Origin of the sequence: Ruminococcus sp. J1101004sp1_RTP21198st1_B9_RTP21198_201120, assembly GCF_040924245.1 — a bacterium.
Classification (GTDB): Bacteria; Bacillota; Clostridia; order Lachnospirales; family Lachnospiraceae; genus Blautia_A; species Blautia_A faecis.
Genome location: NZ_JBCOMI010000019.1, coordinates 1 through 57671, shown reverse-complemented (window position 1 = coordinate 57671; position 57671 = coordinate 1). Strand labels below are relative to the sequence as shown.

At 43.9% G+C, this 57671-nt stretch carries 54 protein-coding genes and 3 pseudogenes (1 of these 57 running past the window's edge); 8 read left to right on the top strand and 49 right to left on the bottom strand.

The annotated features are described in order from the left end of the window. From AB5618_RS13760 to mtaB, 4 genes are all read right to left on the bottom strand, one after another. On the bottom strand, positions 1-22 hold the start of the coding sequence (locus AB5618_RS13760) for a DUF1292 domain-containing protein (RefSeq protein ID WP_118578546.1). It extends 233 nt beyond the left edge of the window; the window shows 22 of its 255 coding nt (coding positions 1-22); the start codon lies at positions 20-22; its stop codon lies beyond the left edge, outside the window. Further along, positions 9-458 carry a Holliday junction resolvase RuvX gene (gene ruvX, locus AB5618_RS13755; RefSeq protein ID WP_118578548.1) on the bottom strand — a complete coding sequence of 150 codons (450 nt, stop codon included), beginning with the start codon at positions 456-458 and terminating at the stop codon, positions 9-11. Before ruvX ends, AB5618_RS13760 begins: the two co-directional genes overlap by 14 nt. A 2-nt stretch (positions 459-460) precedes the next feature. Then, positions 461-733 (bottom strand): IreB family regulatory phosphoprotein, encoded by a 273-nt coding sequence (locus tag AB5618_RS13750; RefSeq protein ID WP_021925017.1) that lies wholly within the window; start codon positions 731-733, stop codon positions 461-463. A gap of 145 nt (positions 734-878) precedes the next feature. Beyond that, a complete protein-coding gene (gene mtaB, locus AB5618_RS13745; RefSeq protein WP_368366845.1) occupies positions 879-2210 on the bottom strand; it encodes a tRNA (N(6)-L-threonylcarbamoyladenosine(37)-C(2))-methylthiotransferase MtaB in 1332 nt (443 codons plus the stop codon). A gap of 295 nt (positions 2211-2505) precedes the next feature. On the opposite strand from mtaB, the gene AB5618_RS13740 reads away from it, so the two are divergent. After that, entirely contained in the window at positions 2506-2742 is a 237-nt protein-coding gene (locus AB5618_RS13740) for an HPr family phosphocarrier protein (RefSeq protein ID WP_021925019.1), read from the top strand. Positions 2743-2833: 91 nt separating this feature from the next. On the opposite strand, the gene thiI is transcribed toward AB5618_RS13740, so the two are convergent. From thiI to AB5618_RS13725, 3 genes are all read right to left on the bottom strand, one after another. Beyond that, entirely contained in the window at positions 2834-4015 is a 1182-nt protein-coding gene (gene thiI, locus AB5618_RS13735) for a tRNA uracil 4-sulfurtransferase ThiI (protein ID WP_118578552.1), read from the bottom strand. An 82-nt stretch (positions 4016-4097) separates the two neighbouring features. Then, positions 4098-5252 (bottom strand): cysteine desulfurase family protein, encoded by a 1155-nt coding sequence (locus AB5618_RS13730; protein ID WP_118578554.1) that lies wholly within the window; start codon positions 5250-5252, stop codon positions 4098-4100. Further along, positions 5189-5377, bottom strand: coding sequence for a DUF6783 domain-containing protein (locus tag AB5618_RS13725; protein ID WP_306467803.1), 189 nt, complete (start codon positions 5375-5377; stop codon positions 5189-5191). The genes AB5618_RS13730 and AB5618_RS13725 overlap by 64 nt, the downstream gene beginning before the upstream one ends. On the opposite strand from AB5618_RS13725, the pseudogene AB5618_RS13720 reads away from it, so the two are divergent. Continuing rightward, positions 5300-5470 (top strand): annotated as a pseudogene (locus AB5618_RS13720) (DUF6783 domain-containing protein); the annotation flags it as partial. The gene AB5618_RS13725 and the pseudogene AB5618_RS13720 overlap by 78 nt on opposite strands. Here the strand turns inward: AB5618_RS13720 and AB5618_RS13715 are convergent. The 10 genes from AB5618_RS13715 to AB5618_RS13670 all read right to left on the bottom strand — a co-directional run bounded on the left by AB5618_RS13715 (position 5467) and on the right by AB5618_RS13670 (position 15432). Beyond that, positions 5467-6213, bottom strand: a complete 747-nt coding sequence (locus AB5618_RS13715; RefSeq protein WP_195379282.1) for a 16S rRNA (uracil(1498)-N(3))-methyltransferase — start codon at positions 6211-6213, stop codon at positions 5467-5469. The pseudogene AB5618_RS13720 and the gene AB5618_RS13715 sit on opposite strands and share 4 nt — an antisense overlap. A gap of 2 nt (positions 6214-6215) precedes the next feature. After that, positions 6216-7169: a 50S ribosomal protein L11 methyltransferase gene (gene prmA / locus AB5618_RS13710; protein ID WP_195379281.1), complete on the bottom strand. Its 954-nt coding sequence runs from the start codon at positions 7167-7169 to the stop codon at positions 6216-6218. 145 nt (positions 7170-7314) lie between these two features. Further along, positions 7315-7995: a phosphatase PAP2 family protein gene (locus AB5618_RS13705; protein ID WP_226815525.1), complete on the bottom strand. Its 681-nt coding sequence runs from the start codon at positions 7993-7995 to the stop codon at positions 7315-7317. 160 nt (positions 7996-8155) lie between these two features. Then, entirely contained in the window at positions 8156-9343 is a 1188-nt protein-coding gene (dnaJ, locus tag AB5618_RS13700) for a molecular chaperone DnaJ (protein ID WP_118578560.1), read from the bottom strand. A gap of 151 nt (positions 9344-9494) precedes the next feature. Next, the gene (gene dnaK / locus AB5618_RS13695) at positions 9495-11378 is read right to left on the bottom strand and encodes a molecular chaperone DnaK (RefSeq protein ID WP_148461282.1); all 1884 of its coding nucleotides are present in this window, start codon (positions 11376-11378) and stop codon (positions 9495-9497) included. Between the two features lie 115 nt (positions 11379-11493). After that, positions 11494-12156 (bottom strand): nucleotide exchange factor GrpE, encoded by a 663-nt coding sequence (gene grpE, locus AB5618_RS13690; RefSeq protein ID WP_226815526.1) that lies wholly within the window; start codon positions 12154-12156, stop codon positions 11494-11496. Positions 12157-12172: 16 nt separating this feature from the next. Further along, complete coding sequence (gene hrcA / locus AB5618_RS13685) at positions 12173-13213, bottom strand: heat-inducible transcriptional repressor HrcA (protein WP_173716405.1); 1041 nt, start codon at positions 13211-13213, stop codon at positions 12173-12175. Between the two features lie 443 nt (positions 13214-13656). After that, complete coding sequence (locus AB5618_RS13680) at positions 13657-14199, bottom strand: TIGR00730 family Rossman fold protein (protein ID WP_148461280.1); 543 nt, start codon at positions 14197-14199, stop codon at positions 13657-13659. Positions 14200-14290: 91 nt separating this feature from the next. After that, entirely contained in the window at positions 14291-14860 is a 570-nt protein-coding gene (locus tag AB5618_RS13675) for a chromate transporter (RefSeq protein WP_148461337.1), read from the bottom strand. After that, a complete protein-coding gene (locus AB5618_RS13670) occupies positions 14857-15432 on the bottom strand; it encodes a chromate transporter (protein WP_148461279.1) in 576 nt (191 codons plus the stop codon). The genes AB5618_RS13675 and AB5618_RS13670 overlap by 4 nt, the downstream gene beginning before the upstream one ends. A 250-nt stretch (positions 15433-15682) precedes the next feature. On the opposite strand from AB5618_RS13670, the gene uvrB reads away from it, so the two are divergent. Then, positions 15683-17671 (top strand): excinuclease ABC subunit UvrB, encoded by a 1989-nt coding sequence (gene uvrB / locus AB5618_RS13665; RefSeq protein WP_148461278.1) that lies wholly within the window; start codon positions 15683-15685, stop codon positions 17669-17671. Between the two features lie 217 nt (positions 17672-17888). Here the strand turns inward: uvrB and AB5618_RS13660 are convergent, their stop codons facing one another. Beyond that, positions 17889-19478, bottom strand: a complete 1590-nt coding sequence (locus AB5618_RS13660; protein WP_368366844.1) for a glycoside hydrolase family 43 protein — start codon at positions 19476-19478, stop codon at positions 17889-17891. A 421-nt stretch (positions 19479-19899) separates the two neighbouring features. Between AB5618_RS13660 and AB5618_RS13655 the strand changes: the two genes are divergently transcribed. Continuing rightward, entirely contained in the window at positions 19900-20400 is a 501-nt protein-coding gene (locus tag AB5618_RS13655; RefSeq protein WP_148461260.1) for a QueT transporter family protein, read from the top strand. A 197-nt stretch (positions 20401-20597) separates the two neighbouring features. Here AB5618_RS13655 and AB5618_RS13650 read toward each other — a convergent pair whose 3' ends face one another. The 6 genes from AB5618_RS13650 to AB5618_RS13625 all read right to left on the bottom strand — a co-directional run bounded on the left by AB5618_RS13650 (position 20598) and on the right by AB5618_RS13625 (position 27132). Continuing rightward, positions 20598-21473: an HAD family hydrolase gene (locus AB5618_RS13650; RefSeq protein ID WP_173716402.1), complete on the bottom strand. Its 876-nt coding sequence runs from the start codon at positions 21471-21473 to the stop codon at positions 20598-20600. Then, a complete protein-coding gene (locus AB5618_RS13645) occupies positions 21457-23808 on the bottom strand; it encodes a glycoside hydrolase family 65 protein (protein WP_173718786.1) in 2352 nt (783 codons plus the stop codon). The genes AB5618_RS13650 and AB5618_RS13645 overlap by 17 nt, the downstream gene beginning before the upstream one ends. Positions 23809-23812: 4 nt before the next feature. Then, the gene (locus AB5618_RS13640) at positions 23813-24655 is read right to left on the bottom strand and encodes a carbohydrate ABC transporter permease (RefSeq protein ID WP_173716400.1); all 843 of its coding nucleotides are present in this window, start codon (positions 24653-24655) and stop codon (positions 23813-23815) included. Then, a complete protein-coding gene (locus AB5618_RS13635) occupies positions 24655-25533 on the bottom strand; it encodes a carbohydrate ABC transporter permease (RefSeq protein WP_173716399.1) in 879 nt (292 codons plus the stop codon). Before AB5618_RS13635 ends, AB5618_RS13640 begins: the two co-directional genes overlap by 1 nt. A 113-nt stretch (positions 25534-25646) precedes the next feature. Continuing rightward, positions 25647-26957, bottom strand: a complete 1311-nt coding sequence (locus AB5618_RS13630; protein ID WP_173716398.1) for an ABC transporter substrate-binding protein — start codon at positions 26955-26957, stop codon at positions 25647-25649. Next, positions 26935-27132 carry a hypothetical protein gene (locus AB5618_RS13625; RefSeq protein ID WP_173716397.1) on the bottom strand — a complete coding sequence of 66 codons (198 nt, stop codon included), beginning with the start codon at positions 27130-27132 and terminating at the stop codon, positions 26935-26937. The genes AB5618_RS13630 and AB5618_RS13625 overlap by 23 nt, the downstream gene beginning before the upstream one ends. A gap of 89 nt (positions 27133-27221) precedes the next feature. Here AB5618_RS13625 and AB5618_RS13620 point away from each other — a divergent pair, with 89 nt between their 5' ends. From AB5618_RS13620 to sstT, 3 genes are all read left to right on the top strand, one after another. Beyond that, positions 27222-28979 (top strand): sensor histidine kinase, encoded by a 1758-nt coding sequence (locus AB5618_RS13620; protein ID WP_226840987.1) that lies wholly within the window; start codon positions 27222-27224, stop codon positions 28977-28979. Continuing rightward, positions 28969-30492 (top strand): response regulator, encoded by a 1524-nt coding sequence (locus AB5618_RS13615; RefSeq protein ID WP_195477045.1) that lies wholly within the window; start codon positions 28969-28971, stop codon positions 30490-30492. Before AB5618_RS13620 ends, AB5618_RS13615 begins: the two co-directional genes overlap by 11 nt. Positions 30493-30616: 124 nt before the next feature. Beyond that, positions 30617-31840 carry a serine/threonine transporter SstT gene (sstT, locus tag AB5618_RS13610; RefSeq protein ID WP_226815473.1) on the top strand — a complete coding sequence of 408 codons (1224 nt, stop codon included), beginning with the start codon at positions 30617-30619 and terminating at the stop codon, positions 31838-31840. A gap of 112 nt (positions 31841-31952) precedes the next feature. Here the strand turns inward: sstT and AB5618_RS13605 are convergent. The 14 genes and pseudogenes from AB5618_RS13605 to AB5618_RS13540 form a co-directional block, all read right to left on the bottom strand. Beyond that, a pseudogene (locus AB5618_RS13605) lies at positions 31953-32021 on the bottom strand (DUF6783 domain-containing protein); the annotation flags it as partial. A gap of 8 nt (positions 32022-32029) precedes the next feature. Next, complete coding sequence (locus AB5618_RS13600) at positions 32030-32746, bottom strand: SigF/SigG family RNA polymerase sporulation sigma factor (RefSeq protein WP_173716394.1); 717 nt, start codon at positions 32744-32746, stop codon at positions 32030-32032. 12 nt (positions 32747-32758) lie between these two features. Continuing rightward, positions 32759-33184 (bottom strand): anti-sigma F factor, encoded by a 426-nt coding sequence (spoIIAB, locus tag AB5618_RS13595; protein ID WP_118583239.1) that lies wholly within the window; start codon positions 33182-33184, stop codon positions 32759-32761. Next, a complete protein-coding gene (locus AB5618_RS13590) occupies positions 33184-33528 on the bottom strand; it encodes an STAS domain-containing protein (protein WP_148461256.1) in 345 nt (114 codons plus the stop codon). The genes spoIIAB and AB5618_RS13590 overlap by 1 nt, the downstream gene beginning before the upstream one ends. A 123-nt stretch (positions 33529-33651) precedes the next feature. Beyond that, a complete protein-coding gene (locus AB5618_RS13585; protein ID WP_173769593.1) occupies positions 33652-35016 on the bottom strand; it encodes a lipopolysaccharide assembly protein LapB in 1365 nt (454 codons plus the stop codon). Positions 35017-35031: 15 nt separating this feature from the next. After that, the gene (locus AB5618_RS13580) at positions 35032-35184 is read right to left on the bottom strand and encodes a hypothetical protein (RefSeq protein WP_021925740.1); all 153 of its coding nucleotides are present in this window, start codon (positions 35182-35184) and stop codon (positions 35032-35034) included. A 67-nt stretch (positions 35185-35251) separates the two neighbouring features. Continuing rightward, complete coding sequence (locus AB5618_RS13575; protein WP_173735234.1) at positions 35252-36544, bottom strand: folylpolyglutamate synthase/dihydrofolate synthase family protein; 1293 nt, start codon at positions 36542-36544, stop codon at positions 35252-35254. A 373-nt stretch (positions 36545-36917) separates the two neighbouring features. Further along, a complete protein-coding gene (locus AB5618_RS13570; protein ID WP_118583245.1) occupies positions 36918-38930 on the bottom strand; it encodes an LTA synthase family protein in 2013 nt (670 codons plus the stop codon). 14 nt (positions 38931-38944) lie between these two features. After that, positions 38945-41596 carry a valine--tRNA ligase gene (locus AB5618_RS13565; protein ID WP_118583247.1) on the bottom strand — a complete coding sequence of 884 codons (2652 nt, stop codon included), beginning with the start codon at positions 41594-41596 and terminating at the stop codon, positions 38945-38947. A gap of 478 nt (positions 41597-42074) precedes the next feature. After that, on the bottom strand, positions 42075-46145 hold the full coding sequence (locus AB5618_RS13560; RefSeq protein ID WP_368366843.1) for an FtsX-like permease family protein: 4071 nt from the start codon (positions 46143-46145) through the stop codon (positions 42075-42077). Positions 46146-46152: 7 nt separating this feature from the next. Further along, on the bottom strand, positions 46153-46869 hold the full coding sequence (locus tag AB5618_RS13555; protein WP_173716387.1) for an ABC transporter ATP-binding protein: 717 nt from the start codon (positions 46867-46869) through the stop codon (positions 46153-46155). 253 nt (positions 46870-47122) lie between these two features. Further along, positions 47123-48094 carry a hypothetical protein gene (locus AB5618_RS13550; RefSeq protein ID WP_226840986.1) on the bottom strand — a complete coding sequence of 324 codons (972 nt, stop codon included), beginning with the start codon at positions 48092-48094 and terminating at the stop codon, positions 47123-47125. A gap of 141 nt (positions 48095-48235) precedes the next feature. After that, positions 48236-48457, bottom strand: a complete 222-nt coding sequence (locus AB5618_RS13545) for a CotH kinase family protein (protein WP_308768394.1) — start codon at positions 48455-48457, stop codon at positions 48236-48238. A 33-nt stretch (positions 48458-48490) separates the two neighbouring features. Continuing rightward, positions 48491-50278: an EAL domain-containing protein gene (locus AB5618_RS13540; RefSeq protein ID WP_368366842.1), complete on the bottom strand. Its 1788-nt coding sequence runs from the start codon at positions 50276-50278 to the stop codon at positions 48491-48493. Between the two features lie 176 nt (positions 50279-50454). Here AB5618_RS13540 and AB5618_RS13535 point away from each other — a divergent pair, with 176 nt between their 5' ends. Continuing rightward, positions 50455-50586 (top strand): DUF6783 domain-containing protein, encoded by a 132-nt coding sequence (locus tag AB5618_RS13535; protein ID WP_368357340.1) that lies wholly within the window; start codon positions 50455-50457, stop codon positions 50584-50586. A 13-nt stretch (positions 50587-50599) separates the two neighbouring features. Here AB5618_RS13535 and AB5618_RS13530 read toward each other — a convergent pair whose 3' ends face one another. The 11 genes and pseudogenes from AB5618_RS13530 to AB5618_RS13480 form a co-directional block, all read right to left on the bottom strand. After that, entirely contained in the window at positions 50600-51904 is a 1305-nt protein-coding gene (locus tag AB5618_RS13530; protein WP_173716385.1) for an O-acetylhomoserine aminocarboxypropyltransferase/cysteine synthase family protein, read from the bottom strand. A gap of 173 nt (positions 51905-52077) precedes the next feature. Next, positions 52078-52677, bottom strand: a complete 600-nt coding sequence (pdxT, locus tag AB5618_RS13525) for a pyridoxal 5'-phosphate synthase glutaminase subunit PdxT (RefSeq protein WP_368366841.1) — start codon at positions 52675-52677, stop codon at positions 52078-52080. A gap of 1 nt (position 52678) precedes the next feature. Next, positions 52679-53554, bottom strand: coding sequence for a pyridoxal 5'-phosphate synthase lyase subunit PdxS (gene pdxS, locus AB5618_RS13520; protein WP_148461248.1), 876 nt, complete (start codon positions 53552-53554; stop codon positions 52679-52681). Positions 53555-53935: 381 nt separating this feature from the next. Continuing rightward, positions 53936-54124 carry a small, acid-soluble spore protein, alpha/beta type gene (locus tag AB5618_RS13515; RefSeq protein ID WP_118583262.1) on the bottom strand — a complete coding sequence of 63 codons (189 nt, stop codon included), beginning with the start codon at positions 54122-54124 and terminating at the stop codon, positions 53936-53938. 207 nt (positions 54125-54331) lie between these two features. Further along, complete coding sequence (locus AB5618_RS13510) at positions 54332-54517, bottom strand: PspC domain-containing protein (protein ID WP_021924744.1); 186 nt, start codon at positions 54515-54517, stop codon at positions 54332-54334. Between the two features lie 93 nt (positions 54518-54610). Continuing rightward, complete coding sequence (locus AB5618_RS13505) at positions 54611-55477, bottom strand: DUF4097 family beta strand repeat-containing protein (protein ID WP_148461247.1); 867 nt, start codon at positions 55475-55477, stop codon at positions 54611-54613. Then, on the bottom strand, positions 55474-56199 hold the full coding sequence (locus AB5618_RS13500) for a DUF1700 domain-containing protein (RefSeq protein ID WP_148461246.1): 726 nt from the start codon (positions 56197-56199) through the stop codon (positions 55474-55476). The genes AB5618_RS13505 and AB5618_RS13500 overlap by 4 nt, the downstream gene beginning before the upstream one ends. A gap of 5 nt (positions 56200-56204) precedes the next feature. Continuing rightward, positions 56205-56558 (bottom strand): PadR family transcriptional regulator, encoded by a 354-nt coding sequence (locus AB5618_RS13495; protein ID WP_148461245.1) that lies wholly within the window; start codon positions 56556-56558, stop codon positions 56205-56207. A 337-nt stretch (positions 56559-56895) separates the two neighbouring features. After that, on the bottom strand, positions 56896-57408 hold the full coding sequence (locus tag AB5618_RS13490; protein WP_148461244.1) for an HD domain-containing protein: 513 nt from the start codon (positions 57406-57408) through the stop codon (positions 56896-56898). Then, positions 57405-57599, bottom strand: a complete 195-nt coding sequence (locus tag AB5618_RS13485) for a hypothetical protein (RefSeq protein WP_368366848.1) — start codon at positions 57597-57599, stop codon at positions 57405-57407. Before AB5618_RS13485 ends, AB5618_RS13490 begins: the two co-directional genes overlap by 4 nt. A gap of 6 nt (positions 57600-57605) precedes the next feature. Then, a pseudogene (locus AB5618_RS13480) lies at positions 57606-57671 on the bottom strand (DUF6783 domain-containing protein); the annotation flags it as partial.

Sequence of the window (57671 nt, the reverse complement as noted above, 5' to 3'; positions counted from 1 at the left end):
ATTGAAATTTAATTTTCTCCATTATTTTCGTCCTTATTCATATTCATTCGGTCTAAGTATCCCTGTAAGATCAAAACCGCAGCCATCTGATCGAGAAACTGCTTCCTGTTCTCACGTCTGACACCGGTCTCCATCAAAGTACGCTCCGCTTCTGCCGTAGTCAGCCGTTCATCCCACATCACAACAGGCAGGCCAGTCCTCTTTTCCAGTTTTTCCTTAAACTCAAGAGATTTCACAGCCCGCTCGCCCACAGTATTATTCATGTTCTTCGGATATCCAAGTACAATACGCTCTACCTGATATTCCGAAATCAGTTCTTCAATCCGTGCCATCGTCTGGCGAAGCTTGTTCTCCTGCTTGCGCCAGACAGTCTCCACACCCTGTGCGGTAAGTCCCAGTGGATCACTGACGGCAACGCCCACCGTCTTGGAACCGTAGTCTAATCCCATTAATCTCATAATCAGTATTCCCAGGATCTGTTCTTAATATACTCGGTCAGCAATTCCTCAACAAGTTCATCACGCTCAACCTTCATGATCATGCTTCTGGCACCCTTATGACTGGTGATATAAGTCGGATCACCGGACATAATATAGCCTACGATCTGATTCACAGGATTATAACCTTTTTCTTCCATTGCGTTGTAAACCAAGTCCAGGATTTCTTTTACTTCAAGCTCCTGATCTGGTTTTGTTCTGAAATATTGTGTACTTCCCAGATTATTTTCTGCCATTTTTCTCACGTCCTTACGATTATTTCTTTTTTATTTTAATATAATTACGTGTAAATTACAATCCTAATTTTGCATTGCCTGTCATTTCCGCAATTGTGTGTTACTGTTCTCTCCGCGACCAGTAACACGCTTCGCGGTCACGCCCCTACAGAACCTGTACTTCTTCTCCCTGCAAAATATGTGGCTGCAAAGTTTTTTCCACTTTCACCGCCAGAATATCATTTACACCGTATTCCTCCGTTTTCAGCACCGCCACTTTCACATATTCTCTGGAATGTCCCAGATAATACGCTTTTCCATCAATCTCCACTTCTTCCTCCAGAAGCACTTCCAGAGTCTTTCCCAGAAGAGAAGTCTCATATTCTGCAGCACGCTTCTGGTGCAGCTCCAGCATTTTGTCACTTCTCACAGCTTTTTCTGCCTCTGTCAGCTGCCCGGACATAGCCGCAGCCTTAGTTCCATGGCGACGGGAATATTTAAAAATATGGGTTTCATAAAAATGAATATCTTTCACAAAATCATAGGAGGCCTGGAAATCCTCTTCTGTTTCCATTGGAAAACCAACGATCACATCTGTTGTCAGCGCTGGATTTCCGAAATATTTGCGAAGAAGTTCACATCTTGCTTTATACTCCGCACTTCTATATCGTCTGTTCATTCTCTCAAGAGTCGTATCGCACCCACTCTGCAGGGAAAGATGAAAATGGGGGCAGACTTTTGGCATAGAAGACAACTCTTTTGCAAATTCTTCCGTAACGATTCCCGGTTCCAGGGAGCCAAGGCGGATTCTCTGAATTCCTTCCACTTCATTTACTGCCTGAATAAGAGAAAGCAAAGTTTCTTTTTTGTCCTCAGGAAAATCCACTCCATAGGAACTGAGATGAATTCCTGTAAGCACCACTTCTTTGTAGCCAGCTTTGGCCAGCTTGTGCACTTCATTTAAAATATTCTCTTTTTCCCTGCTTCGCACGCGGCCTCTTGCGTAGGGAATGATACAATAGGTGCAAAACTGGTTGCAGCCATCCTGCACCTTAATATAAGCACGTACATGCTCAGCTGTACGGCTGATTTCCAGTTCTTCATATTCCTTTGTCTGGTTAATCTTAATAATATGAGCCTGACGCTGGTGTTCTTTTTCAAATTCAGCCAGAACTTCCACAATATTTTTTTTCTGGTTATTTCCAAGTACCAGATCTACTGCTTCGTCCGTTTCCAGTTTTCCCTCGTCAGTCTGTACATAACATCCTGTTGCTACTACCACCGCATCCGGGTTCATCTTTTTCGCCTTGTGGAGCATCTGACGGGACTTACGGTCTGCAATATTTGTTACCGTACAGGTATTTATTACGTAAACATCAGCACCTGGTTCAAAAGGTACAATTTCATACCCTGCCTGTTCCAGAAGCTGCTGCATAGCTTCCAGCTCATAAGAGTTTACTTTACATCCAAGATTGTGTAATGCAACCTTTTTTTTCATTTTTTCCTCCAAAACTAGTACTGTCCACACCATGCAGGATAATTTCTCCGCGGTGCACAGAATTCATGCAAATACGTGATTTCGTGCCGCACTTCCCGGATCTTCTGTAAATTTCATTCACGAAAAGCATCCCGCGGAATATTACCAGTACACAGTAATGTTGTAAATTTTTTATACATTTTCACTAATTCTGCTGCCATTTTTTCTCTTTTTTCACCTTGACTTTTATCCTGCCTACAGGTAATATGAGTACTGTAAAGCAAACTACTAACAATCCAAGGGAGGTTATATCACAATGAAAACAGCAAAAATCTCACTTAACTCTATTGATAAAGTGAAAGCATTTGTAAACGAGATCAGCAAATTTGACTGCGACTTCGACCTGGTATCCGGAAGATATGTGATTGACGCTAAATCTATCATGGGTATCTTCAGCCTGGATTTATCCAAACCGATCGACCTCAATATCCATGCTGACGGAGCTGCTCTTGACAGCGTTATGGAAATCATCGACAAATATACAGTTGAATAATTAAATATTCGATTGTCAGAGGAACTGTTCACAGTTCCTCTTTTTGTTTTTTCGATGACTTCATGCAGTCTCTGAGTACTTTTCCACTTTTTTACTGGATTTCAATCACTTCTGCAGTGCTAAGTGCCGCTTCCATCAGTTCATCAATTTTCTCAGCCAGTTTCTCCTCTGACTTGCGAATCACATTCAGATTCGGCTTTGTAACCGGATGCTTTGCGACAAAAATAGTACAGCAATCTTCATATGGAAGAACAGAAGTGTCATAAGTTCCAATCTCCCAGGAACGCTCTACAATTTCCTGTTTATCAAACCCAATCACCGGACGATATACCGGTAATGTACACACTTCATTCGTTGCTGCAAGACTCTGCAGGGTCTGGCTTGCAACCTGTCCAATGCTTTCACCGGTAATAAGTCCAAGACAGTTATCCTTCTTTGCAAAATGCTCTGCAATTCTCATCATATAACGACGCATAATGATAGTAAGCTCATCATGTGGACACTGATCGTAAATGTACAGCTGAATGTCTGTGAAATTTACTACATGAAGCCTGATCGGTCCACTGTATTTTGCCACCAGCTTCGCCAGGTCCACAACCTTCTGTTTCGCACGCTCGCTGGTATACGGCGGAGCATGGAAATAAACGGCTTCAATCTTAACTCCTCGCTTTGCGATCATATATCCGGCCACTGGGCTGTCAATTCCGCCGGAAAGAAGCAGCATTGCCTTTCCATTGGTTCCAACCGGCATTCCGCCAGGTCCCTTGATGCTCTTGGAATATACATAAATTTTCTCACGGATCTCAACAGAAACGGTAAGTTCAGGCTGATGTACATCCACCTTTGCCTCCGGAAAAGCATCCAGAATGCTTTCACCGATTCTTGCACTTACTTCCATGGAATTTACCGGATAGGACTTCTTTGCACGTCTTGTATATACCTTGAAGGTGCCGTGATAATCCGGATGTACATTCTTCATGTACTCCACAACGTCAGAGCGCATCTGCTCAAATCCTTTGTCCTCGTAGATCACTACCGGACAGATATAAACAATACCGAATACTGTTTTTAATGCAGCTACAGCCTCCTCAAAATCGTATTCCTCCGGACAGAATACATAAACACGGCCCTGCTCCTTCACAACGCGGTAATCGCCCTCTATCTTAGAAAGAGCAATATTCATCTGCTTCACAAGGGCATCTTCAAACAGATATCGATTTTTACCCTTGATAGCTATTTCTGCGTATTTTATTAAAAATGCGTGAAATATCATTTGATTTCCTCCTGTTTCTTTATTTTATGCGGCTGCCGGACTTTCCCCGGCGCTGCATTTCATTCTTCTTTTCCTCACTGCATCAGTGTCTGGAATATCTCCGAAGCATAGGCAGTACCTGCCCGATCACTTCCAATGCATAATCCACTTCTTCAAATGTATTTTCCTCTGAAAAACTGAATCTCAGCGTACTTTCTCTTTGGGCTGCTTCCATTCCCATTGCACTTAAGGTTCCGGCAGCTTTTCTTTTGTGGCTGGAGCAGGCGCTTCCGGCTGAAACATAAATGCCTTTTTCTTCCAGAGTATGAAGCAGCACTTCGCTTCTCACGCCCAGAAAGCTGGCGCTTAAGATCTGAGGTGCACCTTCTCTTATCTCCATTCCGTTGAGACGAACATCAGGAAGTTTCAGAAAACCTTCTGCAAGGCGTTCCTTCAGCTGATACATATGCTCAATTTTCTTATCAAAATCCGTGTAGACCATCTTTGCAGCAACACCCAGTCCTGCAATTCCAGGTACATTATCTGTACCGGACCGCATACCGGCCTGCTGGCCGCCGCCTAAGATCTGAGGCTGAATCCTGGCTTTCTCATTGATATATAAAAATCCTACACCTTTAGGCCCGTGAATCTTATGGCTGCTCACAGAGAGCATATCAATTCCTGCCTTTTTGGGATAAATACGGTATTTTCCAAATGCCTGGATCGCATCTACATGATACAGAGCCTTCGGGCTTTTCTCATGAACCAGTTTTGCAATCTCTTCTACTGGCATCACGGCACCAACCTCATTGTTTACATACATAGTAGATACCAGAATCGTATCTGGGCGCAAAGCCTTCTCTAACGCCTCCAGCTGAACCACACCCCTGTGATCTACAGGTACTATCGTCACCTCATATCCCATCTGTTCCAGGCGCTCTGCGGGCTGTCCTACAGCTGCATGCTCCACTGAGGTGGTGATAATATGGTTTCCGCTTCTTTTATTTGCATCCGCTCCGCCAAACAAGGCCAGATTATTTGACTCTGTTCCGCCAGAGGTGAAAATGATTTCTTTTTCATTTACCTTGAGAATTTTGGCAAGTATCTGTGCAGCTTCACGGACATACTTTTCCGCTTCCACACCTTTTAAATGCATGGCAGAAGGATTTCCAAAATCCTCTGTCATTGTTTTTACTACAATCTCTGCCACCTCAGGATAACATCTTGTGGTAGCAGAGTTATCAAAATATGCTTCCATTTCTTACTTTTCCTCTTTTTTCCAGAGCATGTTAAAAAAAGGCTTTCTGCAAGATGTGCATCACAATTTGCGGAAGCCTTTACCCGGATAAGGGCGCAGCAGCGAGCTGCGGCAGCCGAATTCAGGTGAAGCATACCGCAAAGTGGGGCGTGCAGATTGCTGAAATGATTTTTCAAACAGGCTCTGGCACGTCTTGCAGATTGCTAAAATATTTTTAAACAGACTCAAGCGTATACATCAGAATAGACAGCATGGTCATACCTGCTGTCTCTGTGCGCAGGATTCTTTTTCCCAGGGTCACCGGTTTCCCTCCGGCTTCCATGGCATCTCTCACTTCTTCCTCCTCAAAACCGCCTTCCGGGCCAATAAAAATCCCCACAGATTGTCCAGGCTGAATTGCCGCCAGGATTTCCCGGGTCTCTTTCATACCTTGGGCAAGCTCATAAGGAATCAGAACCACATCCAGTCCTTTTGCAAAGGCAAGTGCTTCTTTCCAGTTCATTACATTTTTCACTTCCGGGATCAGCATACGCTTAGACTGCTTAGCTGCGCTCTCGGAAATCTGCTGCCATCTGGTAACCTTCTTCTGCGCTTTCTTTGCATCCAGCTTCACCACACATCTCCTTGTTTCAACTGGAACAACAGCGTAGGCGCCAAGCTCCACAGCCTTCTGAATGATCAGTTCCATTTTATCCCCTTTGGGAAGACCCTGGAACAAATAAATCCGGCTTGGGAGCTCATACTGGGATTCCTGAGCATAAAGGATATGAAGAACTGCGCTGTCCTCCTGAAATTCTTCTATGGTACAGTGATATTCCTTCTCACTGCCATCGCTGATCCACACATCCTCACCAATGCGCATGCGCAGAACATTTTTCATATGGTTCAGATCCGGACCTGTAAGAGTGATCCTGTGTTCTTCTTCCTGAACCTGATAAGGCTCCACAAAAAAGCGCTGCATAATTATTCCTTTCTGGCCGTGACAGATACCCATTCTCCCTGATGGGTTACCTCAACCAGCTGAAGCCCGGCATCCTTCACTGCCTTTACCACTACTTCTTCTTTCACGTCCAGGATTCCAGAGGTGATATAGTAAGCACCCTTTTTCATCTGATTTACGATAACCGGTGTGAGAGGCACCAGTACATCTGCCAGGATATTGGCTGTTATAATGTCGTATTTCTCATATCCAACCGTATCCTGAACTTCTTTATCATCAATGATATTTCCAATGAGCATGTCAAAAGTCTCATCCTTAATATCGTTAGCCTCTTTATTGTCAGCCACTGCCGGAATTGCACAGGGATCAAGGTCAGTTCCCACAACATGAGCAGCGCCCAGCTTCAAAGCTACAATTCCAAGAATACCGCTTCCGGTTCCAACATCCAGCATCTGGGTGTCTTTTGTCACAAATTTCTTCAGCTGACGGATTACCAGCTGGGTAGTCTCGTGCATACCAGTTCCAAAAGCTGTACCTGGATCAATGTGAAGGATCATCTTATCTTTATCTTCTTCCTTCACTTCTTCCCAGGATGGAACAATAAGAATGTCATCTACATAGAACTGATGGAAATATTCCTTCCAGTTATTGATCCAGTCTTTGTCCTCTGTCTGGGATTCTGTGATGGTACCTTCGCCGATATCCATGTATCCGCGTACTTCTTCAAGGACAGCACGTACTTTCTCGAGAACAGGTGCAGTTTCTGTGTCCTCTTCCAGATAAAAATTCAGATAGGCGATTCCATCATCCGCTGGACCTTCCGGCATAATATCCACAAACATCTGCTCTTTATCTGTCTCGGTAAGGGGCTGTTTGTCCTGAATCTCTACGCCCTCAACTCCAACGTCTGCAAGGGCAGAGATGATAACGTCTTCTGCTTCTGTTTTTGTTTTGATGGTAAAGCGATTCCACTTCATACTATTTCTCCAATCTTATTATTGAAAGCTGTTTCTTCATAATCACAATATGGTATTTTTTAACATCTTTCGAAACGGTTGTTATCTGTTACTTTATTCTGATTTTTCAATTCACCTGACCAATTACTGGATTTTTATGTCCATGTTACTTCTTTTTATGTGCAAAAACATGCACAACCCACTTATGTCGCTGCCCTTTCTGATAAAATCTCCAGAAAAACTCTACCAGAAGCAACGCCGCTGCTGCATCCACAATGTAATGCTGCTTCAGCACCTGGGTAGAGATAATGATCAGAATTGCAAATACCAGAGAAAATCTCTGATACCATTTCGGCACCTTCTCTGAGCCTTCCACACCTTTCCAGCACATCCAGCTCACATAGCAGTGGATAGAGGGAAACAAATTAGAAGGACTGTTCCCGCCATCTAGGGAATATACCAGAGCGAGAATCTTTTCCGAAAGGGTATTTCCTGGGATCTCCGGTCTTATATTGGTGGTCGGTATTAAAATAAAGCAGATAAAGCAAATAAAATGTATGGTCAGATCTGTGGCAACAAACCGGTAAAACATATCCTTACCACGCCTTGCCGCCAGCAAATACCCCACCGCCCAGAATGGAAATGCCAGAATATAAAACCACACAAATACAGGCAGTAAAGGAACTTCCCTGTCAAATGCCATCGTAAAATCAAAGTGATACCTGCCAGCTGTAAGCGCACTGCTTCCCCAGTAAATCAGACAATTCACTGCCATGATGGTCACAAGAGGTACAATAGACCACAGGGGGATATATCGGTTTAACAAATCTCTTTTCTTTGTTTTCAAGGCAAAACTCCTTTCCGGACTCTTGCGATGTTACTGCTCATTTCCTGACCAGCAGCACGGACAGTAACGTTGCGGCTACCCTTTAATATACAATAAGTAACAAAAAAAGAAAAGAGGATATCTCCCCTTTTCTTTATTCTTTTATGGAAAAACTGATTTTTTACTCTTCAAAGGTCTCTTTTAATTTGTCCATGAAGCTTTTTTTCTTCTTTTCGGACTTTTCTGTGCTATCGCCGGCACTGCCTGCAGGACGATTGCCGCATGCCTCGTCAAATTTGCGGAGAGCTTCTTTCGCGTCCTCATTCAGGTTGGTTGGTACCTGAACAACCAGAGTTACGTAGTGATCACCGCGAACATTCTTGTTTCGAAGGGACGGAACACCTTTTCCCTTCAGACGGATTCTGGTATCTGTCTGAGTTCCTGGTTTCACTTCATAGAGAACTTCTCCATCTACTGTATTCAGTTTGACTTCGCCGCCAAGCGCTGCCTGTGCATAAGTAATCGGTGCAGTAGAGTAAATATTCATATCCTGTCTCTGGAAAATCGGATGGCGTGCTACATTTACTTCTACCAGCAGATCGCCTCTCGGACCTCCATTTGTGCCAGGTTCACCTTTATCACGGATACGGATACTCTGACCATTGTCAATACCAGCTGGAATAGATACCTTAATTTTTTTGCGATTGGAAATGTAGCCGGTACCACGGCAATCCGGACATTTATCTTTGATAATTTTGCCAGTACCATGACAATCCGGACACACCTGAACGTTACGAACCATGCCAAACATGGACTGCTGGGTGTAAACGATCTGTCCTTCACCATTACATTTCGGACAGGTAACCGGTGAGGTACCAGCCTTAGCTCCAGAACCGTGACAGGAAGTACATTCATCTTTCAGAGTAATCTCAAGTTCTTTCTCACAGCCAAATACAGCATCCTCAAAGGTGATATTCACGCGTGCACGCAGGTTTGCACCCTTCATAGGTCCATTATTGGCACGTCTGCGGCTTCCGCCGCCTCCAAACAGATCTCCGAAAATATCTCCGAAGATATCACCCATGTCTGCGCCGGAGAAATCAAAGCCGCCGAAACCGCCTGCTCCGCCACCGCCGCCGTTTTCAAAAGCGGCATGACCAAACTGATCATACTGTCTTCTCTTGTCCGGGTCACTTAAGACGCTGTAAGCCTCTGTTGCCTCTTTGAATTTCGCTTCAGCTTCCTTATCTCCCGGATTTACATCGGGATGATACTTCTTGGCAAGCTGACGATATGCTTTTTTTAATGTAGCGTCATCGGCGCTCTTATCAACGCCTAAGACTTCATAGTAATCTCTTTTATCAGCCATGATTTCTTTTCCTAACTTTTTGTATTTGGTTATCTTATGGAAGACGCCAGCGGCGCAATTCCTGTAATATGTCTTTCACCACCACTGCCCGGTCATGAATCATGACCGGGCTGTAGTTTCATGTTCCGAAATATTGGAACTTATTATTCAATTAAACCTCTTTGTAGTCAGCATCTACAACATCATCGCCGTAACCTGCCTCGTTACCGCCCTGGGAAGCTCCTCCCATGTCCGGTCCCGGGCCTGCCTGACCAGCACCGCCCTGTGGGTTCTGTGCTTCATACATCTTTGCGAAAAGCTTCTGAGCACTTTCCATCATCTTCTCCTGAGCAGCTTTGATCTCAGCGACCTGAGCATCTCCGATCTCATCTGTATTTGCATATTTAGCAAGGATATCTTTTAATGCATTTAAGTCAGCCTCTACGGAAGCTTTGTCATTTGCATCCAGTTTATCGCCTGCTTCTTTCAGTGCATTCTCAACCTGGAATACCATGGAGTCTGCATTGTTCTTTGTATCAATTGCCTCTTTACGTTTCTTATCCTGAGCTTCGAACTCAGCAGCTTCTTTAACAGCCTTGTCAATATCAGACTCGGACATGTTAGAACCAGCTGTGATTGTAATGTGCTGCTCTTTACCTGTTCCAAGATCCTTAGCAGATACATTTACAATACCGTTGGCATCGATATCGAATGTAACCTCAATCTGCGGAACACCACGACGTGCTGGTGGAATTCCATCCAGACGGAACTGTCCAAGGGACTTGTTGTCTTTCGCGAACTGACGCTCGCCCTGTAATACATTGATATCTACAGCGGTCTGATTATCAGCTGCTGTGGAGAAAATCTGGCTCTTCTTGGTCGGAATAGTTGTATTTCTCTCGATCAGACGTGTTGCAATACCACCCATTGTCTCGATGGACAGGGAAAGTGGAGTAACATCAAGAAGAAGGATGTCACCTGCACCAGCCTCACCGGAAAGCTTACCACCCTGGATAGAAGCACCAAGTGCAACACACTCATCTGGGTTCAAGGCCTTGCTTGGCTCTTTGCCAGTTAACTGTCTTACTTTATCCTGTACAGCCGGGATACGTGTAGATCCACCAACCAGAAGCACCTGTCCAAGATCAGAAGCAGTAAGACCTGCATCAGAAAGTGCACGGCGAACCGGCTCTGCTGTTTTCTCAACAAGATCGTGTGTAAGTTCGTCAAATTTAGCTCTTGTAAGGTTCATATCAAAATGCTTCGGTCCTTCAGCTGTTGCTGTGATGAATGGCAGGTTGATATTGGTTGTTGTTGCGGAAGAAAGCTCTTTCTTAGCTTTCTCAGCAGCTTCTTTCAGTCTCTGAAGAGCCATCTTATCGTTGCTTAAGTCAACGCCCTCTGTTCTCTTGAACTCAGAAAGCATATAGTCTGTAATTCTCTGGTCAAAGTCATCACCACCAAGACGGTTGTTACCAGCTGTTGCCAGAACTTCGATAACGCCATCACCAATCTCAATAATGGAAACATCGAATGTACCACCACCAAGGTCATAAACCATGATCTTCTGCTCTTTCTCATTGTCAAGACCATATGCAAGAGCTGCTGCTGTAGGCTCGTTGATGATACGTTTTACATCAAGACCTGCAATCTTACCAGCATCCTTGGTTGCCTGACGCTGAGCATCATTGAAATATGCCGGAACAGTGATAACTGCTTCTGTAACAGACTCTCCAAGGTATCCTTCAGCGTCTTTTTTCAGTTTCTGAAGAATCATAGCAGAAATTTCCTGTGGGGAATATTTCTTATCGTCGATTGTTACACGGTAATCTGTACCCATCTCTCTCTTGATGGAAGAGATTGTTTTCTCTGCGTTTGTTACTGCCTGACGTTTTGCAGGCTCACCTACCAGACGCTCACCTGTCTTTGTGAATGCTACAACAGATGGTGTTGTTCTGGATCCTTCTGTATTTGCGATAACGGTTGGCTGTCCACCTTCCATAACAGCTACACAGCTGTTTGTTGTACCTAAGTCAATACCAATGATTTTTCCCATGATAATTTTCCTCCTGTTTAAAAATTCATGGTTGCTGTCCATTGCACGAACAGTAACATTTATACTTTGTTTTTAGAAAATGTCGATGAAGTTTGATTCTCCAAGCTGCTCTCTGTCAATTAGCAACTTTTACCATACTGTGTCTTACAACGAAATCCTTGTAAGTATATCCCTTCTGGAATTCCTCTACGACGATGTTCTCGCCAACGGATTCGTCCTCCACATGCATCACTGCATTATGCAGATTCGGATCAAATTCCTTGCCTACAGCTTCGATTGGCTTCACACCCATCTCATCAAAGGCTGTCATCATCTGCTTATAGATCATCTTCATGCCTTCTGCAAATGGATCATCCTCCGGTGCCTGTGCAAGACCTCTTTCGAAGTTATCCACGATCGGAAGCATTTTTTCAACGATGTCCCTGGCACCGATGATGTACATGCTGGATTTCTCTTTCTCCGTTCTTTTACGGTAGTTATCGAATTCAGCCATGCTGCGCTTCAGTCTGTCTGTAAGCTCCTCGACCTGCTGTTCAAATTTATCTTTCTCTTTTTTCTTCTTGCCGAAGAAAGAAGTTTTTGTCTTGGTTTCCGGTTCCTTCTGAGATTCTGCTTCCTGATCTGACTGCTCAGTTTCTTCTGTCTGTGCAGGTTCTTCGGAAGTCTCCTCTTCTGCTGTCTGGGCTGTATCTGCTGCCTCTTCTTCGCTTCCGTCTGTTACCGGAATGTCAACTGCTTCTTCCTGTACTTCGGCTTCTTTATTCATTTCTTCTGACACGCTTTCAACCGCCTTTCTAGGTTTTCTTATTTACCATTTCGTCAAGCTGGACTTTTAATTTCTTTAAGCTGTCCACTACATTCTCGTAATCCATTCGCTTGGGACCGATAATTCCAATAGTTCCACGCATTCCATCTCCCAGCTCGTAAGTAGCTGTGACCACACTGCAGTCTTTCATGGTACGTACCGGAACTTCATCCCCGATGTATACCTGAACTCCTGTGTTCTCCGGATCTCCCATTTCCTCACGGACCATATCCGCAAGTTCCTGCTTATCCTCGAAAGTGGAAATCAGCTCACTGGCTCTGGATGTATCTGCAAGCTCTGGATACTTAAATATGTTGGTCGCTCCCGATGTATATACTTTCATATCTTCTTCGTCCACGTGAATCGTAGCTGCGACTGCGTCCAGCACATCTGCAACCACACCGCTGTGGCTACCCGCCTGTTCTTTCAATCTGGCAATCATGCCCAGATTAATATCCTGGATGGGTACGCCGTTCAGGTTCGTGTTAAGAAGAAGATTCAGCTTCAGGATCGTCTGGTCATCCATCTCCTCATCAATATTAATGATCTGGTTCCGAATGACATTACCCTCACATACAACTACGGCAATCAGCTGCCGCTCATTGACTCGTGAAAGCTGAATGAACTTCAGGGTGCTTCCCTTATACTGGGGAACCGCAACCATAGCCGCATAATTGGTATTCGTGGCAAGAACCTTCGCCACCTGCTTGAGCACCTTATCCATCTTATCTGATTTCTCAATCATCAGATCACGGATTTCTGCGATCTCGGCTTCCTTCTCCCTGGTAAGCTCATCTACATAAAGGCGATAGCCTTTATCTGATGGAATTCTTCCGGCTGAGGTGTGGGGCTGTACGATGTAGCCCATATCCGTCAGGTCGGACATCTCATTTCGGATGGTAGCAGAGCTGACATTCAGATCCGGATACTTGGAAATAGTTCTGGAACCTACAGGCTCGCCTGTTTCCATATAAGTTTTGATGATTGCTTTCAGTATTTTCCGTTTGCGCTCATCTAATACTTCATCCATGAAATATCTGCTCCTTCCTGAAAAGCAGACGGTCAAACCTGATTCTGATTTCCGTCTGGCTTCTTCGAATTCCTTTTGTTAGCACTCATTATTTAGGAGTGCTAACATCTATGTTCTTAAGATACACCTCAGTATTCCTTTTGTCAATATTTTTTACAAATTTTTTTCATCTTTTTTGATGATTTTTACCCTATACTTTACCATTCCGGCTAAATTCTCCTTACTGCAATACCTTTGGGGGTAACAAAGATACTACCAGGTATCTGCCAACGCAGTCTTATGTTTGCTGCCGCATAAATGAAAAAGATGCCTTGAGAAAATTTCCCCTGACATCTTCTTTCCTGTATAGGAATACCGCCCATAAGCGACATGTCCGTTTTGTAACTGTTCAGTATCTTCACAGTTATACGTTTCGCAAAACAGTACCTGCTGAATAGCAGCCTCTATTTTTTATAATTTTCCAGATAATCAAGAACTGCCGCCGGCTCATCCAGAAAAACTACCAGATCCAGCACGGAAAAATCCATGAATTTCTCTTCTGCTGTGTACTCCAGCAATGCTTTCATCTTGTCATAATATCCGTCAATGTTATACAGCACAATTGGGCGGTCAATACGTTTCAGGCTTTTCAAGGTAAAAATCTCAAAAAATTCCTCGTAGGTACCAATTCCGCCAGGTGCTACGATCGTAGCATCTGATTTTTCTTCCAGAAGTTTTTTGCGCTCTCTCATATTCTCTGTGAAAATAAATTCCGTGCATTTCTCATACAGAACTCCAGGCTGGTCAAAAAATCGGGGAGCAATTCCAAGTATGTAACCATTTTCTGCTGCCACGCCTCTGGCTGCTGCTCCCATCATTCCGGTAGCTCCGCCGCCAAACACCAGACCGTGACCTCTTTTTCCCATTGCTCTTCCAAGCTCTTCTGTTTTTTCATAATAAATATTTTTAAGCAGCGCACTTGAAGCACCATATACACATATGTTCAATCTGTTGTCCTCCTTATTTTTCTTCTAAACACAGGTGCTGCCCACCTGCGGCAGCACCATATACGAAAGTCAGCTGGCATATCTTTTCCAGTCAGCTTCCGACAGCCGCGCAAAACGCCATATTGGCCACACCGCACAAAACCATCACCAGAATGGGATTCATTTTATATTTTCTCAAAAGCACCAGTGCGGCAGTAAAGAATACCACCATTCGAATGCATATGTTTTCCCGAAACAGTTCCACTGCACCATTTATAAAAAAAGATGATACTAAAATGGTAACTCCTGCCTTGGCGATCATGGCCACAACCGCCGGACGAAGGGATGTAAGAGTTCCCTGGAGAAGGGACATTTTCCGATATTTCGTGTAAATATATGCCAGCAGGGTTACAATTATACAGGAGGGTAAAATACAGCCAAGAGTAGCCACCACTGCGCCCCCAGGACCTGCAATCCTGGTTCCTACAAAGGTTGCGGAATTTACTGCAATAGGACCAGGGGTCATCTCTGCAATGGTCACAAGGTCCGAAAAAGTTTCCATGGAAATCCAGCCATGCATAGTCACTACCTGTTCCTGTATAAGAGGCATTGCTGCATATCCGCCTCCAAAGCTTAATGCACCGATCTGAAGGAAACTGAAAAAGAGCTGAAGATAAATCATTTTTTCCATCCCTCCTTCACAAATGTACGCGCAAATCCAAATACAGCCACAATAAGTATTATATAAATAATGTTCACCTTCAGAAAATAGCTTGCACAAAAACTGATGACCATAATAATCACATTTACCCAGTCTTTTGACTTCGCCACGTTTTTCCCCATGTCGTATACCACGGAAATGATCACAGCACCTACGCCGGCAGTCATGCCTTTCAAAAGAGCTGCTATGTAATAATTAGAGCGGAATGCATCATAAAACAAGGAAATCAGGGACAGGATCACCATTGGCGGAATAATAGCCCCCAGAACAGACAGCAGCATTCCCGGTATTCCCCCAAGCTTGTATCCCACCACAATTGCTCCGTTTACTGCAATCGCTCCTGGAGATGACTGTGCGATTGCCACCAGATCCAGCATTTCTTCCTCATCGATCCAGTGATATTGATCCACAAATTTCTCCTTTAATAAAGTAACGATCACATATCCGCCGCCAAAAGTAAACGTACTAAGATATAAAGAGGCAAAAAAAAGCTTCCGCAGCACATATCTTTTATTTCTTTGTTTTTCTTCCATTTCTGGCACTCCTGATAATTTTGCATAATTTCTGTACATCGCGATGCGTGTTACTGGTCAGGTCGTGAACAATAACGCTTTTCTTTTTTAAGATAACGCACTATAGGTATGTCTGTCAATTAAAGTTTTGGAATGCTTCTGGCATTTCAGAGAGTAGAACAAATATTCGATTCTGCTGTACTTTTATAAAAAAGGATGCTATACTGAAAACAGTTAAAGCGTGTTTGATTTTATAAAAGAAAGGACTTATATGGATCATTTTGAATTACATTCCGAGTATAAACCAACCGGCGACCAGCCACAGGCTATTGAGAAACTGGTAAAGGGATTTAAAGAGGGAAATCAGTTTGAGACGCTGCTTGGTGTCACCGGCTCTGGTAAAACTTTTACTATGGCAAACGTTATTCAGGCGCTGAATAAGCCTACTCTGATCCTGGCCCATAATAAAACTCTGGCAGCACAGCTGTACGGTGAGTTTAAGGAATTCTTCCCTGAGAACGCAGTGGAATACTTTGTCTCCTATTACGATTATTACCAGCCCGAAGCATATGTGCCTTCTTCTGACACTTATATTGCCAAGGACTCTGCGATCAATGATGAAATTGACAAACTCCGTCTTTCTGCCACTGCCGCCATGTCAGAGCGAAAAGATGTTATTATCATCTCTTCTGTGTCCTGTATCTATGGATTGGGTTCTCCTCAGGAATTTCAGGACATGATGATTTCCCTGCGTCCTGGCATGACTAAGGATCGTGATGAGGTTATCCGGGAGCTGATCGACATTCAGTACACCCGAAATGAAATGGACTTCCACCGAAGTACCTTCCGCGTCCGTGGTGACACTCTGGAGATTTTTCCTGCTAACAGCTCAGATACTGCTATCAGAGTTGAGTTTTTCGGAGATGAGATTGACCGTATCTCCGAGATTGATGTGCTTACCGGAGAGATCAAATGCCAGCTTGCGCACATCGGTATTTTCCCTGCTTCCCATTATGTAGTACCAGCGGAGCAGATTCAGAAAGCGGCCATTGCCATTGAAGAGGAATTAAAAGAACGGGTAGACTACTTTAAAAGCGAAGACAAGCTTCTGGAAGCCCAGCGTATCTCCGAGCGTACCAACTTTGATATTGAAATGATGAAAGAAACCGGCTTTTGCTCCGGTATTGAGAACTATTCCCGTCATCTTTCCGGACTGGAGCCAGGGCAGCCACCTTATACTCTGCTGGATTATTTCGGGGATGATTTTCTTCTTATTATTGATGAATCACACAAGACAGTCCCACAGGTTGGCGCTATGTACGCAGGCGACCAGAACCGTAAACAGACATTGGTAGATTATGGTTTCCGTCTGCCCTCTGCCAAGGATAACCGCCCTCTGAGTTTTGAAGAATTTGAGAATAAACTTGACCAGGTTTTGTTTGTATCTGCTACCCCGGGAGATTATGAATACGACCATGAGCTTCTCCGCGCAGAGCAGATCATCCGTCCTACCGGTCTTCTGGATCCGAAGGTGGAGGTGCGCCCTGTAGAAGGACAGATAGACGACCTGATTTCCGAAATAACGAAAGAAACCTCCAGGAAAAACAAAGTGCTGATCACAACTCTCACCAAGCGAATGGCCGAGGATCTTACACAGTATATGAAAGATGTGGGAATCCGTGTCCGTTATCTTCATTCGGATATTGATACCCTAGAGCGTGCAGAAATCATCCGCGACATGCGTCTGGATGTATTTGATGTGCTTGTAGGCATTAACCTTCTGCGAGAAGGACTTGATATTCCTGAGATTACTCTGGTTGCTATTCTGGATGCAGACAAGGAGGGCTTCCTTCGTTCTGAGACTTCCCTGATCCAGACCATTGGCCGTGCTGCCCGAAACAGCGAAGGACACGTTGTCATGTATGCAGACGTGATGACGGATTCCATGAGAAATGCCATTGAGGAAACCAACCGTCGTAGGGAAATCCAGGAAGCCTATAATAAGGAGCATGGAATTACTCCTACCACTATTAAGAAGGCAGTCCGTGATCTGATTGCAGTTTCCAAGGCAGTGGCTGAAACTGAAGTGAAGCTGAAGAAGGATCCGGAATCCATGAGCAAAAAAGAGCTGAAGAACCTGATCTCCCAGTTGGAAAAACAGATGCGCCAGGCTGCTGCAGACTTGAACTTCGAGCAGGCAGCAGAGTTGCGTGACAAAATGATCGAATTGAAGAAAAATCTTGCAGATGCGGAAAAGTAATCCTTCGATTTCTCCATGCATTTTGCCAGTCAGATTTGGCACAATTTATCAGCTTCACGATCTGATTAGAGCGTGTTTGAAAAGGATTTCTGCAAGATGTACGTCACAATTTACAGGATTCTGTGCCTGCAGCGGATCGCCTCTGGCCACATTTATATTTGCGCCGCAGTGCGATCCTGCCCGGCAGGGATTTCCGTTAACCTCGATTATTCAGCAATTAATTTTTATTTATCTTCACTGAAAAATTTCTAAAATGCCCTTCCGCATTTTCTGAGAACATTCCGATATAAGTTCCTGTAAAACTCATGTACATAGTTCCTTCTGTAGCCAGCCCTGCAGTAGCGCCGCTTCCCAGCTTCTCATAGTATTTTCCATCTTCGCTGTACCAGAAATCATATTCCAGAGGATTACCGATAATACGAAAATGAATATTTTCCCCAGAGGATACTACCTTCTCAGCTGTTCTTGCAAACATATCATGAATATGCCTGGAAAGACAAACCCTGTACTGTCCGTCCTCTCTGGTTAAGTAAATTTCATAATGATAAAACTGATTGTAGAATGTCCCCAGTCCCACTCTTTTATTTAAATCTTTAACGTTGCTGTCTTGGGAAACCAGACAGGAATCTGAAAAATTTTCTTTCAGACTCACCACAACATCTGCCTCAACATCAAATTCCTTCTGCCTGATTCCAACCCAGGTCGGAGTATCCATATCATTTAAAGTTACGCTTGTTCCCTTCAAAATAAGCCGTCCGGCAGCGGTATCCCGCACATAATTCTCCATATGCGGAGTTCGAACCCAGTTATAATGCAGGCTGAATTTCTCTTCCGAAAAATTATCTGTAAAATTCCGGCATATCGGCTGCACCTGATTACCTGGAAGTGGTCCCTCCATCTCCAAAGCTATTCTTCCATTATTTCCAACAACCGGCCAACCCTCTTCATTCCAGATTACAGGGCTTAAAAATGTCTCTCTTCCAAGATGGTGAAGTTTCAGACCTCGCTGTGGAGTACAAGAGGGACGGATTCCCAGACAAACCAGCCACCAGTTTCCATTCTGATCAACTTCCAGATCTGCATGTCCGGTACAGGCAATAGAACCATCTGGATTATCCCTGTGGCTGAGAATCGGATTATGGGGACACGCCTCATACGGTCCAAATGGAGAATCTGCTCTTTGCATGGTAACCATATGTCCATATTCTGTGCCTCCCTCTGCAAGAAGCAAATAATATTTTCCATTCAGCTTGTAAATATGTGATCCCTCCGGACAGATTCCGCCGCAGCCATGGCTGATACAAACACTTTCGGACAACTTTTCCCCTGTATATGGATTGATTTTGCACATAAAAATTCCATCTCTGTCATCTTCATCTCTGGAAGTAGAGGCGAAGTAAACATCTTCGCCATCAAACAACAAAGTAGGATCAATCCCTCCCTGATCAATCCATACCGGCTTTGACCATTCCCCGTAAATATCGCTGGTATGTACGATCAAATGCCCCTTATGTGACACATTGGTAGTGGTCATAAAAAACTCACCGTTATGGTAACAGAGCATCGGCGCATAAATTCCGCCTGACGGCCGAACACCGTCCAGATAAAGCTGCTCTTTATCTCTCAGACAGTAATTGATCAATTCCCAGTTCACAAGATTCTTACTGTGGTAAACCGGAACTCCGGGATAGAATTCAAAAGTTGAATTTACAAGATAAAAATCATCCCCGACTCTGCAAATCGACGGATCTGGATTGTAACCGGAAATAATGGGATTTTTGTATTTTTGTATTCTGCTATCTGACATATTTTTTCCTCCTGATCTGCAAACCGACAAATGCGGTTCTCTTCATAAGATATCTACAGATTACTATGATTCAGAAGGAATAACAACCCTAAAAACTTTTGCTGTATTACAGGAAAAGTTGTATAAACGGCACAGTAAATATGGGCAAATGTGGGTATGCTCCGAACATTTTGGGAATAACCTCTTGAAAACCGGAATTCTATATGTTATACTGATGCCCGTTGAAAAGCCCTGAAAAATAAGGTCTTAAGCGGCTTTTCCGCCGATTCCCGGCGTAGGCCATATACCTTCCGGTATATGCCTCCGCGGCATTCGTCAAATGTCCATGCAAGCATGGCCGCTTGACTCATTGCAGCGCGAAAATGAATCGAGTGTTCGTGACCTTCCACTCGTAAAACAAAACTAAAGGAGACAAATGAATATGAAAAACAAGAGTACCCTGTTTCTGGTGCAGGCAGCGCTGATTGCGGCTGTCTATGTTGTACTGACACTGGTGTTTGCACCGTTTAGCTATGGAGAGATCCAGGTTCGAATTTCCGAAGCCCTGACCATTCTTCCATTCTTCACACCAGCTGCCATTCCTGGTCTTTTTGTAGGCTGTATCCTTGCCAACCTGCTTGGCGGTGCAATTCCTCTGGATATTGCATTCGGAAGTATCGCTACCCTCATCGGAGCTGTATTTACCTACAAACTTCGTAACAGCAACAAATGGCTGGCACCAGTTCCACCAATCGTAGCCAATGCAGTTCTGGTTCCATTCGTACTTCGTTACGGCTATTCCGTCAATCTTCCGATTCCACTTATGATGCTTACAGTAGGTGCCGGAGAGATCATTTCCTGCGGAATCTTTGGAATGGTACTTCTTACTGCACTTTCCAAGTACAAAAATACGCTGTTTGGCAAACAGGCTGCTGCTAAATAAATTCAAAATCACAAATACCCGGTAAGGAATCTCATAAGAATGATTTTCTCCACCGGGTATTTCTATATTTCACGCATATATTCCAAAATATATCTTCAAAAAACATTATACAAGATACATGTCACTATTTGTTGAAGATTTTCTCCAGCTGAAGTTCCATAATAGGCTGCAACATCCAAATGTAAGTCCATCTTTTTTTATTCTATCTTCACCTGCTCCCTCAAAAATCCAAGAAACCGTTCCACACCACCGCCAAGTTTGGTCACACCCTCCGGCCTTTTTCCTGGAACTTCTGATACATCAAAGAAATCTCCATTTCCTGTTTTCTTCGTCTTCATGAAGCTGTCACTTCCATAAATCCCTTCTTCAATTCCCACATACTCATCCCCCCAGAAGCAGCATTCCTCCGGACAGATTCCATACGCTTCCTGAAGATGCTCCAGAATACGATCCACATTGTCGCTCTTACTTGAAATCCCCACCTCCAGATACTTAGCATCACAGGTTGGCTTCACTGTTATCCCATACTGTTCTCCTGCTGCCACAGAAATATCCAGAAGCCCCTGAAGACCGCCTTCTACACCATGCTTTTCCAGGCAATCCTTCAGCATATCCAGCTCATTCTCCTGCATAAACAGATTATCCCCTCTCTGGTTCTCCACCATCAGATCAATCTTACAATAATTAGGTCTGGAAAATACAATGTCCGTATTCAGTCCATACTTTTCCAGAAGCTTCATATGAATGTCAAAGCAGATTCTGTGAATATCCCCCAGCATTTTTTTGTCTGGAAGCATATCCGAGAAAATCAACTCCTGTCCATTTTCATACCGGTAATTAAAGGCACCGCGTCCAAGTCCCAGATACAATTGCGCCAGCTGTTCCTTTGTAAAATACGTCTCCAGTTTTCCCCCTGCAATATTTTCTATTGTAGTTCCGCTTACGATTACCAGATTTACCTTCTGGTCCAGAAGAGGTCGCATTGCTCCTACAATCTCCTCCACAGGTGCCTTTCGGCTGAGAACAGCTGTGCCATCCCAGTCGAAAAAGACTGCCTTATATTTCTTCTTCATAAATACTTCCCTTTCCTGCCTCCAGATGAATTTCCTTCTCATTAAGTTTTAAGAAGACTGCATCTCCTGACACCAGTTCTACTCTTGTTTTTTCATGTGTAAGCTGAATATTCAGCTTTCTTCCCCGGTATAGAAGGTTAAACTGCATACCCTTCCACAGCTTTGGAACATAAGGATGCAGTTCCAGTTCACCGCCGTTTACCCTCACACCTGCAAATCCGTTGATAATTGCCTGCCAGGTTCCTGCCATATTTGCAGCATGGATTCCCGCATAGAAGTTATCATGATAATCATCCAGATCCATTCTTGCAGACTGTGCAAAATATTCATACGCCTCGTCATAATATCCGATCTGGCAAGCCAGCATTCCAAACACACAGTTAGAAAGAGAAGAATGATGCAGTGTCACTTCCTGATAGAAATCATAGTTTCGTTTCAGTTCTTCCTTGCTGAATAAATAACTGTGCAGATAAAGCCCGAAAATAGCATCTGCCTGCTTGCACATTCTCTGTCTGTAGACAAATAATGGATGATAATTTTCATACAAAAGATGTCTCTTTTCCGGTGGGATTCTGGAATCATCCCATGGACGAAGCATCATAAACCGATCATCCAGCGCATATACCTGACGACTTTCATCATATGGAAAATACATATTTTCCACAATTTTTTTCCAGTATGCAGTTTCTTCCCGGGTAATTCCCATTCTGGAAACAAATGCCTCATATACATCCTCTCCAGCCTCTTTTAACATATCCAGCGATTTCAATGCATAACGGATATTTTCCCTTCCCATAAGATTGGTATAAAAATTATTATCCGTAATAGCATTGTACTCATCTGGTCCTGTTACCGCACAAATACAGTATTTTCCGCCCTTGCACTCAGCAAAATATCCTACATCCGCCCAGACTCTGGCAGTCTCCACAAAAACCTCAGCAGCCATATCTTTGAAAAACTCCATATCCCCGGTAACACTCACATACAGCCAAAACGCATAGGCAATATCTGCATTGATATGATACTGGGCCGTACCAAGTGGAAAATAAGTGGAAGCTTCCTCTCCATTAATAGTACGCCATGGATAAAGAGCCCCCTTCTGGTGTCCAAGAACTTTTGCACGGTCCCGGGCCTGATCCAATGTACGGAAACGATACTCCAGAAGTTTTCTTGCAAGCTCCGGTGCTGTGTACACAAATACCGGAAGCACATACATTTCTGTATCCCAGAAATAGTGTCCTTCATATCCTTCCCCAGAAAGCCCCTTTGCTCCCATTCCTGTGCGTCCGTCTCTTCCTGCAGACTGCATAATATGAAACAGGTTAAAACGGATTCCCTGCTGAAGGGTCTCATCATCATAAATCTGAACATCGGAAACATCCCAGAATTCATGGATTTTATCCATATGAGCCTGGAATTCCTTCCTCCATCCATTCTCAGATGCCTCTTTCAGTTCTTTTTTCGTAAATCTTTCCAGCTCGCTAACCTCCATGTCCTGACTGGATGTATAGACAATAGCTTTCTCACAGGTAACCGTAGTATTTTCCGGAATCTCCATTCTGCTTTCACACACAGCATGTCTTTTTTCTTCCTCTGTTTCAAAAACAGTTACAATCTCTCCGGCTCCTTCTATTTTATACTGACTTCCACAGCCCACAGTCATGCAACTCTGCAAAGTAGTGCCCTCATAATACAGCACACCGTCTTCAGCCTGAAGTTTATCCATATGCAGTCTGCTTCCAAAAGGACCATAGCCGATCAGCGGATTTGTCTTCCTCGTATGATTCTCCACATCCCCATTTAAATGAGAGCAGATACGAATCTCCCCTGAAAAATTCACTGGTGTGATCTGAATTCGCTGGTACATTCTGTTCTTATGCACCAAAGACACAAAACGTTCCATCACAAGCTGCAGCTTTTTCCCCTTTGGAGAAATCCAGGTCAGCTTTCTTTCCACATAGCCATCTTTCATATGGAGCACACGGCTGTAATCTTCCACCTTGCCGGTGCGCATGTCAAACAGCTCTCCATCTGCATAGATTTCTGTTTTCTTAAGATCCGGCAGATTCAGAAGTGACTGGCTCTTGGTCGGAAATCCATAATTCCACTCTCCGTAAGGAATGTCCACACTTTCATAAAATCCGTTGATAAAGTTGCCTTCCAGCCCTTCATCAACAGAGAAATCATAGCCTTCTTCAAAAGTACCTCTGGTACCAATATATCCATTTGACAATGCAAAGGTTGTCTCATTCCGGTAATTGGTTTCCATGGAAAATTCCTTTTCTGTAACATTCCATGTCTCTACTGGATAAATCGGTTTCTTGTTGATATCCATATTCTCATCCTTTCACAGCCCCTGCAGTAAGACTCTCCATAACCTGTCTCTGCAGAAGGATAAATAAAATAATTGTAGGAAGCACCGTCATCACAACTGCTGCAAACAGCGCGGAATAGTTGTTTGCAAAAGTTCCCATATAATAATTCAACGCAATAGGAACTGTCCTTGCACGGTCACCGCTTGTCAACATCAAAGCGAAATAGAACTCATTCCAGATATTGATAAACTGAATCATGGCAATGGTCACAAGTCCCGGCTTCGCCAGCGGCAGGATAATATGTAAAAATGTCTGGATAAAAGTTGCGCCATCAATATAAGCCGATTCCTCAAGCGCTGTGGAAATGGTCTTATAATAGCTGACCATAACAAAGAAAGACATTGGAATTCCCATTGCAGAATACACAATGATCAGACCAAGCTTTGTATCAAAAATCCCCAGCTTCTGGAAAATGGCAAACAATGGCTGGGAAATTGCCTGTGCCGGAAGCATTAAGGATGCTGAGATCAAAAGCACGATCAGAGTTTTCAGTTTAAAATCAAATCGAGAAATCACATAAGCGCACATTGCAACCAGCGCTACCGTAACAAGAACACTGATTCCCACAATGAGCACACTGTTCATGAAATATTTCAAAATCGGTGCATACTGAAGTGCCGCCTTATAGTTATCCAGGTTAAAACTGGATGGCAGGGACAATGCAGAGGAGTTAATCTCTGCATAAGATTTAAAAGACCCCAAAAACGCCCAAATGATTGGTGCCAATGAAATAAAAATCAAAAAGATCATAAAGAAATATTTGAAAAAGGACGCGATCCCATTTTTCACTCTGCTTGTTTTTCTCATTATGCCGCCTCCTTTTTCTCACGGAAAAGACCTTTGATCAGAATAACCAGTGTGATTCCGATAATGATCTGTACTACCCCTACTGCGTTTGCTTTTCCATAATTGTTTTCCAGTGTCGCTGCCTTATACAGATAAATGGGCAGGTTCAAAGTAGAAGTTCCAGGTCCGCCTTTTGTTGTCATGTAAATAATGTCAAACTGTGACACCATGGCCACACTTGCAAGAGTGACACAGGTTCCGCATACATTTCGCATCAGCGGTAGCGTAATATAACGGTCTGCCTGCCAGGGAGTTGCACCGTCGATTGCTGCTGCCTCATAAATCTCTTTGCTTACAGCACCCATTTCTGCCAGAAAAATAATGGTGTTAAATCCGGAATAGAGGATCCAGGTTGCTGTCACCGTCCAGAATGCATATCTGGAATTTCCGAACAGATTTGGAACCATGGCGTAGTCGATTCCAAGAAAATCCATGATTGGCTTTACAATTCCGAACATAGGATTTAAAAGCAGAGTAAACATAACACCTGTTGCCGCTGTAGGAATGATATTTGGGATCATGTATGCTGTTCTTGCAAATTTCCAGCCCTTCGGTTTTCTTCGAAGAACAAGTGCCATAGCAAGACCAACACCTACATGTATGGTGGACTGCAGCACTACCCACAGAAGGGTGTTCCGGATGGAGCAGATAAAATCGCTGTCACTGAAAATCGTAATAAAGTTTTTGATTCCCTGAAATGCAGGTGAATTAAAAGCGGTATAATCACACAGAGATGTGTAAAAAACAGTGATGATAGGAGCCGCATATACCAGTGCAAATAAGATCATGCAGGGAATGGTAAACAAAAAAATCCATATCTTTTTATTCTTTGTATTCATTTTTTCTCCTCACAAAAAGAATCCTGCCTGCAGAAAATTCCAACGGAATTTCCTGTTTCATAAAAACAGCCTGTCACCAGAGCTGTATTGGTGCCGGTGACAGGCTATTTACATTATTCCACGTTCTTTGCTGCCGCTTCTGACAGTTTTGTGCAGAACTCTTCTGCTGTGATGTTTCCATATGCCAGTTCCGGAAGCTCTGTTGAGAAGGTATCAATTGTATTCTGATACCAGTATGCCTGATTCTGTCCGTAAGTCACCTCTGCCTTGCCCTGGATTTCAAGTGCCTGTGCCATCAGAGGATCGCTCTCGGAAAGTGTATCCGGAACCTCAAGATTATCAGATACAGGCTGTAATCCGGTCATTTCCAGAGCCTTGATCTGGTTTTCCGGAGTTGTCTCGAATTTCAGGAATGCAACTGCTGCCTCTATTTTCTCAGGATCGGTAGCGCCTACCATATCGCCAGGTGTTGGAACCATTTCCATTCCGTTCCCTGGAAGAAGCATGATACCAACCTTGTCATAGAAGCCTTCCGGAGCCTTCTCTGTCTCAGAGAAATCCGGGATCATCCATGGTCCGTTCGGGAACATTGCAACTTCGCCGTTAAAGAAATGAGTTGCCATTGGATCATATTTTCCGCCAACAGCATCTGGTGTTGTATAGTTCTGGAACATTTTCTGGATGTTCTCTGCTGCTTCAATTACTTCTGGTGTATTGTAATCTGTTGGATACATAGTGTTCATCCACTCATTTCCAGCATCACCGTTTGTTCCAATAAGAGCACTCATCCACAGGTTTGTCAGCCATCCGGAATCTGCACTATCCATTCCGATCGGGGTGATTCCTGCTTCCTTCAGCTTGTCGCATGCTTCAAAGAACTCATCCCAGGTTGCATATGCTACTTCCGGAGCCTCGATTCCAGCCTGCTCAAACAGGTCTTTGTTATAGTAAATGTAAGAAACCTCTTTAGAAACCGGAATACCATAAATCTTGCCATCTACTGTATTGAAATCCAGAGATGTTTCATCAAACAGAGATTTCCACTCCGGATCTGCATCCAGGTAAGGTGTCAAGTCTGCTACTTTTCCGGATTTTGCAGCCAGCTCGATAATGTTGTTTCCACCATTGAAAACGATATCCGGCAGATCTCCGCTGGAGATAAGAAGTTTGATTTTCTGATTAAATGCATCTGTTGTAGGAATTTCCTCAAAGCTGAACTCTACGTTCTTTCCTTCCTCTGTCTGCTGAAAAGCTTCGAACAGATAGGAATAGTACTCAGCTGCGTAGTCGGTTCCTACGTGATAGTTGATCACGCTTAAAGTTACTTTTTCATCATCGGCAGCCATTACAGGTACAGCCATTCCCGCACACATAGTTCCGATCAGTGCTGCTGCCATAATTTTAGAAATCATTTTTCTTTTCATGATGTTCCTCCCTTGTTTTGGTTTGTGAGTGTATTATAGCCTGTAAAGCCCCTTTTTTTAATAAAAGACCTTGTGCTGTTCCTTGGATATTTCCGCACCATTTTCCTGATTTTTTCCCATTTTTCTCCTTTTCTTTCTCCTGTTTAAAAATTTTGTCCTCTTCTTTAAAATACATGACATTCCTGCAAATTTAATTGATGTACTTTTTGAAATGTGGGATAATATAAAAGTAATTATTTTTCCAAATTAAGGAGGTTTTCCATTTTGGCTGATCACACTCCTAAGAAATATCCCTCTCTCAGATTTTTCATTACCGTCACCATTATGATCATCGTGGGATTCGTTTTACTATTATCTGTGGGATTTTATTATATCAAAACTTCTTCTATATTAAGAAAGACCTCCCGCGACTCCATTGTGCGGGAGTTAAATCAGGTCAATGATACCATACAGGACCAGGTGGAGACAATTGATTCCGTCATTCCTCTTTTTATGTCTAATGAGGTGATCCAGAATGCACTGGAAAATCCGGACGCGGGAACCAATCATCCATTTTCCGTAGAGCGGCAGATGTCTTATATTTATAACAGTTCTGCTCTTTCCGAAAAGAATTTCACAGATTCCATTTACATTTATAACAATCATAACATTATTTACCATGCCTATACTTCCGGGATTCTGGAAAACGTGGAAGATACCTCAGACTTTCTGCAAAGTACCATCGACGCCTCTGATCCGCACCTGATGTGTTATACTTCCCCGCTACACGAACAGAACATGTACTTTGCCCGCAATCTGTATAGCAGCAATTCAGGAAACAGGATTGGTATGATTGTTATCAACATCAATGCCAGGAAATGGATTGAATACTGCTCGAAGACCATTGATTCATCCTGGTTTATTATGCTTTTTAACAGAGAATTTTCCCTTAGTACAGATTCTGATTTTTCAGGAGAGGATCTTCAGACTTTATATTCCAGTCTGAATACAAAAAAAGGCTCTGTGCTGTTTAAGGAACAAAGCTTTGCCGGCAAAGATTATTTCATGGCATCCCAGTCCCTGGAACGACTGGGACTTACCTCCGCAGTGGCCGCTCCCAAAGAACTGCTTCTTGAAAACCTGAACAGTACCCTGAAATCCTATCTTCTGGTTACCCTGGCAGTGGCTCTCATTGCCCTGTTTGCGGCATTTATTATTTCCCGGGCAGTTACCCGTCCCATTGATACCATGATTCTTCTCATCAATGAGATTTCAAAAGGAAACCGCAGCTCCCTTCCGCCAGAAAGCTTTTATCAGGAATTCCAGGTGTGGGCCCAGTCCTTTAATCAGATGCTTCTGCAGCTTGACACCTATTATCAGGATATTTATCAGCAAAAACTTCTTATAAAAAATGCCGAGATCCGTGCTCTTCAGTCCCAGATGGATCCACACTTTCTTTTCAATGTGCTCAACACTATTGCATGGAAAGCCCAGATGATTGACAACGAAGAGATTTATGAGATGGTAATTTCCCTGGGAAGCCTGATGAAAATGAACACCCTCTCCCGAAATCACAATTTCACTTCCATTTCAAAAGAAATGGAATATGTGCGACTTTATGTATATCTTCAGCAGATGCGTTTCGAGGACAAAATTTCCTGCGATATCCAGATACCGGAACAGGCTCTTTCCTGCGAAATCCCCTGTCTTTCCATTCAGCCACTTGTGGAAAATGCAATTGTCCACGGTCTGGAACCCAAGAAAGGAAAAGGTCATCTGATCATCCAGATCATAGAGGGAGATGACCAAATGCTGGAAATCTGCATTATTGACGACGGAATCGGTTTTGAAGTGATACCAGATATTCAGTCCATCCGGCATTCTGAGAAAGACAGCCACACTCACATCGGCATGAAAAACCTGGACAAGCGGCTGAAACTGCTTTATGGATCAGACTCGGGGATAAAGATCACAAGCCTTCCAAACAAGTGCACCACAGTTTCTTTCCACATTCCAAGAAAGGAGTTTTCCCATGATATTTAAGCTTCTTGTAGTTGACGACGAAGTCACTATGCGAAAAGGTATCTCCAATTATATGAACTGGGCATCCATCGACTGTCAGGTTGTGGGAAGCGCTTCTGACGGAATGGAGGCCATAGATTTTCTGAAAAATCATCCTGTGGATATCGTAATCACAGATATCAAAATGCCCGCTGCAGACGGACTGGAAGTAGCTCGCTTTGTTCACGAAAATCATCCTATGACAAAGGTGATCATCCTGACCGGATACGCTGATTTTGAGTACGCACAGACTGCCATCAAATATCACGTCACCTCCTTCATTTTAAAGCCAACCAATAAAAAAGAACTTTTCGCTGCTGTCCAGGAGGCTCAAAAGCAACTGATTGTTTCCCAACAGCAGGAGAATATTGCAAAAGAAGGTGTCTTTTTCCTGAAGGATCAGCTGATGCAGGAGCTGACTGACCATCCCTGCACAGAAGAATTAAAAGAAAAGCTTCTTTCCCTTGGACTTCACATGGATTGCTATTATGTAGCAGCTTTTAAACCCTCTTCCGATGAACCGGATCTGTCAGCTCTGAAAAAAATTGTAATTGCGGAGAAAAAGAACACCTATTGTTACCGTTATAACAATTTAATCCTGAATGTTTATTTCCAGACGGAGCCCAGCCCTTCCATTCCAGAATATATTCTGGAAAACTGTCGTGAGATCTCCGGTATTGTAAAGGCATTCAGTTCTTCTGAAATTCTTACCGGGATCAGTGCTCTTCATCAATCCCCGGAAGCGTTTCAGATGGCAGTTTCCGAGGCCATCCAGGCACTTACCCATAACTTTTATAGCGAACAACGAATTTCTGTTTTTGAAAGCATCAATTCCGAGGAATCTGCGGAACTTTCTGTAGAAAATTCACTGAATCTTTATCAGATTGAAAGCAGTCTGAACAACTGGGCTTTCCAGGAAGCCAGTTCTGTTTCCAATCATATTTTTTCCAAGTTCAAAAGCAGTTTTACCAATTCACAGGATGCAAAGAATATCTGTTCCCAGATTTACTACATCTGCTGCCGTGTACTGGTAAAAAAAGAGCTGGAGCCTGTTCCCCTTAGATATCTGGAAGACCTTTTGAAATCCCGGGATATTTTTGCCCTGGAGAGTACTGTTTCTCAGATCATGGAATATACCAGGGAAAACAGTATGAACACCCATGCAGTTCCCAATTACATTATAGAAAACACCATACAGTATATTGTCCAGAATCTGGCTGGAAATCTCTCCCTGGATACCATTGCTCAGGAACTGCATATTTCCCCCTCCCACCTAAGCCGCACCTTCAAAAAGGCAACCTCCTGTTCTCTTACTGAGTACATCAATAAGGAGCGCATTCATAAGGCAAAGGAGCTTCTGCATAATACGGATCTGCTTACTTACGAAATTGCAGAAGCTGTGGGATATAAGGATGCCACCTATTTTTCTTCGATTTTCCGGAAATATGAAGGCCTGAGCCCTTCTGAATATAAAACAAAGTTTTTTGTACAATAGAGATACAATAGAGATTCACTGCAATTTTCCTAAAAGTTTGTTGCACAATCCCCTCACATCCTTTATAATTAGTTAATTGATTAATCTTTTATCAAATTAAAGAGGGAAAGAGGTAAAGAAACAAATGAAAAATCTATGGAACAAATGGACCGGGATTGCACTGGTGAAACGAATCGTCGTTGGTCTGATTCTTGGTGCCATCCTTGGAGTTGCAGCCCCAGATGCAACCAGCATTGCCATCCTTGGCGATGTATTTGTAGGTGCCCTGAAAGCCATCGCACCCCTTCTGGTATTCTTTCTGGTTCTCAGTTCACTGTGCAACGCAGGAAAATCCCATGGCGGCGTTATCAAAACAGTAGTTGCCCTTTACATGTTCAGCACTGTACTGGCAGCTGTGATTGCCGTTTTCGCCAGCATGATTTTCCCTGTACACCTGACACTTACCAATGCAGCCGCAGACGCCAGTGCCCCACAGGGTATTGTGGAGATCCTCAGCAACCTTCTTTTGAATATTGTTGCCAACCCGGTATCTTCCCTGGTGAATGCAAACTATGTAGGTATCCTTACCTGGGCCATCCTTCTTGGACTTGCCCTTCGTACAGCAAATGACACCACAAAAAAAGTCCTTGCTGACATTGCAGATGGAACATCCCTGGTGGTCAGCTGGATCATCAACCTGGCCCCCTTCGGAATCTTCGGTCTGGTATTTAACACCGTATCCACCAACGGATTAGACATTTTCACTACCTATGGAAGACTACTGCTGCTGTTGGTAGGCAGCATGCTTTTCATCTACTTTGTAACAAACCCGCTTCTGGTTTACTGGTGTATCCGCAAGAATCCATATCCGCTGATTCTGCACTGCCTGAAGAAAAGTGCCATCACCGCATTCTTCACCAGAAGTTCCGCTGCCAATATTCCAGTAAATATGAAAGCCTGTGAGGAGATGGGGCTCGACCGTGACACCTATTCCGTAACCATTCCTCTTGGTGCAACCATCAACATGGACGGAGCTGCTATCACCATCACCGTTATGACAATGGCAACTGCTTTTACCCTTGGAATCCACGTTGATATCCCAACCGCCATCATCCTCAGCCTTCTTGCAGCCCTTTCTGCATGTGGTGCTTCCGGTGTTGCCGGCGGATCCCTCCTTCTGATTCCTATGGCCTGCTCCCTTTTCGGAATTTCTGACGACATTTCCATGCAGGTTGTAGCCGTAGGCTTTATTATCGGAGTTATCCAGGACTCAGTTGAGACAGCCCTTAACTCCTCTTCTGACCTGCTTCTCTCTGCTTCTGCAGAGTTCAGACAGTGGCGTCTGGAAGGAAAAGAGATTAAATTCTAACACCCAATAATGCTCTAGAAAATATGAGAAAATACTTTGCTTTTTCTCCTTTTCCAGAGCATATTTGAAAAAGGCTTTCTGCAAGATGTGCGTCACAATTTGTGGGAGAATTGGCCGGGATCAGGGCACCATAGCGGGCTACGTCAACTGAATCCTGGCAAAATATACCGCAAAGTTTCACTTTGGCTCTTACTTCTCCATTTCTCTCAGCTTCTTCAATATCCTTTTCTCCATCCTGGAAATCTGAACCTGGGACATTCCCATTTTTTTTGCAACCTCTGTCTGTGTCATATCCTGAAAATACCGAAATACAATCAGTCTTTTCTCCTCTCCTTCCAATTTTTCCAGAATCTCCTCCAGAAAAATCCGGTTCAAAAGCTTTTCATGGCGATCCTCTTTTTCCGGAAGCCTGTCCACAAGCTGCAAATCCGTTCCATCTCCCTGATACACAGTCTTGTAAATAGAATCCACCTCTGCAGCCGATTCCAGCGTCATCGCCAATTCTTCCATCGGCATATCCATAGCATCTGAAAGTTCTCTTAGATCCGGCTCACGGCCTAACTTTTTCTCCAGTTCCTCCCTCATTTTACAGATCTTATATTGATTCTCTTTTATAGAGCGGCTCACCTTCAGAATTCCATCATCCCTAAGAAACCGCTTAATCTCTCCAATGATCATTGGTACTGCATAAGTAGAAAACTTCACATCAAATTCAGGATTGAAATGATCTACAGCCTTCAAAAGCCCGATGCTTCCAATTTGAAAAAGGTCCTCCATTTCCACCCCTCTCCCCAGAAAACGCCTGGCAACACTATACACCAGTCCCATATTTTCCGAAAACAAAGTATCTCTTGCCTCTTTATCTCCCTGGTGAATGCGCCCAATGAGAGCAAGAGTGTGATCCATGCTTCCTCCTGATCAATTACCGATTTTTTTGCTCATATGCACACAGGTTCCTTTTCCAACCTGTGAGGTGACTTTAACCTCATCCATAAATGCTTCCATAAAAGTAAACCCCATTCCTGACCTGTCCTGATCAGCGCGGGTCGTATATAAGGGCTCCATTGCTTTTTCCACATCTGCAATCCCTATGCCATCATCCTCAATATCCAGATAAATTGTTCTCTCTTTTCTGACACACTTCATCCGTATCTTATGTACCTCGCCTTGATAGCCATGAATGATACAGTTGGTTACAGCCTCTGACACAGCCGTTTTCAAATCTGCTACTTCCTCCAGTGTGGGGTTCAGCTGGGTGCAAAATGCCGCAGCAGCTACCCTTGCCAACCCTTCATTCTCCGGACGGCTGTCAAAAATAATGGTCATTTCGTTGGAATTTCCCATCAGACTCCCCTCCCTTCCAGCTGCATCTCATTTTCTGTTCTTTCCAGTTCCAGAAATTTACTCACGCCTGAAAGCCGCAGCAATTTTTCAATATATCCGCTTACATGGCAAGCCTTCATGCAGCCAGAACGCATCCCCAGAGCCCGGTATCTCCCCATGATCAAACCTACGCCCGAACTGTCCATAAAAACAGTATTTCCAAAGTCAAAACAAATGGTTCTGATATATATTTTTCCCATAATCCTGTCTGATTCTCTCCGGATCAGCTCAGAAGCCGGATGATCCAGTTCCTCAGGCAGTTTAATATTCAGACAGGTTCCCGTAGTTTCAAAAACAGGTTTCATAAATAAAATCCCCCTTTTTTACTCTATTTTGACCCTCTGCACAGGAAAAAGAAAAAGAGATGTGCAGGTCTATCCCGCACATCCCCGGTTCAGAGGTTTCTCATTATTGTAATTCAGAAATTTTTATTCATAATACTGAAAATCACCATTTTCATCATAATATCCGTTTTCGTCGCTGTAATCAGAATATCCGGATTCATCATACCCACTGTCACCAGATGCATTATTGTAAGAACTGTCATAACCAGAGGAATCCGTTTCAGAGCCTTCTGTTGTATTGTCAGTTCCATCATTGCTTTCGGAATCAGAGGAATCTTCGCTGCCCTCAGACTTACTGTCTTCCGTGATTCCAGACACACCAGTAGCTGAACAGATAGTATTATAAATTCCCATTACATCATCTCCCAGCTGATCTTCATAAACCTTCTGGATTTCCAACGCAGCTGCATCATACTCATTCTGTGTATAAGCTGCATACGCATTCAGAAGTGCCTGATAACTGGTGCTCTTCTTCTGCTCGGCATCAAGCTGCTGGGTGATTTCCTCTGCCACATCTCCGGATTCCTTCGCCTCACCCTGGGCTTTGGAAAGCTCCGCACCCTGGCTGACCAGAGACTCGCTGTACTTTACAATCTGTTGATTGGCTTCTCTGTAAATCCCCTGCTTGATAGCCGGAACTGCCAGAAACCAAAATGCAGCCGCACCTGCTGCCACACCCGCCATAAGTGTCACAAACAGTGAAATTCTAGAATTTTCCCTGTAAACTGCCGGCTGTACCACAGTACTTCTGGAAATCTCATCCGAACCTTCTGTCTTGCCCTTGGCACCAAAAAGTCCTTTTTTCTGTTTCTCAAGTCTGGTCGTTACACCGGTTCTCTCATCTACTTCACGAAGAAAACGTAATGTAGTTGTATTGGTCTTGTCAATACGAGCCGCCTTTTTTAAGGTTCTTCTTGCCTTGCCCCAGTCATGATTCTTCATATAGATCAGCGCCAGCAGATGATAACCTTTGATCAGCTTGGTATTCTGGTTCAGAATTTTGCGAAGCTGAATGGCAGCCATATCCTCATGGCCTTCCCTGCAAAGAGCCAGGGCATTATTATATTTTCTTATTGTCTCATTAATAGCATCCAGTTTATTCGAATTCGCCTGAAGACGATTAATATATTCATTCGCAATATTCCGGGTAGGCTGCAGATTCTTACTGATCACCCACTCGCTAAGAGCAGCAACCACCTCTCCCATTTCAAAATACACAAGACCCAGAAGATTTCTCGCCTGGATATTTCTCTTGTTAAAGGTAAGGCTCTGCTTCAGACAGTTAACGGCTCCTGAAAGGTCCCGGATACTGGCCTTCTCCAAGCCCTGATTGTAATAAAGTTTGGATAGATACTCCACCTTTTTCTGGATCAGGACGTTGCACCCGCAATGAGGACAGTAATCCAGATCCTTATCAGCCAGGAACGCGCCGCAATTCATACAGTTCATTAAGTATCTCCTATTCTATTTCATCCTGCGTCCGCTTTTGGACTCCCTGAGCATTTCCTGAAGAATGTCCAGAATATCCGTCAGCTCTCTATCGTAAATAGCCTCTTCTGCGTCTGTCACATCCAGACAGGGCTCAAATTTCTTCAGTTCCTCTTCGTAATCGATCATAAAATTCCTCCACAGACTCCTGAAAAATCAACCAGAAATCCCATGTTTTCTTTTTTCTGCAGACAATTTACTTTTTCAACAAGAGTGTCTTAATCTCTCCCACCAGGTAAAGAGAACCCACGCAGAACAGCATTCCGTCCTCTCCTTTGGCCTCGTGCGCCATATGAAAAGCTTCTTCAATATTATCAGAGTTTCCAACATCCTTACAGCCTTCTTTGCAAAAGATCTCTGCCAGCTCCGCAGACGGCACCTCACGGTATCCCCCAACCTCTGTGGTCACAACTTTACGGAATTTTATCCTGCTGCAAATTGTATGGATCATATCCTGGTAATCCTTATCATTCACAGCAGAAAATAAAAGTGTCAGCGGATACTCCTTCTGAAACCGCTCTGCAGTCTCCACAAACCTGCGCACGCCATCCTCATTATGTGCACCATCCACGATCACGCCCGGCAAAATGGTCTCCATTCTGCCCTGCCATCTGGTATTTGCAATTCCTGCCTGCAGCTGTTCCATGGTCACCGGAATCCTGTCTTTCAGCACTTCCATAGTTGTAAGCGCCAGAGATGCGTTCATCACCTGATACCATGCAATAAAAGGAATATGGAACCTGGTATCCCCATAATAATCGTCCTCCAGGGAAAAATCAATGCCGTCTTTATTATTTCCCAGTACCTTTGCTCCAGCCTGAATTACTTTATAAGCCGGACTTCCAAGCTCCTTTGCCTTCGCAGCGATCACTTCTGCCGCATCCTTGTCATTTCCATCATAGATTACAGGAACTCCCGGAACAATGATTCCAGCCTTCTCCCCTGCAATCTCTCTTACCGTATTTCCCAAAAACTGCATATGATCCAGACTGATAGATGTGATCACGCAAGCCACAGGATTCTCTACCGCTGTAGTCGCATCCAGCCTTCCGCCAAGCCCGGTTTCCAAAGTCACATAGTCCACCCCTGCCTCTGCAAAGATCACCATTCCCATAAGAAACAGCATCTCAAAATAAGTAGGATGGTAACTACCTTCAGCCACAAGCTCGTCCGCCAGCACTTTCACTCTCTCAAAAGCTTTCAAAAAGGTGTCATCATCAATATTCACCTCATTGATCTGAAACCGCTCGTTGATCTTCACCAGATGGGGAGACGTAAACAGACCGCAGGAATACCCTGCCTCCCTGAGAATAGATGTGAGAAACGCACAGGTACTCCCCTTTCCATTCGTTCCCGCAACATGTATCACCTTAAACTTCTCCTGTGGATTCCCCAGTCTCCTCAAACATTCCTTCGTATGCTCCAGACTGTTCTTTTTGGTAAACTTCGGAGTCTCCTCAATATAAGCAACCGCTTCCTCGTAATTCATAATCTAAACCACCATTTATCTATCGTATTTCGTCCGTAACTTCTCATGCTCATAGTAAGCCTGGCAGAATACTGCCTTCTGAATCGTTACATTACTCTACCATTATATAATAGTCACACCAGAAGTCCACCCCTAATCGTAACTTTTTATCCGACAAACCTCGCACAGAAGAAATCAGAGAGGTTCCGAAAAAATCTCATACGGCAGAATTTTGGGTTAAAAAAGGAGAGGACACAGTCTGAGCTCCAGCGGAGCAAATTTGTCCTCTCCTTTCTTCGGTTTCAGCAAAATTCTGATGTTTTTAATTTTTTTGGGCCGCACACCGCGCTCAGAGCAGACCTGATGAGACCAGGTGCCCAGCCGGGAAACGTTCCTATCGGGAATTCACCTTCCACTGACTATCATACAATGCATAAACCGCTCTGTCAAAGCTCTTACTAAGAGCCTTCCTCGTCGAACTGTTACTTCTCTGTACAACTGCCAGTCTGTCAAAATCCGACAGCTCCGTACCCGAGATCACCAGCATGTTCGGACTTACATATGCCGTATCATACCACTCTCCATTCAGCTTCACCTGACTGGACGGGGTGAAATTCGTGCCTTGGATATAATAAGTCCAATCTGTATCCGACACTAACCGAATGGAATCTAAGGTCACATCATAAAGTCCCATCCGCATCTTTGTTCTCTCAAAAGGATTTTCTCCTCCATAAGCATATCGCTGACCGTACAGCACATCATACTGCAGTGTCTCCAGATCGACCTGATAATTCTTGGTATTTCTTCTTGCCTGATGATATTTCATGATCGTACCCTCATGAATACCAACTCTGTCCAGAACCTCTGCTGCGATCTGATAAGAAGCCAGATTCTCATCCTTCTTGGTAAGTCCCATATTATCCCAGATTACATACTCCGTCTGGAAAAGATACTTATTTTTCAGATCTTCCACAGTCAGTCCCATAGTCGGCAGATGATCCCCATACATAACCAGGATCACATCCTCCGGATAGTCTGCCAAAGCATCTGTTAACTCTTTCACAAACTGATCCATCTCATGAATCTGATTCACATAGTACTCCCATTTACAATTCAGCTCATCCGTAGGAGAACCGGAAACTGTAATAGAAGGATTGTCCAGAATGGGCTCGCTTGGATAATCACCATGTCCCTGCACGGAAATGGTATACACATAATCCGGACTGTCAGTAGAATCCAGACACTTAATGATTTCATCCGTCAACACACTGTCTTTTACCCATCCAAGAGGATTCTGCAGGTTCTCATCTGCCATATACTCTTCAGAAGTAAAGGTGTCAAATCCCAGATTGGGGAAAACAGACCTTCTTCCATAGAAGTTGGCTTCATTATTATGTACCGCATGTGTAAAATACCCCAGATTTTTCAGAACATAGGGCACACTTTCGCAAGTAGTCTCCTTAAGAATACTCTTATAAGGATATTCACCTGGTCCAAAATAGTGAAGACTCATACCTGTAATGGTCTCAAATTCCGTATTTGCCGTACCAGCTCCAACAGAAGGAACCTTGTAATATCCGGAAGAATACTCTTTCATCAGCTTCCTGAAGTTCGGGATTGGATCTTCAGAAATATCCAGGTAATTTACCAGTGTCGGGTCAAAGAAAGACTCAAGCTGAAGGAACAGAATATTCGGTCTCTTTCCATCCTCCTTGGTCTTTGGAAGATTGGACTCTGTCTTCTCGATCCGGTTAATCTCATCCTCAGAATAATCCCTCGGCTCACTGATGCCTGTATTAAAAATAGTAGTCGCCAGACAATAAGGATAACCATAATCCTCATAAGCAAACGCAATATTGCCAAAATAATTAGACAAAACCCTTTTTTCAAGAGCCAGCTGTGTCACGCCTCCAAAAGCCACAAAACCAGCAATTACCAGCGGAATCACATACCGGTACTTAATCTTCTGCTCATACTTCGGTCCCTTGACCAGTAGGATCAAAAGCCCCAGCACCACAATTCCGATCAAAATACATCCGATCACCACACCATAAAACGGCAGATATTTCTGCATGATCGCAATACCATCCGTCAGCATATGCAGATCCGGTCCGGTAAATGGTGTAACACGGTTCATCAGAAGAATACAGTTTACGATTCCCAGAAACAGCCAGAAAACGGAAACCACAACTCTCCAAAAGCACCGCCTGTGAAACAGATAAACGATCAGCATTGTAGTAAAAATAAACATCGTATTATAAGCAAATACCAACGGTTTTCCCGTCATATAATCCCAGGCCTCCACTACAGAATGGCGGCACAGTGCCTCTATAAGGAAATAGAGCACTGCGCACCAGAGTGCCTGGAGAATCAGGGAAATCTTATTGCAAAATTTGCTCAGCTTCATGCAAAATCTCCTTTTTATCTCTTAAGCTGCTCAAGCTGTGTTTCAACCTTATCTTTCATCTCTTTGTACTTCGCAAGCTTCTCCTTCTCTGCATCAACCTTGGCAGCAGGAGCCTTATTTACGAAATTTGGATTATTCAGCATTCCCTCACAGCGGGCGATTTCCTTAGTCAGTCTCTCCTGCTCCTTTGTCAGTCTCTCAAGTTCTTTTTCCTTGTCAACAAGGTCTTCCAGAGGCATATAAACAACTGCATTGGAAACAACAACAGAAACTGCATCCTCACCGATACCAGTCTTATCCTGCTGAACATGGATTTCTTTTGCAAAAGCAAGATTTGCAAAGGATTTCTTGCTGTTCTCATACATCTGACAGATAGCAGCATCTTTTCCAACAATGATCAGATGTGTTTTTCTGTTCTGCGGAACATTCATGCTGGTTCTTGTGTTACGGATGCCACGGACAACTTCCTGGAAACTTCCGATTGCAAGCTCAGCCTCAGGAGAATTCCACTCGTCCTTATATACCGGCCAGTCAGAGATCATTATGGACTCTTCCTCCGGAAGCAGTGTGCAATAAATTTCCTCTGTGATAAATGGCATAAACGGATGAAGCAGCTTCAGTCCCTGGGTCAGCGCTGTGCGAAGTGTCCAGAGAGCCTCGTTTGCCGCCTTTGGATCCTCTTCTGCCTTCCACAGACGAACCTTGGCGATCTCAATGTACCAGTCGCAAAGCTCATCCCACAGGAAATCATAGATCTTCTGAACCGCAATACCCAGCTCATATTTTTCCATATTGTCGGTTACTTCTTTGATCACATTGTTCAGTCTGGAAAGGATCCATTTGTCCTCAGCGCAAAGAGAACCAATCTCCGGCTCCGTTACATCCTTTCCTTCCAGATTCATAAGAACGAAACGAGAAGCATTCCAGATCTTATTTGCAAAGTTACGGCTGGATTCTACACGCTCCCAGTAGAAACGCATATCGTTTCCAGGTGCATTACCAGTCATCAGAGTAAGACGAAGAGCATCTGCGCCGTACTTGTCGATTACTTCCAGCGGGTCAATACCATTTCCAAGGGATTTACTCATCTTGCGGCCCTGGGAATCTCTTACCAGACCATGGATCAGTACATGATGGAACGGTGTCTTGCCAGTCTGCTCAAGAGCAGAGAATACCATACGGATAACCCAGAAGAAAATAATGTCATATCCGGTTACCAGCACATCTGTTGGATAGAAGTACTCCAGTTCCGGTGTCTTATCCGGCCAGCCAAGTGTGGAGAATGGCCACAGAGCAGAGCTGAACCAGGTATCCAGTGTATCCTCGTCCTGATGAAGATGCGTACATCCGCATTTCGGACATTTTTCCGGCATTTCTCTTGCAACTACAGTCTCACCGCACTCATCGCAGTAGTAAGCCGGGATTCTGTGTCCCCACCACAGCTGACGGGAAATACACCAGTCACGGATGTTCTCCAGCCAGTGAAGGTAAGTCTTGTCAAAACGCTCCGGGACGAATTTCAGATCTCCATCCTCAAGAGTCTTGATAGCAGCTTTTGCCATTTCATCCATCTTTACAAACCACTGAGGCTTGATCATCGGCTCTACGGTTGCATGGCAGCGGTCATGAGTTCCAACGCTGTGATTGTGCGGAACAACCTTTACCAGAAGACCAAGCTTGTCCAGATCCTCTACCATGGCTTTTCTTGCTTCGTAACGATCCATGCCGGCGTATTTACCACCCAGCTCATTGATGGTAGCATCATCATTCATGATGTTTATTTCCGGAAGGTTGTGTCTCTTTCCAACCTCGAAGTCGTTAGGGTCATGTGCCGGTGTGATCTTTACGCATCCGGTACCAAATTCTTTATCAACATACTCATCGGCAATAACCGGGATCTCTCTGTCTGTGAGAGGAAGCTTCAGCATTTTGCCAACAATGTCTTTGTAACGGTCATCATCCGGGTTTACTGCAACTGCAGTATCTCCAAGAAGTGTTTCCGGACGTGTTGTTGCAATTTCCACGAATTTTCCTTCTTCTCCAACAACCGGGTAATTGATGTGCCAGAAAAATCCGTCCTGATCCTCATGCTCAACCTCTGCATCGGAAATGGAAGTCTGGCATACCGGACACCAGTTGATGATACGGGAACCTTTGTAGATGTAGCCTTTTTCATATAACTTGATGAAGACTTCCTGTACAGCCTTGGAGCATCCCTCATCCATGGTGAAACGCTCTCGCTCCCAGTCTGCAGAAGCACCAAGCTTCTTCAGCTGGTTGATAATTTTTCCGCCGTACTCTTCTTTCCACTCCCAGGCATATTCCAGGAATTTCTCACGACCGATTTCTGCCTTGTCGATGCCTTCTTTTTTCAGTTTCTCAGTAACCTTAACCTCTGTAGCAATAGCTGCATGGTCAGTTCCCGGCTGCCACAGTGCTTCGTAGCCCTGCATTCTCTTGAAACGGATGAGAATGTCCTGCATGGTCTCATCAAGTGCATGTCCCATATGCAGCTGTCCGGTTACGTTTGGCGGCGGCATAACAATGGTAAATGGTTTCTTATCCGGGTTTACTTTTGCATGAAAATATCCGTTGTCCATCCATTTCTGGTAAAGACGTTCCTCGATTCCTTTTGGATCGTAGGTCTTTGCAAGTTCTTTGCTCATAATTTTCCTCCTAAAAAAAGAGCCCCTCACACAATTGTGTGAAGGGCGAAATTAACGCGGTACCACCTTCATTATGTGCAAAATGCAAAGTACTGTTTCCCTGAATTCATTTACAGTCTTCGCTCTGTTGTACACATATCTCTTTCCTGTAACGCTGGAATTGCGTGAAAACTTACTGCAGATATCACTGCCTGTTCAGTTTCCCGGCTCAGAAGCTACCTTCAGTGAATGCGGATCTCGAAATGTCTTCCACCACAGTTATCCCTGGACATTTCTCTCTGGGAGGGCATTTACTTACTCCTCTTCTTCAACGCTTTTCGCTGCAGCGGTCTGATCTCCTTGTAAATAGCCGGAAAAAGCCGCCACTTTTATGGATATAACTATAATTGCATTCTTCCGGCTTGTCAAGCTAATTTAAAAATTTCACAATTACACCACTCAGGAAGTCTCCCCCAAAGCGATGTTTTCTCAATACTTTTTATTCCACACTCTTTAAGGACTCTACCATATCAATGGTTTTCAGCTTAAAATGCATCACCCCATTCACCACAATGGAAAATATGCTTGTCAGAATTCCACTGTATAAAAAGCTCAACGGCTTAATATTACGTCCAAACATAACTGCATCCACCTCAACCGTAGTAATCACATACCTGTGAATGAGAATTCCAAACACTGCTCCAAACATAATTCCAAGCACTGTCAGAATCACGTTTTCCCGAAGCACATACTGAGAGACCTCTCCGTCATAGAAGCCAAGCACCTTCAAAGTTGCCAGTTCCCTCTGTCTTTCTGTTATATTGATATTATTCAGATTATACAATACCACAAAAGCCAGCATTCCTGCGGAAACGATCAGCACCAGGATCACCGCATCCAGAGTGCTCAGCATACGGTCAACCTGTGATGCCAGACTACTGGTATAACTGATGCTGAGAGCACCAGGATTAGCAAGGATCCGGCTTCCTGCCATTTCCAGATCATCCTTGCAGTCTTCCTGCATAGTAAACACAATGTTCTCATACTCCGGCTTTTCCCCGAACGTCTGCTCATAAACCCTGGGCGTCATATAAAGGTAATGGCTCATATAATTCTCTGTGATCACAGCCACCCTCACCTTATATTCCTTATCTCCCTTTTTTAGGGGAATCATATCTCCCACCTTTAATCCCAGCAGGGATGCCGTTTTCTCGGAAATAGCAGCACCTTCGTCGGTAAGCTCATATGTTTCCCCGGTAATACGGTTCTTTAAGGTTACATCCTTTGCAAACTCACTCAGGCTCTCTGGCACAAACAGATAAATACTGATGTTGGAGCTGCCTTTCGGAGCACTGATCTTCGTCATTTGTACCCGATTGCAATGGGCGATTTGCTCATTTTCCTTCATATATTCAAACAGCTCTTCATGTTCTTCCTCTGTAGCATCGCTGTCCTCAATCACCATTCCGTCATAATGCTGCAGCTCCCGGTACTGAATAGCGGCAATATCACTAATGGAATCCTGAAGCCCAAAACCAACCAGCATCAGTCCCATGCTTCCTGCAATTCCAAAGACTGTCATGATCAGACGCTTCTTGTAACGGAAAAGATTTCGGATTGTGGACTTCCAGGAAAAGCTTAAATGCTTCCATATAAATGTGAACCGCTCCAGCAATACCCGCTTGCCCTCTTTCGGAGCCGGTGGGCGCATAAGAGAGGCCGGTGTCTCCTGCAGCTCCTTTCCACTTGCAAAAAGAGTCGCTCCAACTGTACATACAACAGAGGCTGCGGAAGCGATCAGTGCGAAGCCAGGCTGATAATCAATGGAAATGGTATTTGCCACATTGTGATACATAATTCCATAAGCAGTTATAATAATGTATGGAATAATTTTCTCTCCGATCAGCATTCCTAGCACACTGCCAAGAAGAGTTGCAAAAAATGCATAACAGATGTATTTTGCTGCAATGGCAGACTTCTTATATCCCAATGCCTTCAAGGTACCGATCTGGGTTCGCTGCTCCTCCACCATACGAGTCATAGTGGTAAGACTGATCAATGCCGCTACCAGGAAAAAGATGACCGGGAAAACCTGACCGATGTTTCGAAGACGGTCTGCATTATCACCGTAATCCGTATATTCCGGAAGATCCTCCCTATCTGTAACCATCCACTCCGGCTTTTCCAGATCTTCCAGCTCCTTTTTCGCATCATCCAGCTTCTGCTGATTCTCGGCAATCTCATCCTCAGCATCTTTTTGGGCGTCTTCGTACTCTTTCTTTCCGTCTGCAAGGTCTTTCTCGCCTTTTTTCAAGTCTTTAGCCGCATCCTGAAGCTTTTTCTCATTGTCTGTAATCTCTTTTTCACCGTCTGCAAGCTTCTTCTCATTGTCTGCGATTTCTTTCTCACCATCGGCAAGTTTCGCCTCATTTTCTGCAATCTCTTGCTCACCGGAAGTAAGCTTTGCCTCATTTTCAGCGATTTGCCGGGCACCGGAATGATACTGTTCCAGGCCGGAAGCATACTGCGCTTCGCTGTCATTTAACTTTGCCACATTGGCATCCAGTTCCGCCTGTCCTGCTGCCAGGGTCTCTGCATTGGAATCAATTTCTTTCTGGGCTTTACTCAGTTTTTTCTTTGCTGCCTTTAACTGCTTCTGACCTTTTTCCAGTTCCTGTTCCCCTGCCTCTATCTCAGCTTTCGAAGCAGCAAGAGTATTCTCCTGTTCCTGAATCTGAATCCATCCGGCATCGATCTGTGCCTGACCTGCTGTTATCTGTTCCAGCCCCGCATTCAGCTCGCTTTCTTTCTGAGAAAGCTGGGAAAGTCCATCCTCGACTGCTGCAAGCCCGCTTTCCAACTCACTTCTGGTCGCTGCAAGCTGCTGCCGCTGACTCTCAATCTGCGCTTCACTTGCCTGGATCTGCTGGGTTACTGCCACCTCCTGTTCTTCCAGTGCAGACACCTGGGCTGCCAGAATATCTATTTCCTCCTGGGAAGCATCCGGATTTTCCAGTGCTGCGTTGTAACTTGCGCGTACTGTAGCAAGCTGACTCTGCAGCTCCGTCAGCTGAGCTTTTGCGCTTTCCAAAGCACTTATTCCCTCCTGAAGCTGGGCTTCTCCTACTGATACCTGGGAAAGTCCATCTGTAATCTGCTGCTTCTGGGCATTTAACTGGGTTCTGGTACTTTCGATCTGCTGCTGTCCGGCAGTAATTTCCGCTTTTGACTGATCCAGTTCACTTTGCTTTGTTGTCAAAGTCTGCTTTGCGGCTTCTAACTGCTGTTCGCCTACCTCAAGCTGGGCTTTTCCATCTGCAAGTTTCGCTTTATTTTCATCTAAAGTCTTCTGATTTTCCTCTAATTCTGCCAGACCACTGGTTACCTGCTTCTGCGCAGAATCAAGCTGAGCCTGTCCGTCAGCAAGCTGGGCTTTTGCTGCATTTACCTGACTCCATCCATCATCCAGCTGGCTTCTGGCAGTATCAAGCTGGCTTTTGCTGGAGGAAAGCTGACTCTTGGCAGATTCCAGCTGACTTTTTCCATCAGCAAGCTGCGCTTTCGCATCTTCTAACTGGGTTTTCCCATCAGCAAGCTCTGTCTTCGCATCTTCCAGCTGTTTTTTCCCATCGGCAAGCTCTGTTTTTGCGTCTTCTAACTGGGATTTTCCATCTTCATACTCGTTCCTGCCGTCTTCTAAATCCTTTTCACCTTTATCCAGTTCTTCTTTTGCGTCAGCAAGCTTTTCATCTGCCTCTTTTTTCCCATCGTCCAGCTTCTTCTGGGCATCATCGATTTCCTCCTGTGCATCTGCCTTCACAGCTGCAAGGCGGATCTGACAGCGATCATCTGCTATGTTTTCAACACGGCCTTTGATCTTGGCAATCAGATTCTCGTAACCGTCTGTATAACTGGTAAGGCCCTTTGCACCATGAACGGTCACATAAATCTGGGTATAAATTTCCTGGTCAAAATCTTCCGGGAGCACATATCCAAATCCATTTACTTCACCAGTTCCAAGGGTTGTATTTCCTCTGTTAAAGGAAATATAAAGAGGGCTTCTTCCAGTTCCCACTACCGTATATTCTGCAGTCACAAGAAGGGTAGAATCTCCATCTTCACGCAAAGCAACCTTATCTCCTACCTTATATTCATTGGCAGAAGCAAATGTGCTATCCAGAAAAATCTCTCCACTTTTTTCCGGAAGGCGTCCCTCCTGCACATCCAGTTTATTCACTGCGTCATTTATGGATTCAATGTGAAGAACCTTCTGCTTCTGGCCTTCCCCGCACATCACATCGGTAGACCAGGCACCTTCTGCGGACTCAATGCCATCTATACTTTCTATAGAAGAAACATCATCAGATGTCAGGCCCATTGTGCCCACAACCTTGATATCCATCAGGCTGCTTTCGTCATAATAGGCATCTCCGGAATAGCGCATATCCGGCGAGGAAGCCTGAATACCGGAAAAGAAGGCCACTCCGAGAGCCACGATCAGAAGAATGGAGATAAACCTGGATTTGCTTTTCCGGATCTCCATCCAGAATTCTTTTCTTAATGCTTTCATCTCTCACCTACCACTCAATTTCTTCTACCGGGGTTGGGTGGGCATTCAAAGTCATCTGTGCCACCTTGCCGTTTTTTATTTTAATCACGCGATCTGCCATAGGCGTCAATGCAGAGTTATGAGTGATAACCACTACTGTCATCCCCTTCTGGCGGCACATATCCTGTAAAAGCTTGAGAATTGCCTTACCAGTCTGGTAATCCAGCGCACCTGTAGGCTCATCACAAAGGAGCATCTTCGGATTCTTGGCAAGAGCTCTTGCAATGGAAACTCTCTGCTGTTCACCGCCTGATAACTGGGCAGGAAAATTTCCAAGTCTGTCTTTCAGGCCCACCTCTTCCAAAACAGTTTTCGGATCCATGGGGTTCTTACAGATCTGTCCTGCCAGTTCTACGTTTTCCAGAGCTGTCAGATTGGGAACCAGATTATAAAACTGAAAAACAAATCCAATATCGTCCCTGCGGTAGCTGGTGAGCTGGCGGTTATTGTATTTCGCTATATTCCTTCCATCTACCCAGATCTGACCGCTGGTGGCAGTATCCATTCCTCCCAGAATATTCAGAACCGTAGTCTTACCAGCGCCACTGGGACCTACGATCACGGCAAACTCGCCTTTTGCTATGTTAAAGCTGATCTCATCTACTGCGATTATTTTTACTTCTTTTGTTCCATAAATCTTGGAAACCTTTTCAAGGTGAATATAGTTTTCTGTGGTATCCTGCAATTTATCACACTCCTGTTTTTCAAATATGTTTTAATTTTAGTATAGCATTGCAGGTTTTTTTGTTCAATCAGAGAAAGTATGAAATTTCTATAAAGATAACTATACGTTACTGGTCACGGAGTAAACAGTAACAACTATACCAATCGCGTAGGATATGAATTCAAGTGTGCAGTTATAAAAATTATAGTTATTTCAAAAACAGCCTCTGACTTTCCCAGTAAAAAAGTCAGAGGCTGTTTTTCTTTCCTGCTCATCAATTGCAGAATATATAATTACAATCTGCATATCCGTATTTCATAAGGCGTGGAGAATATACATACCAGTATTTATCTGAACTGGAATCAATTACTACCACAGTATCACCGGTATTCAGTTCACCAATCTCATTTGCCGCATCATATCCCATAGCGGATCGAAGAGCCAGATAGCCGGTAGGCACTTTTACATACAAGGTAGCATATGCATTTCCACCCACCAGATAATCTTTGTTTACAAATCCATTGGTATCATATTTCGGGGAATACACATACCAGTACTGGGAATCACTTGTATCCAGAAGCTGTACGGTATCACCGGAATATAATTCCCCGATTTCATTGGAAGCATCATATGCCTTCATATTGCGAAGTGCCAGATAGCCCTTGGCAACACTGACCGTTCTTATTTCGCCAAAATAGCTGGAATCTGTATCCAGTCCCTCTTCTCTGTACAGGTACTCCTGGTTCACATATCCATAGCCGTCCAGTTTCGGGGAATACACATACCAGTACTGAGAATTGCTGCTGTCGGAAACCCAGACGGTATCTCCTGAATAGAGCTCACCGATTTCATTAGATGCATCATATTCCGGTGCATTGCGAAGAGCCAGATATCCGGTGGAAACGCTTACGGTCCACATTGTATCATAGGAAGATACGGAAGATGTCACAGAATCCAGATAATCATTATTCACATATCCAAAATCGTCATACTTAGGAGAGTATACATACCAGTAACCTGTGGCGCCAGTGTAATCCAGTACCTCCACCAGATCACCACTGTAAAGTTCTCCGATCTCATTACCGCTATTATAGGATGTATCTGTCCGAAGAGCCAGATATCCAGTAACAACATTCACACGGTAAGTATTACAGGAAGCCTCTGCCTCCTGCGTAGTTCCGGGAACTGAAAATGCAAGGGCTGCAGCTGCAAGAACAGGTATGCAAATCTTCTTCATTTTCGTCATAGAAAAATCCCCCTTCATATAGTCGTTGCTGTCCACCCCATGACCAGCAACATACAATTTTCTGAAAAAACACTTTTTTCATGTATTTATATATGAAAATTATAACGGATTAACCATGGCTTTTCAACTCCGTTTTTCTTATTATACACCACCTGACTCTGTTTTTTGTAATGCTTCATTTCCATCTTCTGTGCCATAATTGCGCAGCATAAAACTGTCCTCTACAGCTTCTTTCATATTGGTAGCGTCTGCATAATTATTATTCAGGATTAGCTTATCTAAACCATAGCAGGTCTGCCCTTTAATGTAATGATCAAATTCCAGTTTAAAGCTATACCGATCTGTATCGGGGTCACTTGCAATAGACGAAAGACTAGTACATCGCTTCGTAAATAACTATACCTGCACACTCGAATCCACAGACAAGTGAGTGGTATAGTTATTTCGAAAACGATGTACTAGTATTTCCCTTAGAGCGTATAAAAAAGCGCTTATCAGAATTTTTTTTTTCAGACAACCGTAGCTGCCTGTCTTATGTTTCCCATTGAAATATTTCTTTGAAAATTCCTCCGCCGAACAGGGTCTGGAATAATAGTATCCCTGAAGCAATTCCGGCTTATAAGTCTGGACAACGGAAAGGATTTCCTCATTCTCCACACCTTCCACACAAACCTTTATTCTGGTCTGCTTACTCAGATTCATAATATATTCCAGAATCGCCTGATCCATCTCATCATCCTGAATGGAACGGACAAAAGTATGATCGATCTTGATCCACTGTGGTTTCAGCTTGCGAAGCAATGCAATGGATGAGTACTCCGTGCCGAAATCATCCAGTGCCATATTGATCCCCATATTTTTAAAATATTCAAAATCATCCCGAAGGCCGTTGGGATCCGATACCTTACAGCTCTCTGTAAGCTCCAGGATCAACTGCTTCTCCGGTGTGCCGGATTTTTCCACGATCCGTGTCACCATTTCCCTGAAGCCTTCCTGAAGTATCTGGATATAAGAAACATTCACGGAAATTACAAAATCAGGATTCTCCATGCGCCACAAGGCCGCCTGGGCAAGTGCCTCATTCAAAAGCCACTCTCCCACCTGTCTGATGGTTCCGTCTTCCTCCAGGATCGGAATAAATTCCATTGGGGAAACCAGGGTTCCATCCGGCAGATAAAAACGCATCAGAGTCTCAGCACCATAAACCTCCTGAGTCTCTCCGTTCACCAGAGGCTGGTATACCAGTGCAAACCCTCTGCAATTATTGGCAACAGACTCACGGAGAACTTCCTGCAGTCGGAATTTCTCCACTGTTTTTCTGTGCATTTGTCCGGAAAACTGCGCAATGCTACCACGTCCCACTTTCTTCGCCTGCTCAAGGGCGTATTCCACATTTGCATGCAAAGTCTCGAAATCCTCTGCATCCTGTGGAAAAAAGGCCACTCCGCAGGAAATTGTCAACTGGATCTCCAGATTCATCTCCCTGGGGACTTCCTCCGAAAATCTCTGCACTTCCCGGTAAATCCGGTCAAGCGCACTCTCGGATTTCTCCGTGGTAATACAATAGAATTTACCTCCTGGTCCTCGATAAGAAATAACGCCCTCCATACTCTGACATTTCTGTCCCAGACGCTGCAGCACCTCATCTCCTACCAGATACCCAAGAATATCATTGATTCTCTGAAGTCTGTCCACATCAAAAAGAAGAACCGCACCTTCCATTCCATGACTGATAAATGACGGAAGCTGCTTCTTCAGCTCATGAAACGTATATAAACCAGTGGGCTGGTCAAACTTGGCATTCACACCAAGATTCATCATCGTGCCAACAAAAAGGCCAAGGCTTCCATCCGCATTCCGCTCCACAATTCCCTGGCACCTTACCCATACATATTTCCCATATTTATTTAAAGCCCGGTATTCACAATTATGCCGGTTGCTTTTCCCCTCAAAAATACGACCGATATCCTCCAGAAAAATATGCTGGTCTGCAGGATGGATATGCTGTACCCATTCCTTCGCCGTATTCTCTATAAATTCTCCCGGCAGATTGAAGTAATCCACACTTGGCTTAGACCATCTGGAAAAATCGCGTTCCAGGTCTGCTATATAAATGTACATATTATCTGAAGTCTGAGACAGAGCATCAAATATATGGCTGTCAAGATTAGAGATATCTATCACACAAAATCACTGCCTTCCCTTTTCCCCTAATACATCAATATTTTACCATACTTTGCACAATTCTGTCTACCGTTTTTGACAATTCTGCACATAAAATGTTAAAAAAGTATAAACAGAAGAATAAATAATACAAACATTTTTATGATAATCTGTAACCATTCCGTAGATGCCAGAGCCTGTTTGAAAAATCATCCCGCAATCCGCACGTCCCACTTTGCGGCATATTTTGCCCGAATTCGTTTGTTGCAGCCCGTAAAAAAGGTACTATATTTCCATTTCAGGAGATACAGTACCTTTTACAAAAATGAATTTATTTTTTAATTATTTTACTGCCTCGAATGCTGCGTCCAGAGCCGCGATCAGGTCTTCCACTTTCTCAATACCGATGGAAAGACGGATTGTGTTTGGTTTGATTCCCTGGTCAAGAAGCTCTTCCTCTGTGCACTGGCTGTGTGTAGTTGTTGCAGGATGGATCACAAGAGATTTTACATCTGCAACGTTTGCAAGCAGTGAGAAGATTGCAAGGTTATCAATAAACTTCTGAGCGGTCTGTGCATCACCCTTGATCTCAAATGTAAAGATGGAACCGCCACCGTTTGGAAGGTATTTCTTATAAAGATAATGGCTTGGCTCACTCTCCAGTGATGGATGATGAACAGCTTCTACCTGTGGATGTTTAGACAGGTAATCTACGATTTTCAGGGCGTTGCTTACGTGACGCTCCACTCTTAAGGAAAGAGTTTCCAGTCCCTGTAAGAACATAAATGCATGGAATGGAGAAAGGGTAGCTCCTGTATCACGAAGGATGATTGCACGAATGTAAGTTACAAATGCTGCCGGAGCGGTTGCCTCTGCAAAGGAAATTCCATGATAGCTTGGGTTCGGCTCAGAAATCCACGGGAATTTGCCGGATGCCTTCCAGTCAAAGTTACCGCTGTCTACGATTACGCCGCCGATTGCAGTTCCATGGCCGCCGATAAATTTGGTGGCAGAATGAACGACGATATCTGCACCATACTCAATCGGGCGAACCAGGTAAGGAGTTGCAAATGTAGAATCAACTACAAGAGGAATGTTATGTTTGTGCGCAATTTTTGCAACTTCTTCAATATCAATCAGGTTGGAGTTCGGGTTTCCAAGGGTTTCAATAAAGATTGCTTTTGTGTTTTCCTGAATTGCCGCTTCGAAGGAGCCTTCTACATCCGGGTCTACAAATGTTGCGGTGATACCGCTGGTCTGCGGAAAAGTATGTGCCAGAAGGTTGTATGTTCCGCCGTAGATGGTCTTGGAAGCTACAATGTGCTCACCTGTTTTTGCAAGTGCCTGGAATGTATAATTGATAGCTGCTGCACCGGAAGCAACTGCAAGTGCTGCAACTCCACCTTCAAGAGCAGCAATTCTCTGCTCGAAAACATCCTCTGTAGGGTTGGTAAGTCTTCCATAAATATTTCCGGCATCGCGAAGTCCGAAACGGTCAGCTGCATGCTGTGAGTTATGGAACACATAAGATGTGGAAGCGTAGATTGGAACAGCTCTTGCATCTGTTACCGGATCTGCTTTCTCCTGTCCAATGTGTAACTGTTTTGTTTCAAATCCCCAGTTTTTAGAATCTCTGATATCTGCCATTTTTCTTTCCTCCGTATGTTTACTATTTTTCATCATTTTTTGTTAATGTTAGTTTTGTTATTGTTTTTGATGTTTTTCTTTGCTGTTGCTTTGTTTTTGTTGATGAATGCATAGTAACATACTGGGGATTATCTGTCTAATATGTAAAAATAATATCTGGTTATAGGTTCATTCTATAGCCAGGTATTTGGGGAATTTTTCTTTGCATATTTCTTTACACTATTCAGAAACGCCTCATGTATCCTGTCATCCTCATCCAGTTCCGGATGAAATGCCAGTCCATACTGCTTTTTATACTTTACAGCTACAATGTTTCCATCCACCTCAGCCAGTACTTCTGCGCCTTCCCCACATTTTTCAATATAAGGGGCACGAATGAATGTCATGGGAACCTGACCGATTCCTTTCATTTCCCTGATGGTGTGAAAACTGCCAAGCTGTCTGCCGTAGGCATTTCTTTTTACTGTCACAGGCATGGTTCCGAAATACACATGCCCGTCATTAGAGAGGTGGTCAGCCAGAAGGATCACCCCCGCACAAGTGGCAAGCACTGGCATTCCAGCCTGGATTTTCTCTTTCAAAGGCTCAAACATTTCCAGCTCCCGAAGGAGTTTTCCCTGTACCGTACTCTCACCGCCTGGCAAAACCAGTCCGTCAAAACCTCCATCCAGGTCTTCTTTTTTCCGCAACTCCACGCACCGAGCACCCAGTTTTTCCAGTTTGCTCTTATGTTCTGCAAAAGCTCCCTGCACAGCAAGGATTCCGATTTTCATCTTATTTGCCCCTCTCTGCCATCAGAAGCTGGATTTCCTGCTCATTGATTCCGACCATAGCTTCACCAAGGTCTTCGGAAAGCTCTGCAAGCGTTTTGGAATCCTGATAGTTGGTGACCGCTTTTACAATAGCTGCTGCACGCTTCTTCGGATCACCGGATTTGAAAATACCAGAGCCCACAAACACACCTTCTGCGCCAAGCTGCATCATAAGGGCCGCATCTGCAGGAGTCGCAACACCGCCTGCTGCAAAGTTTACCACTGGAAGTCTTCCGTTTTTGTGTACATACTCAACCAGCTCATATGGCACACGCAGGTTCTTTGCTTCTTCAAAAAGCTCATCCTCACGCATGGAAACCACTTTCCCGATTTCGCTGTTCATCATGCGCATGTGGCGCACCGCCTGTACCACATCGCCGGTTCCTGGTTCGCCTTTTGTACGAATCATGGAAGCACCTTCTGCGATTCGCCTTAAAGCTTCCCCTAAATCTTTGGCTCCGCATACAAATGGCACTTTAAACTGACGCTTGTCAATATGGTAAACATCATCTGCCGGGGAAAGCACCTCGCTCTCATCAATATAATCAATCTCAATTGCTTCCAGAATCTGCGCTTCTACAAAATGTCCGATACGACATTTCGCCATAACCGGAATGGAGACTGCCTCCTGGATTCCTTTGATCATTTTTGGGTCGCTCATCCTGGAAACACCACCTGCTGCACGAATATCTGCCGGAATCCTCTCCAGCGCCATAACCGCACAGGCACCTGCCTCCTCTGCGATTTTTGCCTGTTCCGGAGTGGTAACGTCCATGATCACTCCACCTTTTAACATCTGTGCAAGCTGTTTATTTAATGCATATCTTTCCTGGCTCATTTTGATTTCCTCCTGTATGTATTGTGCAGAAAAATTGTGTGGCACTGTTTTAACAGATCTCCATTTCTTCAACTGCCTTTTATTTGTCTGAAAGCATACAGGAATACTGTACCGTTATAAATATCCAATTTTTATATATTTTAAAATGACAGTTTGAATATTTTCTCTTAAACTGTCCTGCAGGACTTGTTTTTTTCCAGCAAAACCTTCAGTGCCCGGGCAATTTCTACCTCGTCTTCTGCTATCAGGATACGCATAATTTTCCTCCATTTTTTTCTGAAAAGGAGACGCTTACGCGTCCCCCATTTTCCCGCCCCTCCTAGAGCCTTTTTCAAACACGCTCTAGCCTGATGGCAAGTTGCAGGGGCAAATAATATACTATTATTTTTTCGGTTTCTTTCGCGCCATTATGCCACCGATCCGGCCCGTTTCTTTGGCGGAGAGGCTTTTCCAGCCCCCTTCTAAGACTTTATCCAGAATGCCAAGTTCCTGAGCAATTTCATATTTTGTCTGTTCTTCAGGGGTAAGATTTCCGGATTTGTAAGCTTCTACTTCTTTGTCTTTGTTCATATGTCTATGCTCCTTTTTACAGTGTTTGGATGTATATAGGGAGTATGGACAAAATATAATACATTTATTCAAAGTGGATGCAATTTGACATGGCATATTCCACGCGAACCGTCGCAATATTCTGCCAAGCTGACTGTCAACTACAACTAAGCAGCTCGGCCCCCCGCAGCTAAGTTTTCGCAGGCAGTGGATCTTGTGCAATTCTTCTTATGCTTTCGGAATAATAATCGCTGCAATAATATATGCCCAGATTCCTGCGCCGCCGAAGCAGGTCAGGATTACCCAGGCCAGGCGGACCAGGGTTGGGTCAATATCGAAATACTCGGCAATTCCTCCGCACACACCGCACAGCATACAATTTACGGTTGATTTGTATAAACGCTTATTGCTCATAATTAATTCCTCCGATCTGACATTTCTGTCTTATTTTTTATCCATTACATAACTTTACACCAGAGCGTGTCTGAAAAGAGCTTTCTGCAAGATTTAGCTTTCCCCAGTAAACTCCACATCAATCTCGCCCATTCCGCATTCCAGCACCATATCTTTTCTGGCACCTTCATTGGAAATGTTTTTCTCAATGCCAATTCCACTGTACTCAGAATCCTCCAAATTAATCTCACCCATACCACAGGAAAGATCGTAATTATAGTCCTTCTCTTTTCCAGTTACTACCATGTCAATTTCACCAGCACCGCAGTCCGCATTCAGTTTCTGAATATCAAGCTGATCAATGTCGATGGTTCCGGCGCCAACCTGAAGATCACAATACGCTGCTGTGATATTTCCATAACCGCTAAATTCTCCAGCGCCAACTTCCACCGAAAGCTCCTGTACTTTTAAATCGCACTCCAGATCAATAGTACCCATGTCAACACCCAGGCTTACCGTATCAAAGTCTTTCCCGGAAGGAACAATGACTTTTATCTGTTTCTTCTTTTTTACATTTCCACTGCGGGTATCTGTAATCGTGATTTTCCCGGAAGTTTCCTTAACCACTACATCGTTCTTCGCATCATTTGCCACATTTACCCGAATCTTGTCACCATCGTATTCCTGGATAAGGAGCTCATCATACTTCAAACTGATTTCCAGATCACTGGCAAAATCCATATCCACAGTATTTCCATCTAAAGCATCCCAATCTATGTCAGAAGAATGATATTGGGCGTTTCCCAAATGGATCAGACCAGCCAGCGGATAATCATTATCCTGAAGCAGCTGTCCAGCCTGATCAAACACATTTCCGCCTGTTTCCACTGCTGCTACAGAAATTCCACCGATACAGAAACCAATTCCTGCCACTGCGAAAGCACCTGCTGCAATCAGCATTCCCTTTGTTCCTTTTTTCATGCCTGCTCCTCCTTCTTATTCCGATACACGATTTTCTGGAAAAAGTCTGTCACCTTGCGAAGGATCCATGGGAAAATTGTGGAGCCCAGCCATCCTGTTAAAATGCAGAACAGAATTCCTGATGCAAACAAAAGACAGCCGATTCCCATTACCAGAAGTCCCACAGCTGTATTGGTAACCAAAATTCCAACACCCACACTAATGCAGGCGCAAGCTGCTACGATAAATGCGAACGCCACAACTCCGGATACAAAAATCGCCAAAAACGGAAACAAGATCACCACCAGTAAAATACTGAATACGCCACTAGCTGCTGTAATGATAAATGGGGAAAGAAATACCAGGGCAATTAGGATCAGGATAAACCTGCTGTTGCTTCCCTTCTCTTTCGGGCGATATCCCCTGTGGATACGATCTGTTTTTCCTGCATGTTTCCCATCTCTTTGGCGAATCTCCGGCATATAAGAAGCCTTGTTTTCCCTCAAGTCCTCATATCCATTCTCTGTATACTGTGCATATTCTTCATTGCTTTCGTCAAGGTCTGCCTTTATTATGGCAGCCACTTTTCCGGGGCTTCCAAGCTCTCTGATCACGGAAGCCTCATTCTCAGGACCGGCTTCATCAAAATAACTGTTGTAGTAAGCCAGCGCCTCCTGCTTTTCTGCTTCCGAAATATCAGACAGCAGCCTCTCTAGCTGTTTCATAAACTGCGCTCTGTCCATACCTGTTAATTCTCCTCCCTCATGTGGCCGCTGTCCGCATTTCTGCCAACGTCCTCAAACATACTGCCTATCTTGGTGGAATAATTCTTCCACTCGATCTTGTACAAATTCAGCTGTGCCTGCCCTTTCTCCGTCAGTTTATAATATCTGCGATTTCGTCCGGCATATGCCTGATCGTAAACTTCCAGGCAGTCATCCTTCTGCAGGCGGCGCAGCACTGGATAAAGTGTGGATTCTGAAATATCCAGAACTCCGCGTACATCCTGGGTGATCTTGTATCCGTAAGTACCTTCCGGCTCCTTGGACACAACCGCCAGGACAATAGCGTCCAGAAGTGCAGCTCCTGTGTTAAATACCATCTGATCACTCCAATCATATTATATAATTCATCAATATTATTTAATTAACAATACTATATGATATATAATATAATTTTGTCAATACCATTTTTGAAAACAAATTTATATATTTCTATCATTTACACAAAAAAGGCGCAGCCAATGCCACGCCAATATTTCAACATATTTTCTTTCACTTCAAATAACTGATCAATTTCTCCGTCACAGGTGAAAGCCTTTTTTATCCTTCACTACAAGCCCAATTTTCCGGAAACAGGCGGTTCCATAGATTGAATTTCCAGGTTTAATATTGCAGAAATTAACCACTCTTTTTTCTTTTTCAACGCCTTCTATTGCTTTACCTGGCAGGCAATTTATAGATACTTGTGAGTAATTTTTTACCTGTATTGGTCTCAAATACGCGCTCTCTGGCTGTTTCAACAGCATTCTCAGACATTTCACTTTCATCTGCATTTACAAGAAAATCAGCTTCCAGAAGAATGCGGTAATCCATTCCGTCTACGTTTGTATAGGTGTGGTGATGGCTGACCAGATAGTTGATTCTCTCTTTCATTTCATCATCAATTTCCACATCCTTGAGGAAATTTTCTACCAGCTCAGGACTTTCTTTTTCCTGGTTGGAGCCATTTGTATTACCATATTTTACGCGGCATACAGGGCAGGCAATGTCGTGGATCACGGCTGCGATTTCCAGAATTTCCTGCTTTCTTTCGGTTAAATTTTCCATCTCGCCAATCATTCTGGCATATGTATATACCTTCAGAAAATGGGCAATATCATGCTTGTTTCCATCGGAATATGCGATCATTTTTGCGATAACATTATTTATGGTTTGCTGTGTTTCTGTCATGTTTTTTCCTCCTCGTTTGCATTCAAAAAGCGGCAGAAATCATCTGGAAGGGGAGCTTCCAGAGTGATTATTTCATCTGTAAATGGGTGACAAAAAATCAGCTTCCAGGCATGGAGCGCAGCTCTTTTGAAGCAGTCATTCCTATTATTAATTCTGCCTTCCGTATTCTTTTTTTCTTTGCTGTTACTCATTTTCAAACACGCTCCAGAGCGTGTTTGAAAAAGGCTTTCTGCAAGATGTGCGTCACAATTTGTGGGAGATTT

What these genes read in the sequence shown, in the direction of transcription:
- ruvX (WP_118578548.1), bottom strand. Translation starts at nt 458, where the DNA reads ATGAGATTAATGGGATTAGACTACGGTTCCAAGACGGTGGGCGTTGCC.
- AB5618_RS13750 (WP_021925017.1), bottom strand. Translation starts at nt 733, where the DNA reads ATGGCAGAAAATAATCTGGGAAGTACACAATATTTCAGAACAAAACCA.
- mtaB (WP_368366845.1), bottom strand. Translation starts at nt 2,210, where the DNA reads ATGAAAAAAAAGGTTGCATTACACAATCTTGGATGTAAAGTAAACTCT.
- AB5618_RS13740 (WP_021925019.1), top strand. Translation starts at nt 2,506, where the DNA reads ATGAAAACAGCAAAAATCTCACTTAACTCTATTGATAAAGTGAAAGCA.
- thiI (WP_118578552.1), bottom strand. Translation starts at nt 4,015, where the DNA reads ATGATATTTCACGCATTTTTAATAAAATACGCAGAAATAGCTATCAAG.
- AB5618_RS13730 (WP_118578554.1), bottom strand. Translation starts at nt 5,252, where the DNA reads ATGGAAGCATATTTTGATAACTCTGCTACCACAAGATGTTATCCTGAG.
- AB5618_RS13715 (WP_195379282.1), bottom strand. Translation starts at nt 6,213, where the DNA reads ATGCAGCGCTTTTTTGTGGAGCCTTATCAGGTTCAGGAAGAAGAACAC.
- prmA (WP_195379281.1), bottom strand. Translation starts at nt 7,169, where the DNA reads ATGAAGTGGAATCGCTTTACCATCAAAACAAAAACAGAAGCAGAAGAC.
- dnaJ (WP_118578560.1), bottom strand. Translation starts at nt 9,343, where the DNA reads ATGGCTGATAAAAGAGATTACTATGAAGTCTTAGGCGTTGATAAGAGC.
- dnaK (WP_148461282.1), bottom strand. Translation starts at nt 11,378, where the DNA reads ATGGGAAAAATCATTGGTATTGACTTAGGTACAACAAACAGCTGTGTA.
- hrcA (WP_173716405.1), bottom strand. Translation starts at nt 13,213, where the DNA reads ATGGATGAAGTATTAGATGAGCGCAAACGGAAAATACTGAAAGCAATC.
- AB5618_RS13675 (WP_148461337.1), bottom strand. Translation starts at nt 14,860, where the DNA reads ATGATTTATCTTCAGCTCTTTTTCAGTTTCCTTCAGATCGGTGCATTA.
- AB5618_RS13670 (WP_148461279.1), bottom strand. Translation starts at nt 15,432, where the DNA reads ATGGAAGAAAAACAAAGAAATAAAAGATATGTGCTGCGGAAGCTTTTT.
- uvrB (WP_148461278.1), top strand. Translation starts at nt 15,683, where the DNA reads ATGGATCATTTTGAATTACATTCCGAGTATAAACCAACCGGCGACCAG.
- AB5618_RS13660 (WP_368366844.1), bottom strand. Translation starts at nt 19,478, where the DNA reads ATGTCAGATAGCAGAATACAAAAATACAAAAATCCCATTATTTCCGGT.
- AB5618_RS13655 (WP_148461260.1), top strand. Translation starts at nt 19,900, where the DNA reads ATGAAAAACAAGAGTACCCTGTTTCTGGTGCAGGCAGCGCTGATTGCG.
- AB5618_RS13650 (WP_173716402.1), bottom strand. Translation starts at nt 21,473, where the DNA reads ATGAAGAAGAAATATAAGGCAGTCTTTTTCGACTGGGATGGCACAGCT.
- AB5618_RS13645 (WP_173718786.1), bottom strand. Translation starts at nt 23,808, where the DNA reads ATGGATATCAACAAGAAACCGATTTATCCAGTAGAGACATGGAATGTT.
- AB5618_RS13640 (WP_173716400.1), bottom strand. Translation starts at nt 24,655, where the DNA reads ATGAGAAAAACAAGCAGAGTGAAAAATGGGATCGCGTCCTTTTTCAAA.
- AB5618_RS13635 (WP_173716399.1), bottom strand. Translation starts at nt 25,533, where the DNA reads ATGAATACAAAGAATAAAAAGATATGGATTTTTTTGTTTACCATTCCC.
- AB5618_RS13630 (WP_173716398.1), bottom strand. Translation starts at nt 26,957, where the DNA reads ATGAAAAGAAAAATGATTTCTAAAATTATGGCAGCAGCACTGATCGGA.
- AB5618_RS13625 (WP_173716397.1), bottom strand. Translation starts at nt 27,132, where the DNA reads ATGTATTTTAAAGAAGAGGACAAAATTTTTAAACAGGAGAAAGAAAAG.
- AB5618_RS13615 (WP_195477045.1), top strand. Translation starts at nt 28,969, where the DNA reads ATGATATTTAAGCTTCTTGTAGTTGACGACGAAGTCACTATGCGAAAA.
- sstT (WP_226815473.1), top strand. Translation starts at nt 30,617, where the DNA reads ATGAAAAATCTATGGAACAAATGGACCGGGATTGCACTGGTGAAACGA.
- AB5618_RS13600 (WP_173716394.1), bottom strand. Translation starts at nt 32,746, where the DNA reads ATGGATCACACTCTTGCTCTCATTGGGCGCATTCACCAGGGAGATAAA.
- spoIIAB (WP_118583239.1), bottom strand. Translation starts at nt 33,184, where the DNA reads ATGGGAAATTCCAACGAAATGACCATTATTTTTGACAGCCGTCCGGAG.
- AB5618_RS13590 (WP_148461256.1), bottom strand. Translation starts at nt 33,528, where the DNA reads ATGAAACCTGTTTTTGAAACTACGGGAACCTGTCTGAATATTAAACTG.
- AB5618_RS13585 (WP_173769593.1), bottom strand. Translation starts at nt 35,016, where the DNA reads ATGAACTGTATGAATTGCGGCGCGTTCCTGGCTGATAAGGATCTGGAT.
- AB5618_RS13580 (WP_021925740.1), bottom strand. Translation starts at nt 35,184, where the DNA reads ATGATCGATTACGAAGAGGAACTGAAGAAATTTGAGCCCTGTCTGGAT.
- AB5618_RS13575 (WP_173735234.1), bottom strand. Translation starts at nt 36,544, where the DNA reads ATGAATTACGAGGAAGCGGTTGCTTATATTGAGGAGACTCCGAAGTTT.
- AB5618_RS13570 (WP_118583245.1), bottom strand. Translation starts at nt 38,930, where the DNA reads ATGAAGCTGAGCAAATTTTGCAATAAGATTTCCCTGATTCTCCAGGCA.
- AB5618_RS13565 (WP_118583247.1), bottom strand. Translation starts at nt 41,596, where the DNA reads ATGAGCAAAGAACTTGCAAAGACCTACGATCCAAAAGGAATCGAGGAA.
- AB5618_RS13560 (WP_368366843.1), bottom strand. Translation starts at nt 46,145, where the DNA reads ATGAAAGCATTAAGAAAAGAATTCTGGATGGAGATCCGGAAAAGCAAA.
- AB5618_RS13550 (WP_226840986.1), bottom strand. Translation starts at nt 48,094, where the DNA reads ATGACGAAAATGAAGAAGATTTGCATACCTGTTCTTGCAGCTGCAGCC.
- AB5618_RS13530 (WP_173716385.1), bottom strand. Translation starts at nt 51,904, where the DNA reads ATGGCAGATATCAGAGATTCTAAAAACTGGGGATTTGAAACAAAACAG.
- pdxT (WP_368366841.1), bottom strand. Translation starts at nt 52,677, where the DNA reads ATGAAAATCGGAATCCTTGCTGTGCAGGGAGCTTTTGCAGAACATAAG.
- pdxS (WP_148461248.1), bottom strand. Translation starts at nt 53,554, where the DNA reads ATGAGCCAGGAAAGATATGCATTAAATAAACAGCTTGCACAGATGTTA.
- AB5618_RS13515 (WP_118583262.1), bottom strand. Translation starts at nt 54,124, where the DNA reads ATGAACAAAGACAAAGAAGTAGAAGCTTACAAATCCGGAAATCTTACC.
- AB5618_RS13510 (WP_021924744.1), bottom strand. Translation starts at nt 54,517, where the DNA reads ATGAGCAATAAGCGTTTATACAAATCAACCGTAAATTGTATGCTGTGC.
- AB5618_RS13505 (WP_148461247.1), bottom strand. Translation starts at nt 55,477, where the DNA reads ATGAAAAAAGGAACAAAGGGAATGCTGATTGCAGCAGGTGCTTTCGCA.
- AB5618_RS13500 (WP_148461246.1), bottom strand. Translation starts at nt 56,199, where the DNA reads ATGGACAGAGCGCAGTTTATGAAACAGCTAGAGAGGCTGCTGTCTGAT.
- AB5618_RS13495 (WP_148461245.1), bottom strand. Translation starts at nt 56,558, where the DNA reads ATGGTATTTAACACAGGAGCTGCACTTCTGGACGCTATTGTCCTGGCG.
- AB5618_RS13490 (WP_148461244.1), bottom strand. Translation starts at nt 57,408, where the DNA reads ATGACAGAAACACAGCAAACCATAAATAATGTTATCGCAAAAATGATC.
- AB5618_RS13485 (WP_368366848.1), bottom strand. Translation starts at nt 57,599, where the DNA reads ATGAGTAACAGCAAAGAAAAAAAGAATACGGAAGGCAGAATTAATAAT.